Origin of the sequence: Aurantibacter sp. (genome assembly GCF_039941195.1) — a bacterium.
Taxonomy (GTDB): Bacteria; Bacteroidota; Bacteroidia; order Flavobacteriales; family Flavobacteriaceae; genus Aurantibacter_A.
This window is the reverse complement of sequence record NZ_JBDVFA010000040.1, coordinates 1-49,324: the sequence shown is the minus strand read 5'-3', so window position 1 is coordinate 49,324 and position 49,324 is coordinate 1. Positions and strand designations below refer to the sequence as shown.

The following is a 49,324-nucleotide window of genomic DNA, read 5'->3' as shown; positions in this document are numbered from 1 at the left end:
ATACTCTTCAATATGACTTTCTAAGCATTTAGTGTTATATAATGATGAATACTAAATTCTTAGTAAATAGTCAAATTATCTAACTAAATATAATAATTAGTGCAATATTTTGATAAATATTTTGTCATTTAGATTTTTTGCATATATTTGACTGTAATATAAAATATATATTCAATAATATAAAATAGCCAACTTAATGAAAACAAAATTTTTGATTATTCTATTGGTATTTTGTGCAATAGGATCTGCGCAAAATCCAATCAAAGTTTCGGGAAGCGTAGTAACCGAATTAGATGAACCACTACCGGGAGTCTCTATTATTTCTCAAGGAACTACGATAGGTACAACAACAGATTTTGATGGCAATTTTGAAATACAGGTTCCTAATAATTCTATTTTAGAATTTAGTTACATTGGTTTTCAAACCCAGGAAGTAAATGTTTCAAATTCCCAGCCATTAACAGTTATTTTGATAGAGGATGCTAGTCAGCTAGATGAAGTTGTAGTAATAGGTTATGGGACAGTTAAGAAAAGTGACATAACCGGTTCACTTTCTTCTGTAAAAAGTGATGAGATATCCGCAATACCTTCATCAAATGTCATGCAGGCTTTGAATGGTAGAGCTGCTGGAGTACAAGTTAAACAAAACTCTGGTGCTCCTGGTGGTGCCGTAAGTGTCAGAATAAGGGGAACAAACTCAATACAGGGTAGTAACGAGCCTCTTTATGTTATTGATGGATTTCCTGGTGATGTTAACACTCTAAACAATGCAGATATATCAAATATAGAGATATTAAAGGATGCTTCCGCTACTGCCATATACGGTTCTAGGGGAGCAAATGGGGTTGTATTAATAACCACTAAAAGTGGAGAAGTTGGCGATACAAAAGTTGATTTTGAATCAAGTTATGGAGTTCAGACAATCAGAAAAAGATTGGAACTTATGAATGCTTCGGAATATGCTGAGTTTTATAATGAACAACAGGTTAATGATGGTCATGGTGCATATTTCTCACAAACAGAAATAGATGCTTTTGGCGAAGGAACTGACTGGCAGGATTTAATCTTTCAAAGTGCTCCAATAGTTAATAATACTTTATCTATAAGTGGTGGAAATGTAAAAACAAAATTTGCGGTATCTGGAGGATTTTTTGATCAGGAAGGAATTATTAGGGAGAGCGGTTTTAATAGATATTCATTATTAGCAAATATTAATCATAAAATAAATAGCAAGATAAGTTTTCAAACAAGTGTAAAGTTGGCAAGAACTAAAATGTCAAATCAAAATTCGTCAGGAGGAAACAGAGGAAGTTCTCTTAATAGTGGTATCATTTCTGCTGCCCCTACATTGTCACCTAACAATGAAGACGGGTCTATAAATAATCTTATGATTTCTTACCCCTTTATGGGAAACGGTATAAGAAATCCGTTGTATTATATTGAAGAATCTAAATTCGAAGGTAAAACCAACAAAGTAATAGCTAATGCTGCTTTTTTTATTGAACCTATTGATGGCTTAACACTAAAAATAGCTGGAAATGTTGAAAACACAGATTATCGCTCAGATTATTATCAATCGCTAGATTTTCTTAATTCAGTTGGAAACGCGACTGTATCTACAGTTCAAGATTTTTATTATTTAAGTGAGAATACAGTTAACTATTTAAAGACTTTTAATGAAAAACATAGTTTATCAGCAATGGCAGGGTTTACTTATGAAGAAAGAGTCAACACCAGTTTATCGGGTTCTGGTATTGGATTTTTAAGTGATATTACGGAAACTGCTAACCTACAAGGAGCGGCAACTCCAGGGATACCAAATTCAGGTTATGCAAAAAATACATTAATATCTTATTTGGGAAGAATCAACTATGCCTATGATAATAGGTATTTATTTACGGCGAGTATGCGAAGTGATGGATCTTCGAAATATAGTGAGGGTGATAAATGGGGGTATTTTCCTTCTGGTGCCTTTGCATGGAGAACGATAAACGAGGAATTTATGAAAAATCAATCGCTATTTTCAGATTTAAAATTAAGGGCGAGTTGGGGATTAACCGGGAGTCAGGCTATTGACCCATATTCTACATTAGCGCAGCTTAACTCTGGAAAAACAGTTTTTGGAAAGTCCCTGTACAATACTTTTGCTCCGAGTACGTCGCTACCAGACAATCTTAAATGGGAAACTACAGAACAAAAAGATTTCGGTTTAGATGTAGCTTTTTTGAAAGGCCGTTATGGATTTACTGCTGATTATTATATAAAGAATACAAGAGATTTGTTAAATACTGTTCAGTTACCTCCTACTTCAGGTTATAACAATACAATTAGAAATGTTGGAGAAGTAAAGAATAGTGGTTTAGAATTGTCAGCCTTCGGAAATATTTTAAATGGATCTTTTAAATGGGATATAGATGCAAACATTTCATTTAACAAATCAGAAGTTGTGAAATTATATGATGGACAAGATATAATTAGTGGAGTCGATGTTGTATTCATTAGTGATATCAATAGTATTCTTCGAGAAGGCGAACCAATGAGTGTATTCTATGGCTACTTAGATGATGGTTATGACGATAATGGACATCCAGTTTATGTAGATTTTAATAATGATGGAGAATTTTCTCAAGATGATAGAACTATAATTGGAGATCCAAATCCTGATTTTATCTATGGATTAAACTCAACAATGTCCTTTAAAAACTTAAGTCTAACCATGTTTTGGCAAGGTTCTTATGGAAATGATATAGCCAATGTTAGCGCTATAGGAAATACATTGGATTATGGTTACGGTTTGAATATGCCAAAAGAAGTTTATGAAGATCATTGGACTCCTCAAAACACAGATGCTAAATACCCTAAAATTACAGATAAATTAGATATGAATTTCTCTGAACGTTTGATAGAAGATGGTTCTTTTTTGAGGTTGCGAAATATTGAATTAGCCTATAATGTTCCGGTAGATACTTTTTCAAGTTTAAGAAACATGTCGCTATTTGTAAGTGGTCAAAATCTGCTAACACTAACGAAATACTCATGGTGGGATCCAGAGGTCAATTCTCAAGGTGGATCAAATTCCATTCGTCAAGGAATGGATTATTACTCATATCCTACATCCAAATCAATAACATTAGGTATCAAATTAGGTTTTTAAACAAAAAAGAACAAACAATGAAAAAATTAATATACATAGTTTTAATTATAGGCTTGTTTTCCTGCGAGGAAGCCTTGCTTGAAGAACCAAAATCTATAGGAGTAGAGGTTTTTTATAATACAAAATCAGAAATTGAATCTGCTCTTGCAGCATCGTATGATGCAATACGTAAAAATAGTATGAATGCGATAGCATTACATGAATCGTTTGCCGATTATCAATATGGCCGAGGAAGTTGGGGTCCTAATAGTAATTATGAGGGATTGAATGCTACAAATATTACAAGATCCGAATCTGTGTGGGTAGATTCATATTTGGCCATAAGAAATGCTAATATAGTAATTATAAACGCTCCAGAAGGAACCGAACTTAGCGATGATGAAAAATCTAAAGCTATAGCGGAAGCAAAGTTCGTACGAGCTTTTTGCTATTTTGATTTGGTAAGAAATTATAAGGGCGTACCAATTAGAACTGAGGATAATTTTACAGAATATGAGGTAGGACGAGATACGGAAGAAGCTGTGTGGGAACTAATCGTGAATGATTTAAAAGAGGCAGAGAATATTTTGCCAGATGACGCACCACTTCCTGGAAGAGCTTCGAGGTGGTCAGCCAAAACAGTATTGGCAGATGTATATTTTTACAGGGGAATGAACAGTGAAGCAGCTGCAAAATCAAATGAGGTAATCGAATCGAATAAATACACATTGGTACCAGTAAATGTTGTTGAAGATTATGCAAATTTATTTGGTCCTGATGTTGTTACGACCTCAGAAGAAATTTTTTATAAAAAATTCAGTCATGAACAAGGAGATGATTATACCATGATGCTCCATCATCCCGGTTCCGGGCTTTGTGGTGCCGGTGGTTGGTACGGTCTGTATACCGATATCGAGCAGAATAATTTTATGAAAAACTGGACCGATATGGATGATCTTAGACGTCAGCTATGGTATAACTGGGATATAGGATTAGGCGAAAATACATACCTGTCATTGAAATTTGTTGATCCCGAAGCCCCTAGTTATAATAATTGTGCGAATGATTATCCAATCTATCGATATGCTGATGTTTTGCTAATGAATGCTGAGGCAGAATGTTTGGCAAGTGGTAATATTTCTAATACAACCATGGAGAGATTAAATATGGTTCACAGAAGAGCATATGGGTATGACCCTACATCTGCTTCTCCGGTTGACTTCAATATTGCTGATTACAATGTAGATTCATTCGCCGAACTAGTAGTACTAGAGCGAGCTAAAGAAACACAATGTGAAGCTAAAAGATGGTTTGATTTAAAGCGTTTAGGAGTTGATAAATTAAAAGCGATTGTTAAGGAATCAACAGGCAGAGATGTACTTGATAAACATTTACTTTATCCAATTCCTGTTGCTGAAATGGAATATAATAAAGCAATTGATCCTATCGCAGATCAAAATCCTGGATATTAAATCAGGATATTTAGAAAGTGATAATTAAATGAGTAGTTCTAAATTCTAATTAAGTAAGAGGGAATCATTTTACTATAAAATCGATAATAAATTAAATAAGGATATGCAAGTTGAACTTTTTAGAAAGTTTTGTATTGCGTTCTATTAATTGTAAGTAAAACAGAAGCTTAAAATATGGATAAACAGAACCTTATAGTAACTAGCTTTATAATTCTTATTTCTTTATCAATTCACGCAAATATACGATTACCAAAACTTATTAACGATGGAATGGTGCTGCAGCGAAACGCAAATGTGAAAATTTGGGGTTGGGCGGATAAGCTTGAAGAAATCAGTATTAAGTTTATAAATGAAACCTATAAAACACTTGCGAATCATAAAGGTGAATGGGAAATTCAGCTTAAAAATCTTTCAGTGGGCGGACCTTATAAAATGATAATTAATGCAGATAATAAAATTGTAGTTGAAAATATTTTAATTGGAGATATTTGGGTTTGTTCAGGTCAATCGAATATGAACTACAGATTGAGTAGTGCCAAATCAATTTATGAAAATGAAATATCGCAAGCTTATAATAAAGAAATTAGATGTTTTACAGTCCCCGAAATTTATGATTTTCGGGGACCTCAAAAGGATTTAGAAAAAGGTGAATGGGTAGAAGCGAATCCAGAAACAGTATTGGAATTTTCAGCTGTTTCTTATTTTTTCGCAGCTGAGTTATATGAAAAATATGGTGTTCCCATCGGACTTATTCATTCAAGTAAAAATGCGTCTCCGGCACAAGCATGGATTAGCAAAGTAGCCATTAAAGAATTTCCAGATTATTATAACGAGGCATTAAAATTCGGAGACTCCTCTTTAATTGTGAAGATTAAGGCAGAGGAAAAGCTTAGAAGTGAGACCTGGTTCAAAACCTCGAAATCTAAAGATGAAGGATACAAATCATCTAAAACTTGGTTCGACTCCAGTACAAATACTGCCAATTGGAAAAGCATGGAAGTTCCCGGATCCATTGCCCCCACGCCACCCGGAAATACCATTGGCGTGTATTGGTTTAAGAAGGAAGTTCAAATACCGAAAGAATTAGTGGGCAAAGAAGCAGTCCTCAAAATGGGAAGTATTGTGAATTCAGATTCTGTTTATATTAACAATATTTTTGTTGGCACTACGTCTCATAAGTGGACTTCCAGGAATTATGATATTCCAACTGGTGTTCTAAAGGCCGGAGTAAATACAATTACTATGCGCCTGGTAAACCATAACGGCTATGGCGAATTTCAACAAGGTTATCCGTACCAGATAGAATTTGGTGAGCAATTAATTGATATTTCTGGAGCGTGGAAATATCAATTGGGTGCAAAAATGGAACAATTACCAGATTCTACAGAGTTCAGGCAGAAGCCAACTGGTTTACATAACGGAATGATCGCACCCCTTACTAATTATACAATTAAAAGAGTAATTTGGTACCAGGGCGAAGGAAACTCCGGGAAACCAAAAGAGTACGAATCGCTTTTCCCTTGTTTGATAAAAAATTGGCGAAACGAATGGAATCAAGGCGATTTCCCATTTTTATTTGTGCAGCTGGCCAACTATAAAAAAACCACTGATAAACCAGACGCTAGTAATTGGGCAATGCTTCGCGATTCGCAGCGAAAAACACTTGCGTTACCTAACACCGGCATGGCAGTCGCCATTGATATTGGTGTTGCTTACGATGTTCATCCAATGAATAAAAAAGATGTGGGTTATCGGTTGGCACTTGAAGCGCAGCGTGTGGCTTATGGCGATAAAGAAGTTGTTAGTTCGGGACCATTGTATCAATCAATGAAAATAGAAGGAGATAAAATTGTTCTTTCATTTGAAACTTTCGGAAGTAGTTTAAAGGTTAAAGACGCCGATAAATTAGAATATTTCGAAATTGCCGGAGCGGATAGAAACTTTGTATGGGCTTCGGCAAAAATTAAAAAGGACAAAATAATGGTTTCAAATTCCGAAGTAAAAAACCCGGTTGCTGTGCGTTATGGTTGGGCCGACAATCCGGAAACAGCAAACCTGGTTAATTCCGAATACTTACCCGCATCGCCTTTTAGAACTGATGATTGGGAAAAATGATTAATGTATATAAAGCTGGAACAATCAAATTAATTTTTGAATAAATTATGAAAAAAATAACAGTATTAATGATTTTATTGATGTGTTGCTATATCAGCAGGGCACAGCAAGAAATCCCATTATATTCAGAAAAAATTCCTAACTCCATAAAAACGTCGGTTAAAGAAAAAGTATCTAAAGACTATAGTGTTTATAGTAAGGTTTCTGAACCTAAATTAAGGATGTTTTTGCCACCCAAAGAAAAAGCAAACGGAGCTGCAGTTATTGTATGTCCCGGAGGAGGATATGGTGTTTTAGTCACCAAGAGACCAGAGAGAGTAGCCAAAGAATTTAATCGGTTGGGTATAGCCGCATTTGTTCTGAAATATCGTTTGCCTAGTGATGAAACGATGAAGAATAAGAGTATCGGACCTATGCAGGATGCCCAGCAGGCTATTAAGGTAGTTAGGAAAAGGTCAGAGGAATGGAATATTGATCCACAAAAAATTGGAATTATGGGATTCTCAGCTGGCGGACACCTGGCATCGACAGCAGGAACCCACTTCGATGATGAGATGATTATAAATAAAGATAAGACCAGTTTGCGCCCTGATTTTATGATACTTGTTTACCCGGTAATTAGTTTTACTGACAGTATTTATCATAAAGGTAGCCGGGAACATTTACTTGGTAAGTTGCCCGAAGAAAAACAACTCAGTTTTTTTTCCAATGAATTACATGTTACGCCGTCTACACCTCCTTCATTTATTACTCATGCTGATGATGATTCATCGGTGCTGGTTGCGAATAGTCTGTGTTTTTATGAAGCTTTAAAAAAAAATAACGTCCCGGTATCTTTACATATATATTCCAAAGGGGAACACGGCTATTTAAAAGATCCTCCGTTTGAAGAATGGTTTGGGAGATGTATTTACTGGATGAAAACCAGTGGTTATTTTTAGATGAAATATTTCCCTGGGGGGGGAACTGATGAGTGGAATAAAGAGTGGTCAAATGAGATCGCCAGTGGGGCTAACAAAAAATTGTAATGGATAAGAATTAATCCTAAAATCATGAAACTTAAAATTTTAAAATTATTCACGTTTTTTATTTGTTGTAATCTACTTATTGTGCACGGGCAGAACAAAAAGAGCGAGAATAGTGTAATGAGTGATGCCTACTGGAAGCATTGGAATTCAGAAGTGCAGGCAAAAATTGATAATGATATTGAAAAAAATAGGAAGGCTGATGCTGTACTAAACCTCGAAGGACTTCCTGCAGGGACTGCTATCAAAGTGGAACAAATTTCCCATGACTTTATTTTTGGTGCACATATTTTTAACTACAACCAACTGGGGACATCAGAGCGCAACCAAAAGTATAAAGACCTTTATGGTACTTTGTTTAATTCGGCAACCATTGCTTTTTACTGGAAGGCATTGGAAATGCAACCAAACCGCCTTCGGTTTAAAGAAGAATATTGGGATACTGAAGAGTACTGGAATCAGGTAGCAACACCAGAGTTAGAACCACACTGGAGAAGACCAGCTACGGATCCAGTAGTTGAATTTTGTGAGGATAAAGGCATTCGCATGCATGGGCATACTATAATTTGGAGCAATAGAATGTGGCATCACCCGGAATGGATCTTCGAGCAATTTTGTCCTGAAGATGAAAAAATAAAACTAAGTACACTATCGAAAGATGAGTTATACAAATTGACGCCTGAACAAATACATGATTTTGTCCCCACGTTTTTTAAACGAATGAACGATCTTTTTAAAAAGCACATAGTAGATCTGGCTCAATATTATGGTGATCGCATTCATAGTTGGGATATTGTAAATGAAAGCCGAACTGATTTTGATAAGAAGCGAATATTTCCGGGAGATGAAATTCGAAAAGGCCGCCATGGGTTAATGCCTGGCGATTATACTTTTAAATCGTTTAAAACAGCAAATGAGGTATTCCCGAAAAATGTACTATTTAACATCAATGATAATGTGCGATGGGAAGACGATAAATATGAAGCGTATACTAATCAGATTAAAGATTTGATAGTTCGTGGTTCCCGGATAGACATTATGGGTTCCCAGATGCATTTTTTTGAGCCACAGCAATGCCTTGACATTGCCGACGGACTTCCAATTGCAACTCCTGATAAAATTTGGGAGAAAATGGAAAAGCTTTCATCTGTTGGTCTGCCTATCCATCTGAGTGAAATAACTATCACATCCCCTGGCCATGATGAACGCGGCCATGAAATTCAATCGGTCATAGCACGAAATCTCTATCGCTTGTGGTTTAGTGTAGAAAAAGTAATGGGAATTACATGGTGGAACGTTGTTGATGGATGTGGAGCGCCTGGCGAAACTACAATATCAGGGCTTTTCACAAGGAACATGGAACCAAAACCATCTTTTTTCGCACTAAATAATCTAATTAACAATGAATGGAAAACCAGGACAACAGTAGTTGTTGATGAAAATGGACAGGTGAAATTTAGGGGTTTTAAAGGAAATTATCGCCTGAGCTGGAAGAATAGCGCTGGGGAAGAACAAGTGGCTGAATTCTACCTTAAAAATGATGGTGATGGATTGTAAGAATATAATGAATTAATTGATTTTATGTGGTTATAAAAAGGTTGAATGAAAGTTTCGATACGTAAATTGAGCATCATAGAAAATGAAAGTTTATATAAGTATTCGAGTGAATCATAAGAAAGAAACAAGATGAAAAAATGGAAAACCGATCTGTCTACCGATTCTGTATATTAATTATTAATAGTATCAATTATAAAACAAACAAATGATTATTAAAGCTATGAAATTGAAATTATTAGTGCTATCCGTCTTCTTGGTTTTTGCAAATCAATTTTCAATAATCGGGCAGGATACAAATAGTCAAAATAACGCAATGAGCGAAGCTTACATGAAGCAATGGAATGAAAAGGCTCGGGTACAGATTGATGAACGAATCGAACGCCATCGAAAAGGGGAAGTCGTGCTTAAGCTTGTTGATAAAGCTGGCAAACCGGTCAAAGGTGCATCCTTGGCTGTTCATCAAACGACACATGAATTTCTGTTTGGATGTAACCTTTTCGTGTTGGGACAACTTCCCACTCAAGAGCTTAATACTAAATATGAAAATGCTTTTACTCATCTATTCAATTTTGCCACTTTGCCTTTTTACTGGGGTGATTTTGAACCAAATGAAGGACAGCCCCGGTTCAAAGAAGGTTCAGAATATATTTGGCGCCGTCCACCACCAGACGAGCTAGTGAAATGGTGCGAATCACATGATATTGTGGCTAAAGGTCACGCATTGATGTATAATAGAAACGTATTCATGCCAGATTGGACTGAACGGAACAATCCAGACATATTCTTAAAACAGGCAAAAAAACATATAAAAGAAATTGCTAATCATTATAAGGATAATATTGCGATATGGGATGTTGTTAATGAAGAAAGAGTCAGAAGATTAAAACCTGAATCTGGTCATAAAGTCCCGGATGATTATCTCACTTGGTGTTTTCGCGAGACTGCTCCTTTATTTCCTGAAAATGTAGAATTATTATATAATGACGATACTCAAAATCATGATAATCCAGATGAATATGCGGGATATATTAGCGATATAAAGGAAAATGGAATTCGGATTGACGGAATGGGAGTTCAATTTCACCTATTTAGTTTAGAAGCCAGAGACAAATATCTTCAAGGCAATTTATATCCTATTAATCAATTAATGACTTTTTATAATCGTATGCTGAAATTTGACCTGCCATTAAATATTACTGAAATAACCATTCCGGGGGGGGGAGATGATGGGGCCATTATTCAGGCTAAAATTGTGGAAGATTTATACAAGTTGTGGTTTAGCATTCCCAATATGTCTGGCATTACCTGGTGGAACCTTGGTGATGGAACAGCCCATGGAAAGGAAAATAAAACAATGGCAGGGCTTCTTGATCAAGAGATGAACCCTAAACCCGCTTATGAAGTTTTAGACAGACTAATCAATCATGAATGGAAAACAAATGAAGATTTACGTACAAATGCTAAAGGACAAGTTCAATTTCGTGGTTACTATGGTGTATATAAAGTTAAAGTGATTTACCAAGGAAAAACACTTGAAAAAGAAATAAATATAAGTAAATCAGGTAAAAACCATTTTACCATTAATTTATAATGTCCGGTACCAACTAATAAAATAATCATGAAGTTAAAATTTATAAGTCAGTTCGTTTTTTTTACATGGATTAACCAACAATTTGTTAATAGGCCAACAAGGGCTAAGGTTGTAAGTGATGCATACGACAAATTATGGAATCCAACTCCACAGGATAAAATCGATAAAAATATAGATAAATACAGAAATGGAACGGCTAAAATTGAAATTGGCAATAGTGATTTATATATCAGATTAATATGAGTTTTAAGAAAAAGATCAGTATTCCTTACAAATGGCAGCTAATTATCATTTTATGGGTCGCCTATTTTTTAAATCAAGGAGATCGTCAGGTATTTAATGTAGTAATTCCACTTATTAAAGAAGATTTGAAACTGGATGATGTCCAAATTGGTCTGGTAGCAACTATTTTCACCTTAGTCTATGGTCTTTTAGTTCCCTTTGCAGGGTTGGCAGGCGACCTTTTAAAGCGAAAGTGGATCGTATTCTACAGTTTACTTATTTTCAGTCTTGGAACCCTGTTTACTGGCCTAAGCAGTGGAATGATTCTCTTAATATTATTCAGAAGCATCGCTACCGGCGGAGGGGAATCGTTCTATTATCCTGCGGCCACATCACTGATAAGCCAGTTTCATAAAAAAACCAGGGCTATGGCCTTAGCAATACACCAAACCTCGTTATACGTCGGTATTGTGGCAAGTGGCTTTATTGCCGGTTATATTGGTGAAAACTACGGTTGGCGCTCATCCTTTTATGTTTTTGGAGGAGTTGGCGTAATATGGTCCTTTGTGGTACTCTATAAATTGAAAGATTCTACACCCGATAAGGAAGGGACTAAAGAGCCTAATCAAATACCTAAGCTGAAGGAAATATTTAAAGCCATAATGGCAAAAAAAACAGTTTATTTTTTAAGTCTTGCATTTGGTGCTATGGTATTTGTAAATATTGGTTATTTGACTTGGATGCCAACATTTCTTCATGAAAAATTTAATCTATCCCTTTCATCAGCAGGATTTTCATCCATGTTTTATCACCATCTTTTTGCTTTTATTGGCGTCATTTTCGGAGGAAAAATATCCGATTATTATGCTTCCAAAAGAAAGCAGATTAGAATGGAAACGAAGATTCTCGGACTATTATTGGGAGCACCATTTATATATATGATGGCCGTTAGCGAATCACTATTGTGGTGCTATATAGGAATGGGCTTTTTCGGATTTTTTAGGGGTATTTATGACTCCAACCTTTTTGCAGCACTCTTTGATGTAATCGAACCCAAGTACAGGGCGTCTTCAATAGGTATAATGTTGGCTTTCGCATTTACTATCGGTGCTTTGGCACCTGTTATCCTCGGTTGGATAAAGACGGTATCAGGTCTTGACTTTGGTTTGTCTATGCTTTCGTTCTTTTATCTTGGAGGAGCTTTGCTTATTTACATTGGACTTAAACTATACTTCAAAAAAGATTATTATGAAGAAATATAAATTACAACTCATCTCATTATTATTTATTCCCTTCCAATTTGTTTTGGCTCAACCTTCGAAAAAGTACCTTGATAATTGGAACGAGCCTTACATACAGCAACGAATAGAAGATGGAATTAGGCAAAACCGGATGGGAAATTTTTCTATTCAATTTGAAGATGTTAACGGCCTGCCCATAAACAATATCAATGTAGAAGTTCATCAAATAAAACATGATTTCTTTTTTGGCTCCAATGGGTTTATGTACAAGGGGTTCAAAAACGACAAGGAGAATGCATTGTTTGAAAAATATTTTACTAAAATTTTTAATTTCGTCACTATTCCATTTTATTGGCCAGAATTGGAGCCCGAACCAGGAAATCTCAGATTTGATAAAAATAGCGAGCCTATCTATCGCAGACCTCCACCAGATTTGGTACTTGAATTCAGCAATAAATACGATTTAACTCCCAAAGGCCATACCTTGGTTTGGGACCATCCCAGGTGGTCCATGCCCGATTGGCTCCCTCAAAATGAAGAGATTATAGAGAAAAATATAAGCAAAAGAATTTCTGATATTGCAGAAAGATACGGTCGTGACATTCAGATTTGGGATGTGACAAATGAAGTGACCAACCGACACCCGAATGTAATTATGCCAAAAGACTTTGTGCATAAAACCTTTAAGGAAAGTGAACGTCTTTTTCCCAATAGCAATGATTTAATACTGAATACTGAAACAGGTATTTGGCGAAGGAGTATAAATCGAGAGTATAATGCAGACTATCTACTAATTGAAAACACCTTGCTGAAAGGCGGTAAAGTAGATATTCTTGGATTTCAGTACCATAATTTTAATGAAGAGGAATATTGGAAAATACTTAATGGCCATGTCTTTGCTCCTAAGAGCCTATTCAGTACACTTGATCTGTACACTGATTTTAACCTTCCAATTCACATTACCGAAGTTACCATTTCAGCTTTGTCGGATAAGGGACCCGATTATCAAGCAATCATGATAGAGAATTTGTATAAACTATGGTTTAGCCATTCTAATGTGGAGGCCATTGTGTATTGGAACCTTGTGGACAACACTGCTGCTCCCGGCTTTGTAAATCCAGATGGAACGACCAGACCTGCAGAAGATAAATGGCGAGGAGGACTATTAAATAGAGATTTTTCGAAAAAACCAGCTTATGAAGTGCTTGACCGATTAATAAATAATGAATGGAAAACGAATCTAAACTTAAAAACTTCTTCAGATTCCAATACCCTAACATTTAATGGATTTTATGGTGTTTATGAAGTAGTAGTCAAAACGGAAGATAGTACATATAAGAAATTAATTGATTTAGGAAAGAGAAGTGCAGCAAATCAGGTCGTGATATTAGAATAGTAAAGTATAGTAAAACGAATAAGGGTAGTCTTTCTAAGAGTTATCAAAGTATAACATGGAAAGATACAAATTGAAGAGTATCACTAAAATATAAAAAAATGAAAAAAGGATTATTTGTTACAATTGCATTATTGCTTAGTATTTCACTACAGGCTCAAAAGTATTCTTTTCCAAAGAATGCAAAGGAAGATAAGGAAAATATCATGAGTGAGGCATATTGGAAAATATGGAATCCAAAGATTCAAGCACAGATAGATAGAGATGTTGAGAAAAATCGAAAAAGTGATGGTGAAATATTGTTTGTCGACATTGCTCCTGGTTCCGATGTAAAAATAGAACAAATTTCCCATGATTTTATCTTCGGCGCACATATCTTTAATTACAATCAGTTGGGGAAATCTGAATATAATAAAAAATATAAGGATTTATATGGATCATTATTTAACTCCGCAACAATAGCCTTTTATTGGAAAGTGTTTGAGATGCAACAGAACCGTTCACGTTTCGTAGAGGAATACTGGGATACGGAGGAATATTGGAATAAAACTATTGAACCTAAGAATGAACCACACTGGCGACGTCCTGCTACAGACCCGGTTGTAGAATTTTGCGAAAGCAAAGGTATTCGTATGCACGGACACCCGCTTATATGGGGAAACCGGAAATGGCATCACCCAAATTGGTTAATGGATAATATGACCAAAGAAGAGAAAGCCAAGTTGAGTAAGTTTATTACTGAATATGGTAATTTGGAAAATCTTAACTCTAGTGATAAATATACTGAGGAATACAAGCAAATGACCGCATCTCAATTAGAACAAATGTTCCCAGACTATGCAAAAGAATTAAAAAGTTTATTTGAAAAACGAATTGTTGATATCGCTAACTATTATGGAGATCGTATTCAAAGTTGGGATGTAGTTAATGAAAGCGCAACTGATCATCAAAAGGGATTTATGGTTCCAGGAAGCGCACTTGCAAAAAGTCACTACGGAATCATGCCGGGTGATTATACATATGAGGCATTTAAAGTAGCTGCAAAAGTTTTCCCCGAGAATGTCTTATTAAATATAAATGACTATAACCTTAGTCAAAGTTATACAGATCAAACGAAAGCTTTGATTGCTAGAGATTCCAAAGTTGATATCATGGGTTCACAAATGCATCTCTTTGACCCACAACAGTGTTTAGATATCGCTGCAGGTAAAGAAATCCAGACTCCGGAACATATATGGGAATGGGCAGAACGTTTGGGAAAAGCTAGGTTACCAATTCATCTTAGTGAGATAACAATAACTTCTCCTGAAAATGAAGCCAATGGAAAAGAAATTCAAGCGATAATTACTCAAAATTTATATCGCTTATGGTTTAGTTTAAAACCAATGATGGGTATAACCTGGTGGAATGTTGTGGATGATTGCGGAGCTCCTGGAGAGCCATCACCATCAGGATTATTTACACGAGAAATGGTTGCGAAACCTGCTTATTATGCACTTGAAAATCTCGTAAACAACGAATGGAAAACAAAAATTACGGCTAAGCCGGATAAAGAGGGTCGAATTAAATTTCGCGGTTTCAAAGGGAATTACCGTATTACATGGAATGATACGGAAGGAAATAGTCAAACTAAAGAGTATTATTTAAAATAACAAAATGAAGATAGTAGATATAAGAGTACGTACGGTAGCAATTCCAATGAATGCCATGTTGAGACATAACACAGGGGTCCATCCTGGTTATCTAATGCGAACTATTTTAGAATTAATTACGGATGAAGGAATTGTTGGATTGGGTGAAGTAGGAGGAGGAGACCAAAGAGGGGCATTACTTAAATTGAAACCAAGAATTGTTGGAATGGACCCATTTGATTTAGAAGCTATTAAGTTGAAGGTTTTGAGAAGCATATATTATCTGTCAAATTCAAGATTATATGGAGCTATAGAAATTGCTTGTTTGGATATTATGGGGAAAGCATGTAATGTTCCCATGAATAAATTAATTGGTGGTAAACTTAGAGATTCAATTCCTATGATTGGTTATTTATTTTGGAGATATGACCGTCCGCAGGGAGGGCATGATAAAAGTGCTGAGGACATGGCAGATTTGTGTTTAGAACTAAAGGAAACTTTAGGAGTTACAGCTATGAAATTGAAGGCCGGAGTTATGAATCCAATGGAAGAAGTAAAGGTACTACAACTTTGTCGAGAGCGTTTAGGAGATGATTTTGGATTAAGAATTGATCCAAATGGAGTGTGGTCGGTTGCAACAGCAGTTAAAGCAGGCAAAAGAATGGAAGAGTTGGAAATTCAATATTTTGAAGACCCGTCTTGGGGACTTGAAGGAATGAAACGTGTTAAGGATCAAATTCGTATTCCATTAGCTACAAATATGTATCCTAATAAATTTGATGATTTGGGGCCGGCTATTCATATGAATTCAATAGATATAATACTTACAGATTTACATTATTGGGAAGGTCCAAAGGGTGTGAAAGATTTAACAGCTATATGTCAAACATTCAATTTAGGAGTTGCCATGCATTCAGGTGCAGAATTTGGAGTTGAACTCGCTGCAATGTTGCATACAGCTTCCACTATTCCGACAATGAATATGGAAGGTGATGCACATTACCACTATCTAGAAGATGATATTATAATTGGAGGTAAAATGAAATATGAAAATGGGTCAATAAAGGTGCCAGAGGGGCCAGGATTGGGGGTTGAGCTAGATGAAGATAAGATGGAGAAGTATGAACGATATTATGAAGAAAAAGGGGATTATTATGCCCGATTTCATCAGGACCCTTACAAACCAGAATGGTATCCCAATGTTGGAGGCTTATAATTCAATTTAGTATTAAAAAACGTGGGTTTAACAGGAATCCTTAAAAAATTTAATAAGTGTTGAAAGAAATAGAAAATAATGTCATCCTTACCGGTTTGAAATTTCCAGAGAGTCCTGTATTTGATAAGGACGGAAACTTGTGGTTTGTTGAGATTAAAGGAGGTAATTTATCAAAATGGGACGGTAATATACTACATCGTTATCCAGTTGATGGCACACCAAATGGTGCTGCCATTGATAAAAACGGAATGATTTGGTTTTGCGACTCTAAGAAAGGTGAAATAAGGACATTTGATTCCGAAAAAAATGTAATTGAATCAAAATGTAGTTATACAAACGATGGAAATAGGTTAATAAGACCAAATGATTTAATATTTGATTCTGCAGGAAACATTTTATTTTCGGATCATGCTGATGGTAGAGATGAACCAAGATCAACTTTTTGTGTACTACCAAAAGGTGGATCTGTCGCTAAGGTTATAGCGTCTAATAAGCTGTTTGCAAATGGCTTAGCGTTAATGAATAATGGTAAAACGTTAGTTTATGCAGAAACATATAACCAAAAATTATGGATTGCGGAATGGGATAATAGTCGTTTGGAATTGAATAATGAAAGGGTTTTTGCAAATGTAGGTAATGGGCCATGGGGTCCAGATGGTATGGCATTTGATAAGAGTGAAAATTTATATGTCGCTGTATTTAATGAATATAGCATCAATGTTTATAGCAAAGCAGGGGATTTGATTGACAAATTAAAATGTGAAGGAAGTAGACCCACGAGTTGCGCATTTGATCCATCTGGTAAATTGGGTTTAGTAGTAACGGAAGCAGAACATGGAAAATTGATTACTTACCCCTCTCAAGGTAAAGGTCTAAAAGTATATTATGGATAAGAAGATAGAAATAAAGAATCTGTTTAATTTAAAAGGTAAAACTGCACTAGTTACTGGTGGAAGCCAAGGAATTGGAAGAGCTATTTCATTGGCCCTTGCAGAATACGGTGCTAATTTGGTGATAGTTTATCGATCAGAACAAAAATTAGCAGAGCAGATTAAATTGGAGATTCAGTCATTTGGTGTTACATGTCATCTTATAAAAAGTGATTTATCAAATACTGATGCACCTGAGACTATTGTTTCTATATTAAATGAGTATTATCTAAAAATAGACATTTTGGTTTTAAATGCTTCTGTACAAATTCGTAATTCTTGGGATAATGTTAGTTATGAAGAATATGATTTTCAGATGCGGGTGAACTTTGCTGCTTCGTTATTTTTAATACAAAAACTATACCCAAACATGTGCGATAAAAATTGGGGAAGAATATTGACAATAGGTAGTGTGCAACAAATTAGACCACATCAGGAAATGCTTGTATATGCTGCTTCGAAAATGGCTCAATTAAGTATGGTAAAAAGTCTTGCACCTCAATTTGGTTTAAATGGAGTTACTATAAACAATATGGCACCTGGTGCAATTTCAACCATTAGGAATGAAGAAGTTTTATCAAATAAAAAATATAGAAAACTTGTAGAATCAAAGATTCCTATTGGTTTTATAGGAGAAGCCCGGGATTGTGCATCAATGGCACTTTTATTATGTTCAAATGCTGGAAGGTATATTACCGGACAGGACATGTTCGTTGATGGGGGTATGGGACTTAATTTTTAAAATTAGAAAAATATATTAACTATTTATTATATAAACATTATGAGTGTAGATAATTACAAAAAGGAAATAGGAATGATGAATCTGGAAGGACTTATTGAGGAACGCGAAAGTATTTCGGACGCGAAATTTCCAATTCCAGATAAAGAGTTGTTAAATAGATATGAAAAGCTTTATACTGGAGCTGTTAACGATGTTTTGAGAGAATTTTGTCTTTTAGATCAGGCGTTGCCGGGCAGAATAGTGCCATTAAGGGAGTACAATTCTGTCGCTGGTTTCGCATTTACAGTAAAAAGTTCTCCAAATGTAAAGATTAAAGGAGAAATGGAATTCAGAACTCAGATGCTAGATGAAATGCAAGAGGATGGATTTATTGTCTGGGATACGAGTCGTGATGATAAAGCAACTTTGTGGGGTGGTGTAATGACGGCTACGGCTAAAGGGAAAAAAATTAAGGCAGCTTGTATTGATGGAGGCGTTCGTGATACTCACCAAATTTTGGAAGCGGACTTTCCCATGTTCTATGAATATAGAATTTCTAATGGTAGCTTAGGTCGTTGTTTAATCACGCATTACCAAATACCTATCAAAATTGGAGATGTAGTAATAAGACCAGGGGATATAGTTATAGGAGATATAGATGGGGTCTTGGTGGTTCCTAGAGATATAGCCTACGCGGTATTGGTAAGAGCGGAAGAAATCAGAGAAAATGAGAAAAAAATATTTGGATGGGTTAAAGAAGGGCAATCGATTCAAGATATTACTAAAAAAGGGGGATATTTTTAAAATGAACAATAGTAAAATTGTACTTATAAGTTTTATTTTAATAATTTATAATTCTTTTATGTTCTCACAAAATGATTCAAGAATAATGAAGAAGTTAAAAGAAACTTCAAATCTTATTGCCGTTTGGGATTTTAAAGAAAAAGAGAATCAGAATCGTGAAGCATATGGAGTTGATAATTTTCCTTTAAAGGAAAAAGGTGGCCCTGCCGAAAGGATAAACGAAGGTCCATTGTCTGGTTTTTCAGCTAGCTTTAATGGTACTAATTATTTGACACTGCCTAATTCTGAAACAGGAGCCCTTAATATTAATGGAACAGAAAAGGAAATTACTATAATAGCTTGGGTGAAATGGACGGGAGAACAAATTGGATTTGTTGGTGGTATGTGGAATGAGTATAAAGATGGTGGAAAACGCCAATATGGTTTATTTACTTCATTACCTCATTATAATGGTGAAAATCAAGTATGTGGACATATTTCCTATACAGGAAAACCTACACCACCATTCCCATATTCAATTGACTATTCCGCTAGTAAGAAAGAAGTTAAAAAAAACAAATGGCAGTGCGTAGCTTTTACTTATGACGGCTCTTATATCAAATCATTTTTAAATGGAAAATTTGAAAGGCGAGAATCAGAATTGATTAATAACACAATCGGATTTGAAGGTTATCCAAATGGGTTATTTCAAACAAAAAACCCATATTATTATCCGTATGGTATGGGTAATAATGGATCTGATTTCACAGTAGGGGCAGTCTTATTAAAAAGTGGAATGGGTAATTTTTTTAAAGGTCTAATTGGTGGTTTAGCGGTTTTTGATAGAAAACTAACAGACGATGAAATGTTATCCCTTGGTAACTTTTTGAATTAAAGAAGTCATATAATAAAGGATTTCTGTTCAAATAAAGTAGTGCGGTTAATTGAGTGAGTTGAGTTAAAAGGGGTGCGATAGTTTTAGTATCCCTTTTTAAATTAGTGAGGGAATAAAAATTTTATTGGTTAATTCAAATAGGGCATAATATGATATATTTAATGGATAGGGCTTATTTGTCGAGTCCATTAAATCTTTTGAATTTGGCAATTACCATAAATAATTACAAAACTAAAAACTCTGACAGGTAGACCAAATGGAAGCAAAAGTTTTTCCTTACCCACCTGCTTGCCTGACGAATTGTGATATTAACAACGATTAAATATAAATGATGAATAAAAAATATTTCTTTTTGCTAATTCTAATTTTAACAGGTGAAATTACTTTTTGTGTTGCTCAAGAAAAGGTACTTTACAAAAAAATTGATTCTACTGAATTATTTTTAGAAATATATAAGCCGAGTACACAAAATGAAAGTAAATTATACCCTGCTATGGTATTTTTTTTTGGTGGAGGGTGGATAAATGGTAATCGAAGCCATTTTATAAACCAAGCTAAATATTTTTCGAAAAGAGGCATGGTCTGTTTATTAGTTGATTATAGGACTGAAAGTTTAAATAATACTACCCCTATTGAATCACTTAAAGATGCAAAATCTGCTATTAGATATATTAGAAATAGCGCTATGAGTTTTCAAATTGACAGCTCAAAAATCATAGCTTCGGGTGGCTCAGCAGGAGGACATCTTGCTGCCGGAACTGCATTAATAAAAGATTATAATGAAGACACTGATAACCTATCTATTGATTGCACGCCAAATGCCCTAGTTCTCTTTAATCCAGTTATTGATAATGGTCCGGGTGGTTATGGTTATGAAAGAATTGGTGAGAATTATAAAAAGTTTTCACCTCTACATAACATTAAAAAAGAAGCACCACCAACCATTTTATTGCTAGGCACTAATGATAAGTTAATTCCAGTAGAAACTGGTCAATATTACAAAAAGGTAATGGAAAAGGTTGGAAGTAGATGTGATTTGATATTGTATGAAGGAGAAGGTCATGGATTCTTTAATTATAGAAATTTTAATTATTATAAAAAAACACTCACTGACGTTGATAAATTTTTGATATCTCTCGGATACCTCGAAAATGAGCCAAATGTAAATATAGAATAATAACTTAGGAAGTACTGAGTTGAACAACCAATTAAATTCATCTTAACCTTCTACATATTTGGTGTCGAATTTTAAACCTAATGATGATATACCACAAGCTATCATAGAAAATAAATGTAAAAGAAACTAATTGAAAATTACCAAGTATAGAAATAAAAATGTTTAACAAATCCAAAGTAAGAATATTTGGTTGTGTACATGTTTTAGTTTTATAAACGAGCACCAAATAAATTAGGATTAACTAATAATTATAATAAATAATATTAGTTATTGATTATTTGACTTTATTAGTATGATGATTGGATGTTGATTGACCTTTCTATTTGCCGATACAAAAATTAGCAAAGATGTTACCAAGCAATTCGTCATTAGTGACTTGACCAGTAATTTCACCCAAGTAGTGTAGGGCTTCGCGAATATCGATGGCTAGTAGGTCACTAGGTAATTCTTCAGACATGCCTAAACGTACTTTTTCTATTTCGGATAAAGCTTTTAAAAGCGAATCGTAATGACGGCTATTGGTAACAATAGTTTCATTATTTCGTAACGCTCCGGTATTTACAAAACTCACTAGTTTTTGTTTTAGCTCTTCAAGTCCTGTTTTGTTTTTAGCAGATAAAAATAAAGCATCAGGTAGTTTGTTTTGAATGTAAGTTTGTCTTTCAGAATCTAATTGGTCTATTTTATTGACTATTACGATACAAGGCTTTTGCGGATGCTTATTTTTGATTTTTGAGATTTCTAATTGTAAGGAAGAAAGTCTATCGGCACTTAATTCGGTACTATCAATTAAATATGCAACAACTTTTGCTTGCTCAATTTTTTCAAAAGTTTTTTTAATTCCAATACTTTCTACTACATCAGCCGTATCACGAATTCCTGCTGTGTCAATAAATCGAAATCCGATGCCACCTATAGCAATTTCGTCTTCAATGGTGTCTCTAGTAGTACCCGCTATTTCTGAAACAATAGCGCGGTCATCATTTAACAAGGCATTTAAAAGTGTTGATTTTCCAACATTCGGCTCCCCGATAATAGCTACTGGAATTCCATTTTTAATTACGTTACCAATTGCAAAACTATCAATCAAGTTTTTAAGAACTTGTTCAATATGCATTAGCAAATTTTCAAATGCTGTTCTATCGGCAAACTCTACATCTTCCTCAGAAAAATCAAGTTCTAGCTCAATTAAAGAAGCAAAATTTAAAAGCTGTTCTCGTAGTTTTTTTATTTCCGAAGAAAAACCACCACGCATTTGATTCATTGCAATTTGGTGACTCGCTTCGTTTTCCGATGCAATTAAATCGGCAACAGCTTCGGCTTGACTCAAGTCCATTTTGCCATTTAGGAATGCTCGCAATGTAAATTCACCAGCTTGTGCCATTCTACATCCATTAGAAAGAAATAATTGTAAAATTTGTTGTTGAATAAAAGGAGATCCATGACAAGAAATTTCAATTATATTTTCACCCGTATAAGAATTTGGTCCTTTAAAGACTGAGACCAGAGCTTCATCATAGGTTTTGTTCCCATCCATTATATGTCCTAAGTGAATAGTATGGCTTTTTTGTTGGGCTAACTTTTTTCCATGTACAGATTTAAAATGCTTATCGGCTAAAGAGATAACATCTTCACCCGATAAGCGTATAATTGCAATTGCACCAGCACCTGAAGCTGTTGCTAATGCTATGATATTTTCTTTAAAATGCACTTTTAAATTTTGTTCAAAAATACAGAATTAGAATCGTACCGATACTTTTCCTCTTAAGTAAAAAGGAGTGCCGGGTGTAAAATGAATTTCTTCAACTGGAATTGCTTCATTGAACAATCTACTTTCTGTTGCAAATTGAGTTTCATTCCATTTTGTATCGAATAGGTTTTCAACTATAACTCCAAACGTCCAATTATTCCATGCATAATTTAAGTTCATATCGGTAACAAAATAACCTTCGGCTACAATAGAATTATCTTCATTTGCAGGACGATTTTTAATATAACGATAGTTCACGCCGCCAGATAAATTTCCGATGTCTCTAAATGATAATCCACCTGAAGAGGTAAGGTCTGGTGCCAAAGGAATATAATCGGCACCAGCAGGTTCTTCAGTACTTCGTGCATAGGTGTAGTTGACATCACCATTAGCATAAAGCCAATCGGTTAATTGATAACGTACACCGAAATCTACGCCATAACGTCTAGTTTTTCCACTAGGTTCAACAATACCAGCATCACCCACATACACAAATTCTTGTTCTAAAAATAGGTTCCATAAAGCTGCATTAATGACAATTTTGTTCGTTGGTTTAAATAAACCACCAACATCAAAAGAATAAGCTGCCGGTAGAATTTCATCAGCATCATTAGCAATTACAACTCTAGTATCATTCGAATGGAAACCAACTCCTGTTTTACCAAAAATCTGCACAGCAGGAGAGGCAGCAAATAGCACATTCAATTTTGGACCTAAAAACAGTTTGTCTTGACTTTTACTGTCATACGTTTCTGTTAGCAAATTTTCATAATCGAATTTAAAATAGTCTAAACGCAACCCAGGATTAATCGTCCACTTGTTTTTCTTATACGTAAGGTTAATAAAGCTATAACTGTTGGTTTCGTCTACGTTACCGTATGCCAAACGTTCTAGAAGCTCTTTTCTGTTTTTAGTTCTAGAGAGTTGCACATCATTAACATCATCATAACGAAACCCAATACCTGCTTCATATTTTAATTGTGAATCGTGATCACCTACATGTATTGAATGTTCATAGGCCGTTTCAGCTCCTATAATTGTACGGTCTTCTTTTTGACGAATTTGATCTGCATTTACAGGATCTTCCAAGAAAAATGTGAAATTAGAAAAAAGCTCAAAGTCATATTTTGAGATATAAGCTTTTGATTTAACTTTTGAATGCTCATTAAGTTGACGCGTGTGATTTATTAAAAAATTAGATCTACTAGTATTGCCACCTTCAGTATCATCAATAGCTCCAAAACGACCAATTAATCCTTGGTCAATAGCCCGTTGTGGAACTTGCCCTGAGGCATCCCACTTGCTTTGAAAATGTGAAAGGGTAAGACTCAAATCTTGATTTTCACGATTATTATAATTGTACCGCCCCATAATATTGAGACGATTAAAATTCTGAGGAGAATCAAATGCACCATCTGTAAGCACCATTTCAGAAGCAACATAAGCGTTGCTAAATTCACTTTCAGTGAGTTTGAGCATTCCTACGGTTCGAAGTGTATTAAACATTCCTGCTTCAACTGAAAGTAGGTTATCATTAATACTCTTTTTTGTTTTGAGACCAACATAACCAGCAGTATTAAAGTTTCCTTTATCAGCATAATAAGCTCCTTTTCCAAAATCAATATTATCAATAGTTTCGGGAATAATAAAGTGCATATCTGCATATCCTTGACCATGTGCATGAGACACCATATTAACGGGTAAACCATCAACATCAATCGCAATATCGGTACCATGATCAATATCGAAACCTCTTAGAAATATCTGTTCTGCTTTTCCACCGCCAGCATGTTGTCCGATAATTAAACCTGGAATTTTTCTCAGAATTTCTTGAGATGATTTTACAGGATTTGCCTTTACATCTACATTTACAAAATTGCTCATGGCGTTCACTTTAGAAACTAAAACAACCTGGTCTAATGAAACGGCAGCTTCTTCCAGAACAATATCTAAATTGCCATCTAAAAGTGATTCTTTAATAGTTAATTCATGAGTTTTATAACCGAGACTATAAAAGAAAATTAGGTCGCCAATTGATATATCATCAAGCTCAAAATAACCTGAAACATTAGTGTATGTATATCCACCAGTTGTTTTATTGTATACTCCAACACCGTCTATTGGCCTTCCATCATCGGCAGTTACTGTACCAGATAATTCATGGGCATATGCGCTAGAAATGAAAGTAAAGGAGAGTATTATGTGAAAGAAATAATTTCTCATCTGTTATATATTATGAGACGTAAAACCACTCAATGTGATGTTATCGTCGATTTATCTTTGATTATTTAATAGTGATATTCATAGCATAGTTTTATAAACTTGCTATCTGCTCTAAAACTAGAGTGGGCGAGGAGGTTCAACATTTTCATTTAGGTAACCCTTATAAGATTTTTGTTGAGGGTACCAAAAAATATTTGAATGATTTTTTATTTGGAATGATTGAATTTCATACTCGGAATACACAATATGCTTATCAATCTTAACTATTTTTTGAAGTGTTTTATTTGAGGATTCTTGTTCATTTGATGTTTCGAAAAATTGAGTAATAAAATCTACAAGAATATGACCAGAATCTAATTGCATTACTTCATGCTGGTGTTTAACGTTATCTGCAGCATATTCAACAAAATCATTTTCATGACTCATCACCTTATTCGGAGATTCAAAAAGAACAAGTATTTCATGCACTGCAATATTTAAAGGCCTATGAATGGGGTTCGTCAAATACAATATACTCATGAACAAGGCAATAAACCTTATCCACTTAGTATTAAATTGTATTTGTGTACCGCTGCAATTCATTGTCAATTATTGTTGTAATAATTCCATTAATTGCGATTCAATATATACCGCATATTCTTGTATTGTTGGTAACTCGAAAATTTTATTCAAGGCAAAGTTAGTTTGTAACTCGTCATTAATTCGTGCTGTTACTCTAATAGCCGCTAATGAATGGCCGCCTAATGAGATGAAATTATCATGTATTCCAATCCGGTCCATTTGTAAAACTTCTTTCCAAATACTTTCGACCAATTCTTCAATTTCATTTGTAGGTGCAACATATACCACGTCCGATTCCAATTGTATGTCTGAAAGAGTCCGTAGTGCAATTTTATCTATTTTGCCATTTTTAGTTAAGGGCATCTCTTTTAAATGTTTATACTTTGATGGAAACATATATTCAGGCAAATGTTTAGCAAGATGGAGTTTTAAATCTACAGAAGGTATTATTTCTTTTGATGTATAAAAACCTATCAATTGCTTTTTATTATTATCTAAATCAGATTTCTTATAACCTATCTCATCAAGCATTCGATGTACTTCATCCTCGTCAATGTGCTCATTAATTTCTTCCAATGCTTCATCTCTATTTTTGTGTCCTAAACGCACATCCCAACTATACGGAAAAGAATAATTGCTATATCCACGTTCCTTCTTATGAACATGAATTCCTGCCTGATTTATTAAGCAATTTGTAGAACGACCGGTATCTGTAGGTCTTACCCAGTCTGCTTTTTCTTTTAAAAAGATAAGCATTTCAGTGAGGCTAACATTACTGTATCGGTAGAAGTCAACATATTGTACTTTATTAAAAGTACTGTCCAAACTAAACATAGACGTATCTAGGTGGTTTTTAACTGCATCTTCTTCTTGATGATACAATTTTCTCGCTTCTAATATGGTATCGTCAATTGTTGTTCCATCGGCATCTTCATCCCAGAAAAGCTCTTCGGTAAGGCGTGTTTCAAAAAATTGACCTCTTGATAAACCCGTTACCACGAATGGAATATTATTTTCTAAAGCAACTTTTGTACTAAGTGTATATATCGTTTTAAAACAACCGTTACAGACGTTTTTGTGTCGGTGGAGACTATCAACAAATATCTTGTTCATGTGTGGCGTTGCTCCATAAATATGGTCGACACCTAATTTCTCTGTAATTCTTGTAATATTGGCCTTAGCTTGATCGGAAATATATCCATTATCAAGAGTAAATGTTAGGACATTAAGACCCATATCGATAAGTCTTGCTAATACGTAGGTACTATCTTTTCCACCACTTAATAGTGTTAGGCAATCATATTTGCGATTATCATTCTTATTAGAAGTAAGTAATTGAATTAAATCTTCTTCTGTTTTAAAATATTTATCAGTTTTCTCTTTATAACCCTTAAATGAATTGCACAAATGGCAAACATTGTTATCATCAAAATCAATATTCGGGTAGGAGGAAGGAAGTCCACATTCTTTGCAGTTGATTATATCTTTAGATTCTGCCTTTTTTTCTGAGTCCATGAGAACAACAGCGGCATTATTTATGTTAGGGTGTTGGTTTAAATTGGCCTCAATATCAGATAGCTCAATTCGAAAACCATTAAGCTTAACTTGTTCATCAACTCTACCAAGATATTCAAGTTCATCACTTTCATTAAATCGGACTAAATCACCTGTGCGATACATTTTGGCGTTTTGCTGAAAAGGGTTTACCAAAAACCGCTCATTGCTTAGTTTTGTATTTCGGGCATAACCTTTGGCTAATCCGGTTCCACTTAAGTATAATTCACCAATTACTCCTTTTGGCACTAAATTATGATAACTGTCTAACACATAAGCTGACATGTTTTTAATAGGAATACCTATAGGCACAGATGTTTCAATATGTAAATCAGAGTTGTACCTGCTAACAATACAGCCAACAGTGGCTTCAGTAGGGCCATATTCATTAAAAATTTTTAAATCATCTCCTACTGAATCTTGAATGCTATTGGCTAATGAACTTTTAAAGTCTTCACCACCAACAATGATTAATTTTAATTTTGAACTGCTGAAGTCGCTATCTTTAATCAAAGCTAAATGTGATGGTGTCAGTTTAATACTGTTTACCAAATTATCCTCAATTACCTGAAGTATCGAGATATCGGGTCCAATTGAGCTTTCCGTATATATTATAAGTTCACCACCGGTAACTAATGGTAAGAATGTAGCAGTTATTGTTAAGTCAAATCCTATTGAAGTACATAACGGAAATACATAAGAATCTTTATGTGCGTAATAACCTTTAGACCAATTTATATAATTGGCTAGCGAAGCATTCGAAATCATTACACCTTTGGGTTTCCCAGTTGATCCAGAAGTGTAAATTACGTACGCTATAGAATCTAATTCTGAAGCTTGTGAAATATATGTAGTAGTTTGATTTTCAATGTCTTCAGCTGAATCATCTAAATTAATTAAATTGATTTTTTTAGATTCAAGTTTGCGCAATATTACTGTGTTTGAAATAAGAGCTTTACAATTAGAATCTTGCAATATGTATTGCACTCTTTCTTTAGGCTGTTCAGAAGATATTGGAACAAAAGTTGTCCCTAATTTTAAGGCGGCTAAGACACTTGTAATATAGTTAGTACTGCGTTCTAAATGTATTGCAACAATGTCACCTTTGCTAACTCCTTGTTTTGCTAAATAATTAGCTAGCTGATTTGTTTTATTATTGATTTCAGAATAGGTTAATTTTTGATTCTTAAACCGTATGGCTATTTTTTCCGGATTTTCAACTAATTGTGATTCAAATTGAGCGATAACAGACGCTTTTGAATTAGTACTAATAACATCACCAGTTAATAGCTCATTACGTTCTTCTTTAGTAATTATGGATGCAGATGTTATATGTTGATTAATATCATCTAACATGGCATCAATTAAACATAAAAAGTGTTTTGGTGCTAAATATCTTAGTTCTTTATCAAATACAGCCGTATTAAAATCTAGATGAATTTCTAGACTTCCAGTAGAATCAAAATCATAAATATGGCAACGTAAATGGTGTGCAGGATCGTTGTGACCTGCATGAATCCACTCCGATGTCATCGGAAAATCTTCAATTAGCGCAAATTTGGAAGTCATGTAATTTAAAATAACATTAAAGCCTCTACTGATATCTGCTGATGCCATTCCTGGTTGGCCATTTCGTAGATAATCACTGGTTTCCATTTTTGTACGTTGTAAGACAGACAAGAATGTGTCCTGATCTTCTAATTTTATTAAAAGAGGAAAAATTTCAATAAATAATCCTGGCGTCTTTTGAAAAAGTTGAGATACTCTGTTATGAGCGGTAGCTCCTATTGTAATTTTATTTTGATTACTTATACGATGTACATATGTGAAAAGTAAAGTAGCGAATAGATTAAATATTGTTAAACGCGGTGTTAAAGAACGTACCGCCATATTTTTAGAAAGTTCTTTAATTCTTTTGGATCGATCTAATCCTAAGCCCAATGTAATACGCTCCGAAGCAGTTTTTAAATACTTGTTTTCGTTTCCATATAGTTTTGGAAGGGTGTATGATTTATCAATTTTTACTTTCCAATATTCTTGTTTTAAATGATTTTGAATATCATTCGATTGTTTATTCTCAAAGGTTATATAATCTTCGAAACTTGGCAAATCGTCTATATTATTTTCATCTCCATTTTTCAAATTACTATAATATTCGAACATTTTTTCATGAAGCAGTGTCGTAGAAATTGCATCGGTTATAATGTGATGAATATTCAAAAACCATACGAATCTATTTTCATTAACTTTTATAAGTGCTGAATCGAATGGACATTTCGCCAAATTCAGCTTTGCTTGACTTCGTAATTCTACCCATTTATAATATTCACTTTTATTAAAACCATTAGTAAAATCGACTAACTCAAGGTTAAAGTTAAAATTCGGTAATACTATTTGATAAGGGATTGTGTTTTTAGTATTAAAAACGGTCCGTAGGATGTCTGTACCTTTAACTAAATATTGAAATGCACTTCGAAAGACTCGAACATCTAGTTTATTTTTAATATCAAAAGTATACACTGTATTGTACAATGGAGCGTCCGGCGCCATTTGTTGGCCAGTCCATATAGCTAATTGACTTTTCGTCAATTCAGTTTCATTTATGTTTTTTTCTATTTCACTCAAACTGTTTTGTTTTCTAGATAGGTTATTATATGACCCACTGTCATAAAATTTTCTATTACCATATCTTCAGGCGGAACTTTTATTTCGAATTCGTTTTCTATAAACAGTATTAGTTTCATCATACCCATAGAGTCCAAAATTCCACTACCGAGTAAATCATCTCCAGATTCTAGAGGGTCTTCTAATTGTTCGTTAGTAAGCTCGTTCGATATATAATCCAATATAATTTTATTCATATTTATATCTTGATATATGTTTTTATTATTTCTTTTCTGTCTATTTTTCCCGATCCTGTCCTCGGAAAATCAGGCATAATTTCGATGGATTGCGGAACGGCATATGATGGTAAACTTCCTCTACAATGTTCTAAAAGTTCTTTAGACCCAATAGTACACGATTGGTCAACTATTACTGCCGCCATTACCTCTTTTTCACTTTCATTTTTTTGAAGTACTATGACAGCGGCTTCAATTATTTTTTCATGAGTTAGTAAAGCAGCTTCTATTTCATCAATTTCAATGCGATACCCTCTAATTTTTACTTGGCGATCATTTCTGCCCTTAAAGTGAAAGTCCCCGGTTTCATTCATCTTAACCATATCACCAGTTTTAAAGAATTTTTTTTCTAGCTCCCCTTGTATGGCTACATACGTAGACTTATTGGTTAAGGTTTGATTATTCCAATATCCTTTCATCATTGTTGATGAATGAATAGCAAGTTCACCGTAATCGTTGTTATTTATCTTACGTCCTTGTTTGTCTAAAATGATGAATTCGGTTTCTTCCCATACCTGTCCTATTGGAATAACATCCTTTTTTAATGGTGGTTTTTTAATATGATAACAAGTGCATTGGTTTACCTCGGCAGGACCGTATACATTATAGAATTTAGCTTCGGGGCATAAATGCATTAGTTCATTTAAAAATTTGTTTGCAAAGACTTCACCACCAAAAAGGAATAACCGCAATGCTGAAAGATTCATTTTTTGAATGGAATTACTTTGTAGTAATTGTACCAATGCGAGTGGTACAGAATACCAAATAGTAATTTTTTCTTGTTCTATTAAAGCAGCAAGACTAGGAGCCATTTTGGTATGTGCTTCTGAAATAATAATAGTAGTTGCCATAGCCAAAGGTCCTGCTAAGTAACCTAGTGTAGAAATATCGAAATGCAGCGGTGCATGGCTAGCTAACCTATCGTCTTCGTTAATTTTGAACAAATTGACCGATAAACGAGCGTAACTTAGTCCACTTTTGTGGGTGTGCATAATACCTTTTGGAAACCCCGTAGATCCAGAAGTGTACATGATATAGGCTAAATCATTTTCATTGATTGGTATTTCAATAAAATTTTCTAATGTGATATTAAAAATATCATCCCAGGAAATAGTTTCAAAATCAGTGTTTAAACGTACTCCAATAAAAGACTTTAATGGGCTTTTATGTTCGAGTATTTTTCGATGTTTCCTATGTAAATTAGGATTAGTGATTACATGCTCTATTCCACAATCATTAAGTAAATAATTAATTCTAGATATTGGTAGTCCTGGATCTAATGGTACAAACGCTGCACCTGTCTTCATAATTCCATACATGGCAATTGCGGTCTCCAAACTTCTAAACATATATACGCCAATTCGGTCTCCTTTTTTAACCCCTTTAGCATTTAGATGTGAAGCAAGTTTATCTGTTTTAACATCCAACTCTTTATAATTAAGGCTATCAGAGCCAAAGCGAAAAGATTCCTGATTAGGAAGTTTGTTCGCAGCAGACCTTAATATTTGAGGCAAAGTTGTTGTCATCTAAATTAAATTATAGTCCTAATAGTTTTGCAATAATATTTCTTTGAATATCTGATGTACCGGCATAAATAACTCCACCAACAGAATCTCGTAGATTTCTTTCTACTTCAAATTCACTGAGATAACCATGTCCACCATGGTTCCTAATAGCGTCCAAACTAGATTCTATAAAACTCTCACTAAGTTGAAGTTTTAGCATAGCCGATTCCATCATAGAAGACTGGCCTTGACTTTTAAGCCATGCTACTTTATATAGCAATAATCTTGAAGTTTCTAGTCTTAATTTCATGTTAGCAATTCTATGCGATACTGCTTGAAATGAACTTACAGGTTTACCAAATTGCTTTCTGTTTTTTACAAATGAAATAGTTTCTTCCAGCTGTCTTTGCATAGTGCCTAATTGTCCTGCTAATATTGTGCATCGATCATGCTCCAAAGAACTGTTTGTTATTGCCCAACCTGCACCTTCTTTACCTAAAAGGTTATCTTCTGGAATAAAGCAATTTTCAAAATATAAATCTCCAAAAGGCACTGTTCTTAGTCCCATTTTAGGTCGATTTGGCCCAGATGTAAACCCTTTCATTCCTTTTTCAGCTAAAAATGCTGAAATACCCCACTTGCCAACTTTTGGATTGGTTTTGACAAAAACTAAAATAACATCACCAATAGGAGCGAATGTGACATATTGTTTTGTGCCATTTAAAATATATCCTCCATCGACTTTTTCCGCGGTCGTTTCCATACTATAAACATCCGATCCTGCATTTGGTTCAGTAAGTGCATGACATCCTATTAATTCACCAGAGCAAAGCTTTGGAAGGAATTTTTTCTTCTGTTTTTCAGTACCAAATTGTAAAATAGGAAATTGTACGGTCCACATTTGAGCATTCAAGGCAAACGGAAGTCCATTATCTTTACAAGCATAGCCAAGACCCTCCATGGCTAAGGTGGCAGAGAGTATATCGACTTTTTCTTTATAACCGCCGTACAAGGCAGGCGTTGCTAAACCCTGCAGTCCGAATGATGCGCATTTTTTCCAATCTTCTTTGGAGAAAATACTCTGACTATCATTCTCAATATATGATTCTGAAAAATTATTTCTAGCAAAATCTATAACCTTGTTTTTATATTCTATTTGTTCGTTATTCCAAGAAAAATCCATATTCTAGACTTCGTTTATATATTATTGCTTCATTTTTTAAGTAAATAAAAAAAGCTACCATTGGTACTTTTCAATTTAAGAGAAGGTTATACTTCAATATTTTTTAAAAAAAAGTGGTAAGGGTTTTTAGCATCTGCTGAGGTATTTTCAATATCTAGTTCAAATCCGATTCCAAATTTTTGTGCCAATTCTAAGAATAAGTCCATAACAACTTGGTCTTCTAATGCCCATCCTGTAGAATCAAAAACCGTAGTTGAATCTTTGGCTAATTCATAATTCTTCTGATTTTGAATCAAATCAATAAGGTCTGGACCAATATCATTGGCCACTAATTGTTGACATTCTCCCTCAACCACAGCTTGCTTTAAAAAATCGGGTACCACTATACTGTTTTTAAGCAAATTCAAAGGGAGTTCAGTTTTTCCTGGAAAATCGGAACCTACTGCGTTTATATGGATATTTGGCTTTAATTCTAGGTTATTAAAAAGTGGACCTTGGCCTACATCAATAGATGTTGCGGTGCAAACTATATCACTTCGTTCCATGATTTGCTCAAGAGAAGTTTCAATAATTTCAATCGAAAGGTCTAACATTTCCGACCTATCTCTAAAAGATGCAGTAGCCTTTGAATCAACATCATATATAAGTACTTTTTTAAGGTCAAATACTCTTGATAATGCATGTAATTGGGTAATAGATTGTGCTCCACAACCTATTAAACCTAAAACCGAGCTATCGGGCTGTGCTAAATATTTACTTGCAACCGCTGAGGTTGCTCCTGTTCTTAAAGCGGTTAATAATACGCCATCAACAAGACCTTTAAGGTGGCCAGTTGCGGTGTCATAAGAAGAAATAGTAGATAATATGGTAGGTAATGAATGTTTAAAAGGATTTTTAGGATGATATCCTACAACTTTAATTACAACCTCTTCATCTTTTTTGTAAAGCGGCATCCATTCCACAAGTCCTGGATTATCATTGTCATAATTAAAACCAGAACGGATAGGGATTTTAGTAGTATCAATATCAAACACTTTAATTGCTTGATTGAGTTCATCTATCAAACGATCCATTAAGTTGTTGAGTCCAAAACGGTCTACAATTGTATTTACATTGTCCCCCGATAAGACTAAAGTCTTACGTAGATTTCTTTTCATAGTCAATTAGTGAATTGTAATTTAAAGCAGCTTTTTGATTATAAAGTAACAACTTTAGTGGCGTAAACCCTACTTTTTGTTAAAAAAATCGTTAAAACATAGTATCTTTAGGTTGATGGCTTTTATTTTTTCATTTCGTCGGATATTTAGTTGAAATAAGAAATAATTGCTTTTATTACAACGCCTTAAATCATCCATAACCTATTTATTTTTAGAAAATTAATTAATTCAACAAGTATTAAATGGCAAAATTTTTACGTTTTTTAGTTTTATTTCTGCTTTTGACACCCCTTTTTTCGAGTGCCCATGCACCTAATCAGAGTTACATATACCTTAGAGTATATGAAAAAGAAGGAATTGAGGGTCGATTTGAGATTAATTATGTGGATATAAATAAAATTCTTGGAACAAATTTCGGTAAGAAAGCAACCTATGAGGAATATCATCCTTATTTAGCCGAGCTACAAAAGTATTTTTTACTCAAAACTTCTTTTAACTCAGACAATGGACGTCATAATATTCGTTTTACTGATGTTATTAAAGATGATGTTGGCTTAGGCTCTTTTTTAAAAATAAATTTCAAGCTAGAAAATTCGATAAATGTTCCGGATGAAATGGACGTTGAATATAGTGGAGTATTTGAGAAGGATGATACGCATAGAGGCTTTTTACTTATTGAATATAATTGGAAGGCAGGTATAATAAATAATGAAGCCAGAATTTCTTTAAGTTTTACCCCTGATGATACAAATGAAACACTTTCATTAACAGAGAGTTCAGCATGGAATGGATTTGTAGCGATGATACAACAAGGTGTTTGGCATATCTGGATTGGACTAGATCATATTTTATTTTTACTAGCATTAATCTTACCATCTGTAGTACGCCGTTGGAGCGATCCTCGTTTTGCCAAAGCAAACAATAATCAGGCAATTGTTAAAAAAACGGGTTTTATAACATGGGATTGGTTTCCGGTTGAGCGTTTTAAGCCAGCTTTTTTATACATCGTAAAAGTTGTAACGTTTTTTACACTCGCACATACGATTACGTTGAGTTTAGCCTCGCTTGAAATAATAAATTTACCATCTAGATTTGTTGAATCAATAATTGCCTTATCCATAGGATTAGCAGCTTACCATAATATTCGTCCAATTTTTAAAGGAAAAGATTGGGTAATTGCTTTTGTTTTTGGATTATTTCATGGTTTCGGATTTGCAAGTGTCTTGGCAGACCTTGGTTTAACTTCTGAATTTTTAACTTTATCCCTCCTAGGTTTTAATATTGGAGTTGAATTAGGACAACTGGTAATTATTTTAATGATTTTCCCAATATTATACTTATTGAGAAAATTGAAGTTGTATCCGAAGATATTGGTATACGGATCAATCCTTTTAATTATTATATCGCTTTATTGGTTTATAGAAAGAGCCTTTGATGTCAATCTTTTAGTTGAAGATTTCATTCGTAGAAAAGGTTTCAAATTTGCTCAGTTTCTTGGGCTACGATAATCGATATAACTTTATTCCCCTGAAAATTGGAAGAGAAAAAGAATAGCTCATTACTGAGTCAATGGAAATTAAAACAACAAGAAGTTCCTGTTCAAAAAATTGAAAAGGTAGTTGAGGGCACGCCATTGGTTTTATCTCATGGACAACAACGATTATGGTTATTACAACAATTACATCCTGAAAATCCATTTTACAACTATTCCGAAGCTTATCGTTTTAATGGGAAACTGAATCTTGAAAACCTATATAATTCTTTACAGAAAATCTATGATGCTCATGATATTTTGCGCGCTACTTATGAGCTAGTAGATGGTTTGCCTGTGGCCAAAGTAGGTGCTAAAGAAAAATTGCATTTATCGGAATACGATTTAAGTGTGGAAGCTGAGAGTCAAAATCAAATAGATAAAATTTTATTGGTTGATTCGGCAAGACCTTTTGATTTGCAAAATGGCCCTGTCATTCGATTTTCACTTTATAAATTGACACAAGAGAAGTATATTTTATTGCTAAATATACATCATATTGCTACCGATAAATGGTCAATGGGTATTTTCAGAAACCTACTAGCTAACCATTATACAGCACTAAATGCTGGCATTGATGTACAAGTAAATTCACTTGGTATTCAATATCATGATTACGCTTTTTGGCAACGAAATAAAGTTGTTGATCAAAAGCAAATGGATTATTGGCTTAAAAAACTAGAGGGTGAAATTCCAATTTTGGAATTGCCAAAAGATTATAAAAGGCCAATAATTGCATCGTATAAAGGAGCATTTAAAAAACAAACATTTTCTTCATCACTATCGAAATCCGTTTTGGACTTGTCCAACAAATTGGAGACAACCCCTTATGTACTTTTATTATCTGTTTACTATGTTCTATTATATAGATATACGAATCAAAAGGATATATTAATTGGAACACCAATTTCGAATAGAGATCATAAGTCTTTGGAAGATTTAATAGGTTTTTTTAATGATACTGTTGTTTTACGAGCCAAATTTGACGAGAACATTTCATTTGTAGATTTAGTGAAGATTGTTCGAAAAACTACCTTAGAGGCTTTTGCGAACAAAGATGTTGCTTTTGAAGATTTGGTAAAAGCAATTCAACCAGATCGAGTTGCAAACATGAACCCGCTTTTTAATGTGATGTTCTTATATCATTCAGTGCCGAAATCACCTGATTTTGGAAGCAATCTAGAGTTTTCACAAGAGGTCTTTGATACGCAGGTGGCTAAGTTTGATTTGACCCTTTATATTGCTGAAGAAAACAATTTATTGACTTCAATTTTTGAATATTCATCCGACCTTTTTAACAAAGTAACAATCGAAAGGTTACAAGCCCATTTTAGTTTATTACTAGGTGCGGTTGTAGCTAATCCTAATGAGAAAATAGCAGCTATTCCAATGCTTACTTCTTTTGAAAAGGAAGTTTTTCTGCAAAAAGAATCCAATTTATTATCCGTAGAAATTCCAAAGAAAGGAATTCATGATATAATCACGGATATTGCTAGGGCTAATCTCAACAAGAAAGCAGTAACCTTTGGTTCGGAATCAATTACCTATCAAGAACTAATCATACAATCAAATCTTGTAGCTAAAAATATTTTAGAAATTACAAGCGGTAAAAACGGGATTATAGGATTATGTATACAACGGTCAACAGACATGATAGTAGGATTGTTGGGAATCCTAAAAGCAGGATGTGCCTATTTGCCATTAGACCCAACCTATCCAAAAGAAAGAATTGATTTTATGTTATCCGATGCAAATGTATTAGCAACAGTAAGTAATGCAAGCACATTAGCAGAAATGACTGAATTTGATTCTAAAGTATTGGACATCAGTAAATTGGAGGCGAATATTGAGGAGTTTGAGAATGATTTACCTATTGTTAAAAGTGATGATACGGCCTATGTAATTTATACTTCCGGTAGTTCGGGTAAGCCTAAAGGTGTACCAATTTCGCATGGTAACATTATAAATTCTACACTTGGCAGAAAAGAATTTTATGATACAAATCCAGATGCTTTTTTATTAATGTCTTCTATATCTTTTGATAGTTCAAAAGCAGGTATATTTTGGACACTTTGTACTGGTGGAAATTTGGTGATTTCCGAAAAACGTTTGGAACAAGATGTAGCCAAATTGACGGAAGTGATTAAAAATAATGAGGTAAGTCATACTTTAATGCTTCCATCGTTATATTCAATGTTATTGGATCATGCAGTTTTAAACAAACTTAAAGGACTAAAAACAGTTATAGTTGCGGGTGAATCATGTGCTGCGAATTTATGTGCTAAACATTTTGAAAAACTTCCCAACGCAAATTTATATAATGAATATGGACCAACAGAAGCTACCGTTTGGTGTATTGCTTATAAGATTGACAAAAGTAATATTCCATCAGTAATTCCAATTGGAAAACCCGTAGCTAACGCTAGCATTTATATTCTAGATGAGAGTTTAGGGCTATTGCCTTACGGAGCTACAGGTGAGATTTTCATAGGTGGTCCCAGTTTATCAGGGAAGTATTTAAATAGACCTGAATTATCTGAAGGCGCTTATGTTGATAATCCTTTCGATAAGGAATATGAAACCAAACTATACAAAACTGGTGATTTGGGGAGATATAAATCCGATGGGAATATTGAGTTTTTGGGGCGAAAAGATGAGCAAATAAAAATTCGTGGATTTCGGGTCGAAATTGATGAGGTGCAAAAGGCAATTATGAATCATAAAACAGTAAATAATGCTATTGTTATATTAAAGAAAGAAATACCAGATACAACTAGTATTTCTGCTATGGATACTAACTTACTTATAGAACATATAGAAAATCGTATCGGTTTAGATGCTTTAAATGACATTTTAGAATCTATTGAACATTTGAGTGAAGAAGAACAAGATTATGTAAATAACCGGTTGGAATAACAACTATAGTTAGTTTAGTATGAAAAGAATAAGAAGATCAAATGAATTCGAGATAAGTCTGAATATCAGCGATGAAGATTTTATACGTCCACCACGGGATATGCAACGAAATGCGGTTGTAAACAGGGCTATTAAAGAGTTTTCAGCAGATTTGGTTGCTCTTGATAGGCAAACTAAAAAGTTTGTTGCAGGGGAAACAGTGAGTGATTTTAACGATAGAACGCAAGCAACACTTACAGATCAAGAGATAATGGAAGATTGGCAAATTCCTGTAATGGAAACAATGGCCAAAGTTGTATGCGAAAAGGGAGGTGATATCTTAGAATTGGGTTTTGGAAGGGGAGTAGCATCTGATATGATTCAAGCTTATGATGTTAATACTCATATAATAATGGAATGTAATGATGTCGTTATAGAAAGGTATAAAGACTGGAAACTGCGGTACCCTGATAAGGATATCCAAATGGTCAAGGGTTTATGGCAAGATACTATTGATTCGGTTGGAATTTTTGATGGAATTTTTTTTCATACCTATCCGCTCAATGAAGAAGAGTATATGAAATATGTAAATGAGAGTATCACTTTTGCAGCACACTTTTTTTCATCCGCTTCAGAACATTTAAAACCTGGAGGTGCATTTTCATATTTTTCAAATGAAGTAGATTCATTAAGTAGAGAGCATCAGCGAGAACTTTTTAAACATTTTTCATCCTTTCAAATACAAAAAGTAAACCTTCAGCTCCCAAATGATATAAAAGATACTTGGTGGGCAGAAACAATAGTAGTAGTTAAAGCCATAAAATGAGACCAACGGAAATAAAGGATAGAATAGATGGCTTGAGCGATAAAGCAAAGAAATTATTTTTGCTAAAAATTGATCAGGCATTACAATCTTCTGAAACAGAGGTAATAGCTTCAGGAAGACAGCATCTTGTGGCATATGTTGAGGGTTCAGATAATTTCGAATCTGAAGCGTTAAAAAAACATCTTAAAATGAGTTTGCCTGAATATATGGTGCCTTCTTCAATTATTTTAGTAGAAGAATTTCCAAAATTACCAAATGGCAAGATTGATAGGAATAAATTAAATAGCCTTAATGTTATTCAAAGAAAAAACAAGACTATTATTTCAAAATCAAGTACTTCTGAGACGGAACAAGCATTGATTAAGATTTGGGAGGAAGTACTTGGTTTTTCGCCTATTGATGTAAATGATAATTTTTTTGAAATAGGAGGGGACTCTATACTTAGTATACAGATAATAGCTAGGGCACGAAAAGCAGGTATAATGCTTGAAGCAAATCAAATCTTCGACCATCAATCAATCTCAGAGCTTTCCTTATTTACGAAAAAATTAGCTTCTAAAGTTTCTCAAACGGACACAAAGGGAACTGTTCTGCTTACTCCAATTCAACAAAGGTTTTTTAGCATTAATGTATCTGCGCCAAATTATTGGAATCAGATAGTTCAAGTATACGGACTGGGAGATATACAATACCATTTTGTAAAAAATATTGTTCATGAGTTGGTTGATTATCATGAGGGACTTCGCTTATGTTTTTATAAAATTGATAACCAATGGAAATCAAAAATTGTAGAGACAATCCAAAAAGAAGTATTCCATTATATAGATTTGAGTAATATTATTTCTTTTGATAATCAGAACAATAACATAAGTGAAAAGTTAATTTCCATTCAAAAAAATGTAGATCTTTCAAATGGAAATCTTTTTCAAGGAGTATATTTTAATTGTGGTGAAACTCAAGAGAACAAATTTATGATGATTGCTCATCATTTGGTGATTGATATGGTTTCTTGGAATATAATTTTTGATGATTTCATTCAGGCTTTTTCACAAGATAAAACGGATGAAGAAATAAATTTTAAAGAGAAAACAGATTCGATTAAGCAATGGGGAGAAATCCTCTATTCGAAAACCCAATCCACCGATTTAAATAAAGAGATTGAGTTTTGGCAAGAACAATGTATTGAAACGGAACATTTTCCATCAGATTTTAAAGTAGAAAATTCTATATATCGAGAAAGTACTATTGGTATATATCAAAGTATTATACACAGGGAAAACTTACGTGATTTATTGAAAAATGTTAATGAAACATATAATACAAGAACTGAGGATTTATTAATAACAGCTCTATTTACAACAATAACGGATTGGACTAATTCGTCAAATTTAGTACTTGGTCTAGAACACAATGGACGACATAGTACTAATTTAGACATTGACATTTCTAATACTGTTGGTTGGTTCACTTCTTTTTTTCCTATTCTTTTTGAAAAAGAAAAAAGCAATGATAAAGGTAATTTGGTATCGTCAATCAAGGAAAAATTAAGGTCCGTCCCAAATAATGGAATAGGTTTTGGTTTGTTGAAATATATGTCTGGAGAAGATTGTTTTAACCTATTTGACGGCGAACCACAGATTATCTTCAACTATCTTGGTGTACAAAATAACGCAATTAATAATTCAAATTTAATCTTTGAGCAACTCTCTAATTATTCACGTGATCCTCATAGTGAGCGGACTTATGGTATTGAAATAAATGCTTTTATCAAAAATGATAAAATACAAGTTAATTGGAGTTACACAAATACATTGTATAAAGAATCGACAATAAAAATCTTGTCCCAAAACTTTGAAAATAATTTACAAGCATTATATGATTATTGCTTAAATAAGGAAGGAAATTATACTCCCTCAGATTTTCCTGAAGCTGATTTGAGCCAAGATGATTTGGACAATTTGATGCAACAATTTGAATAAAATGAAAGCTGTTAAAAAGCCCAAAATAGAAGCTATATTTCCGTTGACTTACATGCAGCAGGGGCTATTGTTTCACCATTTGTCGAGTGAAAATGACCAAGGATTTTTGAATGTTGAATGTACTTTATTAGGTGAAATAGATGTAGCTCAATTCGAAAAAGTATGGAACAAAATGGTTCAACGACACGCTGCGCTGCGAACAACTGTGCATTGGAAGAATTTGGCTAAGCCGGTAACCATTGTACATCTTGAAAAGTCTGTGAATTTAAATTATTTCGATTGGTCAAAATTATCATCAGAAGAAAGCTTAGCAAAATGGGATGAGCTCAAGTTAAATACGATTACTAAAGGCGTAAATTTAGAAAAAGAACCTTTACTAAATTTAACCCTCTTAAAGTTTAAAAATAACGATTTTCGTTTTCTTTGGCCTAGTCATCATCTATTGATTGATGGTTGGTCTTCTCAGGTTATTTTAAATGATTTTTTGACTACTTATGATGCCGTTTCACGCAATCTAGCACCTTCTTTACCTACCATTCCTTCATTGAAATCTTATTACGCTTATAAGAACCAACAAAGTAAAAAAGACTCTGAGGACTTTTGGAAGTCCTATTTTAAAAACACTAAATATTTGCCGCTTTTTGATAGGAAGACTCATAAAGCTTCTAAAAGTGGAACTTATCATTCGACATTAAATTTAAATTATGAGGATTCTAAAAATTTACAGATTCTAGCGCGTAGATTTCAGGTCACTATGAATACATTAGTACAGGGTGCATGGTCTTATCTTATAAGTAGGTATTTTGGAACTAATGAGATTTCTTTTGGGTCAACAGTTTCTGGTCGTTCTGGATCTTTTCCTAATATTGAATTTTTAACAGGAATGCTCATGGATGTACAACCTGTGAGAGTCATTGTTGAAAATGGAGTTGAACTTTCAGAATGGCTTCGAAATATTCAGAAACAACAACATAAGGCTAGATTATTTGAACATGGAAGCTTAGATGAGATTACATCATTTATAGATTGGCCAGAAGCAAAGCCAATCTTTGATAATTTGTTAATTTTTGAAAACTTTCCCCAAACCGAATCTACAAGTAAAGTATTGGAAATTAGAAATTTCAAGAGTGGAATTACATCAACGTATCCGGTGACTTTGGTAGTTATTCCTGGTGACGAAATAAAATTTAATTTTACAATAGAACAAAGTATTGTAGATGAAAAATCAATAAATTGGATTTTAGGAAATTGGAAAAAGTTAATTCAAATATTGATATCTAATAAATCCTTATCTTTTGATTTACTTGATTCAGAAATTGAGGTTTATAAAAATGAAGTAATTGAAAATAATGCCCCGGAAGTTATTAAATATGTTGCTCCACAAAACGAAACAGAATTACAATTGATTAAAATATGGGAAGATATATTCGGGTCATACTCTATTGGTGTAGATGACAATTTCTTTTCATTAGGTGGAAAATCCTTAATGGCCATAAAAATGTTCAATATTTTGAATAAAAGAATGGGTCTACAATTACCTCCAACAACTTTATTAGAACATTCGACTATTTCTTCAATTTCTAATTTTATTAATAATGGTTCTGAGAATGGTAATTCAATTTTTAGAAATTTGGTTCCAGTACGAGCAAAAGGCAATAAACCTGCTTTGTTTTGTGTCCATGCTGGAGATGGACATGTATTTTTCTACAACCTTTTGGCCAAATATTTAGACGAAGAACGTCCCGTTTATGCGCTTCAACCTTCAGGAATATTTGACAATGAGGATTTGCATATAAATATCGAAGAAATGGCGATATCATATGTCAATGAAATTAAAAAAGTACAAGCAAAAGGACCTTATAATTTATTAGTTTATTGTTTTAGTACAGCCGTTGGGTTAGAAATGTCGAAGGCACTTAAAAATGATGGTTCAGAAACTAATTTAATAGTTATGGATACAATGGCTGAGCAAGAACATCTATATACGCAAACAAGAATGTTAATGAGAGTATTAGGCTTCCTTAAAAGACTTGTAAAAAACCCAATTAATGTGCTAAGAGTTATGTTATATGATCGTTATACTAAAATTCTTAAACCGTTTTGGGTAAATTTAACCGGGTCACAAGAAGAAAAGGATGCTGAAATGATGAGTCAACATTTGACCAAACTGTATAACAAGTATAAATGGCAACCACAAAGTGATAACATTAAATTGGTATTAACTGAAAAGGCTGATAAGCGCTTTAATAAGGAATATATTCGCTCTTGGAAAGAGATAGCATTAAATGGTGTCGATATAAAACCAACTGTTGGTAATCATCGTTCTTTATTTTCTGAACCGGATATTATTGAAGTTGCTAAAACTATTGATGATTGTTTGCTTTAACTGAAATGTAATTTAGATTTTATTATATGAATATTTCATGGGCCTCTTTTAAAAGCGGAAATTTCTTGCATGAAGATGTACTACATATATGGAATTTTAAAGCAATTAAGGATGAGCCAAAACTTCATATATTATCAAAAACCCTTTCTGCTGATGAGCATTTAAGAGCCAGTAAATATCGTTTTGAAAAAGATAGGGCAGTTTATATAACTGCAAGGTATTTGTTAAGAACCTTAATTAGTAGCTATCTCGAAATTAATCCAAAAGAGATTGTTTTTGATTATTCGGAATATGATAAACCAACGTATCTTGGAAATATTGAACTAGATTTCAATGTATCGCATTCAGGAAACCGAATTATTATTGGCTTAGCTAAGCAACAAATCATAGGAGTTGATATTGAAAAAATTAAAAATGACTTTAATCCGATTGAACTTGCAAATAATGTTTTCTCTAATGATGAAATTAACGCACTTTCTGAGTATAATGGAGAAGAACTATACAGAGCTTTTTATCGAGGTTGGACGCGTAAAGAATCTTTTATTAAGGCAGTAGGAGAGGGATTGTCTTATCCCTTAAAATCGTTTTCAGTTACTATTGATAATGATGAAACTGCGAGTTTTTTATCAATAAATAATGAGAATGAATCGAACCAAAGTTGGCATCTTCATTCATTTATTCCTTCAGAGGGATTCATTGCTGCCATTACTACAAAAGGAAATCCTAAGAAGATTGAATTCTTTGATGCGAACAATCTCTTTTGATTATTAAATAGAACATATGCGATTCATTTCATATGCTATTAATTCCTACTTTTACCCAATATTAACTTAGTATTTAAAATTGTTTCCCATGAAAAAAGTAATTATTCTTTTAGCTTTTATCCTCGCGGTATCTGCTAAGGCACAGGTTGTTGACTCTACTAAGGTAGTGCAAGATAGCATTGCACAACAAGCATTAGATTTAGAAGCAGAAAAAGAAAAAATCGAAAAAATAGAAGCTCAAGAAAAAGCAGATAAGAAGGCAGAAAAAGAGATTGCTCAAGCAGAAAAAGCTCAAAAGAAAGCAGAGAAGGCTCAAAAAAAAGCTGAAAAAGCAGTAAAGAAAAAAGAGAAACTGGCAGATGACATTGCTTCTAAAAAGAAGAGCATAGCTAAAGAAGAGAGTAAAATTGATAAATTAAATGTAAAAATTGCCAAAGGCAAGCAAAAAGGTAAACTTTCGCCAGAGGATATTAATAAGATGAATATTAAAATTGAAAAGTCAAAGGTGAAAATTGCTAAAGACAAGGAAAAATTAAACAAACTTGTTAAAAAGCAGTAAGTACTCTTTTTGATTAGTGTATTGTAACAATTTAGAGGTTTGTTCGTCTTATTAGTACATCAATCTATAAAACACAAATCATGAAAAGAGAAAATAAAAGTTTATTAGCAGTAACTCATCTTAGTCAATTGCTTGATTTTGTGACTGGTATTGGAGGATTAATTGTACCATTGGTAATATGGTTTACTCAAAAAGATTCAGTTTTGGGTATGGACGAAAATGGTAAATCTATTATCAATTTTAGAATTAGTATGTTCATCTACGTGCTATTATGTATTCCTTTAATATTGTTATTTGGCCTTGGTTTATTGGGCTTCGTTGTTTTAGGAGTTTTATACTTAATTTTTCCTATTATAAATGCAATTAAAGCCAGCAACGGAGAAGAACCCCATTATCCATTTAGCATGAAATTTGTTTAAGTAAGCGATTCAAATAAAAAAATCCGGCTAGGTTTTAATTTAGCCGGATTTTCTATTTTATAAATTTTTGTATGCTAGCTATTAAGCATTACAGGCATTACTAACATTGTTACTATTTCACCTTCATCAAGTCCATCTGCAGGGGTTAATATTCCCGCTCTATTTGGTAAACTCATTTCTACAGAAACTTCATCAGCATTAAGGTTGTTCAACATTTCGGTAAGAAATCTAGAATTAAAACCGATTTGCATATCGTCACCCTGGTATGCACAAGTAAGCCGTTCTTCTGCTTTATTACTATAATCTAAATCTTCTGCAGAAATATTTAATTCTGCACCAGCAATTTTAAGTCTAATCTGGTGTGTTGTTTTATTCGAGAATATAGCAACTCTACGCACAGAACTTAAAAATTGAGTTCTAGAAATAGTTAATTTATTTGGATTTTCTTTTGGAATAACCGCCTCGTAGTTAGGATATTTACCATCAATTAGCCTACAAATAAGAACAGTATTGCCAAAGATGAACTTTGCATTTACATCATTGTATTCTATAGTAACATCATCTTCGCTTCCTGCTAAAATACCTTTTAATAAATTCAAAGGTTTTTTCGGCATTATAAATTCAGCAACTTCAGAAGAAGAAACGTCCTCTCTTTGATATTTTACCAATTTATGGGCATCTGTAGCAACAAAGGTTAAGTTCTCAGGAGAGAACTGAAAGAAAACCCCACTCATTACAGGTCTTAAATCATCATTACCAGCTGCAAATATTGTTTTATCAATTGCAGTTGCCAATATATCACCCATTATAGTTGTAGTACTCGGATTTGCAAGTTCTACAGCTTTAGGAAATTCAGCACCATCTGCATACGCCAAAGCATATTTACCATGTTCCGAACTAATTTCAATAGTATTATTGTCAGATACTACAAAAGTTAGCGGTTGTTCGGGAAAAGTTTTTAAGGTGTCTAATAATAAACGAGCAGGAACCGCAATATTACCCTCGTTATCAGAATCTACTTCTAAAACGGAACTCAAAGTAGTTTCGAGGTCAGAAGCGGAAACGGTTAATTCGTTTTTATTTAGAGCAAACAAAAAGTTGTCTAATATTGGCAATGTATTACTGTTATTGATAACACCACCTAGAACTTGTAGTTCTTTGAGTAAATAAGTACTTGATACTATAAATTTCATCAGCTTGATCTAGTTTTTGGCTTTTTTCTACTTTAGAAAATTTAAATTTAATGGGGCTTTAGAAAGATTTAACTCTTCCTCGCTAATCTCACAAAGATATTTGAAATGTACTTTTTCAGGAAACAAACTTATTAACAGTAAACATATAAAATTTGCTCAAAATTTAATCTTAAATCACTTCTTTTATTAGAATCGAAAACCGCTACAAAACACTATGTTTATTGCTGGTATCTCAATTTTTATTCTAATAAATATAGCTAAAAATCCTTGTAATTGTAATAAACTCCGTTACGAATGTTTATAAGTCGTAAATTAATAAATGGTAATTCAGCGACTATCTGTTATCCCATAAAAATTCAAATGAAATATGAATTTATATAAAATATAGTACTTATGAATTTACTTTTTCTAAACTCCATGCTTCTGGTTTAGCTGCGAATAACTTCTTTGTCTTTGTCCAAATGGTTCTAAAATAATCAGAATTTCGATAATTATTTAATGCTGATTCATCTTCCCAATGGCTATGAGTAAAGAATATTTGAGGATTTTCTTTGTTTTGATATAACTCGAGAAATAAGAAACCATCAAAACTTTTTATTTGCGTTCTATGTGGTTCAAAAATTTTTAAAAAGTCATTAATATGGTGTTCTTCAAAAGTTAATTTTACAATGCGAACCAACATTATTTAAAGTTTATGGTTATGGAATCCAGATAATCTAAACCTAATAAAGAATTCGCACTACCACCAGCTCTAGGGTTACTTTTATAAATCGCAATTTCAATATAGTTAGCCGAATTGTAAATGGCTAAAAGTTCACCTGGTCCTTTGCGTTTACTTTTGTCAAGGTTGTAATCGATTATATCGCTGTATTTACGATGGATTTTTCTAAGTACTTTCGTCCTAGCTTGTATTTCAAAGTCGCGCCCTTTTCGGTAGGCTTCGAAAAAGTTTTTATGAATATTCGTTACCACATTTCCATAGTTATCAATATATAAAACTACACCTGATATTTTATTACCACCATCAGATACACTAGGGGCCAAATCACGAACTTCATGCAAATTATTATAAGGTTTACCAACAACCTCTAGGGTGCCACCACGCGCAATATGACATGCCACACGTATAAAAACCTCACTAGTTGGAAATGCACTAGAATCAGCATTATGAATTGCTATTTCTACAATTTTAGTAGGTGGGGTTTCAGAATTAAGAAGTCCAATTATTCCATTATCAGCACAAATAAAATAATGACCATCCATTAAAACAGCAATGTGTTTAGTTTCGGGAGTTGGTTCAGCATCAACACCAATAATATGTACGGTTCCTTCTGGAAAATGCTTATAAGAATTTTGCAAGATATAAGCGCATTCTTGTATATTAAATGGGCCAATATTATGCGAAATATCAACAATGGTAACATCGGGAAGCTCTTTGTAGATAGCGCCTTTGATAGCCCCTACAAAATGATCTTTTAATCCGAAATCAGTAGTTAAGGTAATAATTGCCATACCGCAATGTTGATATGTTTATCGATGGTCAGACTAAATTTTTATGTAAATTTGTTCAACAAAATTATAACAAAAAAATAGCGTTCCGAAATTTATCTTTTTCAATAATTCAAAACAACTACACTCTTTGAACGAACTAGAATTAGAACTTACTGAAATTAACCCACGAGACTTCTTTGGTCAGGGAAACGAAAACATTAATTTACTAAAGAAATATTTTCCAAAGCTAAAAATTGTAGCACGGGGAAGTAAAATAAAAGTATTTGGAGATCAAGAACTTTTAGAAGAGTTTGATAAGCGATTTTATATGCTAATGGAACACGTCTCTAAATACAATAAAATGGACGAGAATGTTATTGAGCGTATTTTAACAAGTAATGGCAAAGAAGATTATGAATCGCCAGATAATAGTGGGGAAACGCTCGTACATGGTGTTAGTGGAAAACTAATAAAAGCTCGTACTGTCAATCAACGTAAATTGGTAGATGCTGCTAAAAAATATGACATGGTTTTTGCCATTGGTCCAGCTGGTACGGGCAAAACATATACTGGTGTTGCATTAGCGGTTAAGGCATTGAAAGAGAAGCAGGTAAAGCGAATTATCTTAACCAGACCTGCGGTTGAGGCTGGTGAAAATTTAGGATTTTTACCAGGGGATTTAAAAGAAAAATTAGATCCATATATGCAACCTTTATATGATGCCTTACGGGATATGATTCCTTCTGAAAAGTTGGTGCATTATATAGATAATGGCACCATACAAATTGCTCCCATGGCATTTATGAGGGGTCGTACTTTAGATAATGCATTTGTAATTCTTGATGAAGCTCAGAATACTACGCATGCACAAATGAAAATGTTTCTGACAAGGATGGGTAAGAATGCGAAGTTTTTGTTGACAGGTGATCCAGGTCAGATAGATTTACCGAGACGCGTTATTTCTGGTCTAAAAGAAGCAATTTTAGTTTTGAAAAATGTTGAAGGGATAAAAATCATTTATTTAGATGATAAGGATGTAATTCGTCATAAACTAGTGAAAAAGGTAATTACCGCCTATAAAAGTATAGAACACGAAAACTAAATTATAAGCATTCTTAAAAAATGGGCAATACTATTACTGATACAAATTTCAATTTCCCGGGTCAAAAAAGTATTTATAAAGGAAAGGTTCGCGAAGTATACACATTAGCGGATAATATATTATTAATGGTGGCAACAGATCGCTTGTCCGCTTTTGATGTAGTAATGCCCAAAGGGATTCCATATAAAGGTCAAATATTAAATCAGATTGCGACCAAAATGATGGCTGCTACCGAAGATATTGTT

At 33.7% G+C, this 49,324-nt stretch carries 37 protein-coding genes; 26 read left to right on the top strand and 11 right to left on the bottom strand.

All coding sequences use genetic code 11. The features are described from left to right. Positions 1-196: 196 nt before the first annotated feature. From ABJF52_RS07800 to ABJF52_RS07725, 16 genes are all read left to right on the top strand, one after another. Positions 197-3,154 (top strand): TonB-dependent receptor, encoded by a 2,958-nt coding sequence (locus ABJF52_RS07800; protein WP_348148745.1) that lies wholly within the window; start codon positions 197-199, stop codon positions 3,152-3,154. Between the two features lie 17 nt (positions 3,155-3,171). Continuing rightward, the gene (locus tag ABJF52_RS07795; RefSeq protein ID WP_348148742.1) at positions 3,172-4,605 is read left to right on the top strand and encodes a RagB/SusD family nutrient uptake outer membrane protein; all 1,434 of its coding nucleotides are present in this window, start codon (positions 3,172-3,174) and stop codon (positions 4,603-4,605) included. 174 nt (positions 4,606-4,779) lie between these two features. Continuing rightward, a complete protein-coding gene (locus ABJF52_RS07790; protein ID WP_348148739.1) occupies positions 4,780-6,720 on the top strand; it encodes a sialate O-acetylesterase in 1,941 nt (646 codons plus the stop codon). A gap of 47 nt (positions 6,721-6,767) precedes the next feature. Then, positions 6,768-7,661 carry an alpha/beta hydrolase gene (locus tag ABJF52_RS07785; protein WP_348148737.1) on the top strand — a complete coding sequence of 298 codons (894 nt, stop codon included), beginning with the start codon at positions 6,768-6,770 and terminating at the stop codon, positions 7,659-7,661. 111 nt (positions 7,662-7,772) lie between these two features. Next, positions 7,773-9,302: an endo-1,4-beta-xylanase gene (locus tag ABJF52_RS07780; RefSeq protein WP_348148734.1), complete on the top strand. Its 1,530-nt coding sequence runs from the start codon at positions 7,773-7,775 to the stop codon at positions 9,300-9,302. Positions 9,303-9,615: 313 nt separating this feature from the next. Beyond that, positions 9,616-10,893: an endo-1,4-beta-xylanase gene (locus ABJF52_RS07775; protein ID WP_348148731.1), complete on the top strand. Its 1,278-nt coding sequence runs from the start codon at positions 9,616-9,618 to the stop codon at positions 10,891-10,893. Between the two features lie 27 nt (positions 10,894-10,920). Continuing rightward, the gene (locus ABJF52_RS07770) at positions 10,921-11,136 is read left to right on the top strand and encodes a hypothetical protein (RefSeq protein WP_348148729.1); all 216 of its coding nucleotides are present in this window, start codon (positions 10,921-10,923) and stop codon (positions 11,134-11,136) included. Further along, complete coding sequence (locus tag ABJF52_RS07765; RefSeq protein WP_348148726.1) at positions 11,133-12,377, top strand: MFS transporter; 1,245 nt, start codon at positions 11,133-11,135, stop codon at positions 12,375-12,377. Before ABJF52_RS07770 ends, ABJF52_RS07765 begins: the two co-directional genes overlap by 4 nt. Beyond that, positions 12,364-13,752 carry an endo-1,4-beta-xylanase gene (locus ABJF52_RS07760; protein ID WP_348148724.1) on the top strand — a complete coding sequence of 463 codons (1,389 nt, stop codon included), beginning with the start codon at positions 12,364-12,366 and terminating at the stop codon, positions 13,750-13,752. The genes ABJF52_RS07765 and ABJF52_RS07760 overlap by 14 nt, the downstream gene beginning before the upstream one ends. Positions 13,753-13,850: 98 nt before the next feature. Next, complete coding sequence (locus tag ABJF52_RS07755; RefSeq protein WP_348148721.1) at positions 13,851-15,401, top strand: endo-1,4-beta-xylanase; 1,551 nt, start codon at positions 13,851-13,853, stop codon at positions 15,399-15,401. A 4-nt stretch (positions 15,402-15,405) separates the two neighbouring features. Further along, positions 15,406-16,596 (top strand): enolase C-terminal domain-like protein, encoded by a 1,191-nt coding sequence (locus ABJF52_RS07750; protein WP_348148719.1) that lies wholly within the window; start codon positions 15,406-15,408, stop codon positions 16,594-16,596. 56 nt (positions 16,597-16,652) lie between these two features. Continuing rightward, positions 16,653-17,489, top strand: a complete 837-nt coding sequence (locus tag ABJF52_RS07745; protein WP_348148716.1) for an SMP-30/gluconolactonase/LRE family protein — start codon at positions 16,653-16,655, stop codon at positions 17,487-17,489. Next, positions 17,482-18,267, top strand: a complete 786-nt coding sequence (locus ABJF52_RS07740) for an SDR family oxidoreductase (protein ID WP_348148714.1) — start codon at positions 17,482-17,484, stop codon at positions 18,265-18,267. Before ABJF52_RS07745 ends, ABJF52_RS07740 begins: the two co-directional genes overlap by 8 nt. 39 nt (positions 18,268-18,306) lie before the next feature. After that, positions 18,307-19,050, top strand: a complete 744-nt coding sequence (locus ABJF52_RS07735) for an RraA family protein (RefSeq protein WP_348148711.1) — start codon at positions 18,307-18,309, stop codon at positions 19,048-19,050. Between the two features lie 85 nt (positions 19,051-19,135). Continuing rightward, positions 19,136-19,924, top strand: coding sequence for a LamG-like jellyroll fold domain-containing protein (locus ABJF52_RS07730; protein WP_348148708.1), 789 nt, complete (start codon positions 19,136-19,138; stop codon positions 19,922-19,924). 331 nt (positions 19,925-20,255) lie between these two features. After that, positions 20,256-21,101, top strand: a complete 846-nt coding sequence (locus tag ABJF52_RS07725) for an alpha/beta hydrolase (protein WP_348148705.1) — start codon at positions 20,256-20,258, stop codon at positions 21,099-21,101. 319 nt (positions 21,102-21,420) lie between these two features. Here ABJF52_RS07725 and mnmE read toward each other — a convergent pair whose 3' ends face one another. The 8 genes from mnmE to ABJF52_RS07685 form a co-directional block, all read right to left on the bottom strand. Further along, on the bottom strand, positions 21,421-22,812 hold the full coding sequence (gene mnmE / locus ABJF52_RS07720; protein WP_348148703.1) for a tRNA uridine-5-carboxymethylaminomethyl(34) synthesis GTPase MnmE: 1,392 nt from the start codon (positions 22,810-22,812) through the stop codon (positions 21,421-21,423). Between the two features lie 27 nt (positions 22,813-22,839). Then, positions 22,840-25,074: a TonB-dependent receptor gene (locus ABJF52_RS07715; protein WP_348148700.1), complete on the bottom strand. Its 2,235-nt coding sequence runs from the start codon at positions 25,072-25,074 to the stop codon at positions 22,840-22,842. A gap of 117 nt (positions 25,075-25,191) precedes the next feature. Further along, positions 25,192-25,593: a hypothetical protein gene (locus ABJF52_RS07710; RefSeq protein WP_348148697.1), complete on the bottom strand. Its 402-nt coding sequence runs from the start codon at positions 25,591-25,593 to the stop codon at positions 25,192-25,194. Between the two features lie 69 nt (positions 25,594-25,662). Next, complete coding sequence (locus tag ABJF52_RS07705) at positions 25,663-29,814, bottom strand: amino acid adenylation domain-containing protein (RefSeq protein WP_348148694.1); 4,152 nt, start codon at positions 29,812-29,814, stop codon at positions 25,663-25,665. Continuing rightward, entirely contained in the window at positions 29,811-30,050 is a 240-nt protein-coding gene (locus ABJF52_RS07700) for an acyl carrier protein (protein WP_348148691.1), read from the bottom strand. The genes ABJF52_RS07705 and ABJF52_RS07700 overlap by 4 nt, the downstream gene beginning before the upstream one ends. A gap of 2 nt (positions 30,051-30,052) precedes the next feature. Then, positions 30,053-31,615, bottom strand: coding sequence for an amino acid adenylation domain-containing protein (locus ABJF52_RS07695; protein ID WP_348148688.1), 1,563 nt, complete (start codon positions 31,613-31,615; stop codon positions 30,053-30,055). A 10-nt stretch (positions 31,616-31,625) separates the two neighbouring features. Beyond that, complete coding sequence (locus ABJF52_RS07690; protein WP_348148685.1) at positions 31,626-32,777, bottom strand: acyl-CoA dehydrogenase family protein; 1,152 nt, start codon at positions 32,775-32,777, stop codon at positions 31,626-31,628. A gap of 86 nt (positions 32,778-32,863) precedes the next feature. Beyond that, positions 32,864-33,934 carry an ornithine cyclodeaminase family protein gene (locus ABJF52_RS07685; protein ID WP_348148682.1) on the bottom strand — a complete coding sequence of 357 codons (1,071 nt, stop codon included), beginning with the start codon at positions 33,932-33,934 and terminating at the stop codon, positions 32,864-32,866. A 242-nt stretch (positions 33,935-34,176) separates the two neighbouring features. Between ABJF52_RS07685 and ABJF52_RS07680 the strand changes: the two genes are divergently transcribed. From ABJF52_RS07680 to ABJF52_RS07645, 8 genes are all read left to right on the top strand, one after another. Then, entirely contained in the window at positions 34,177-35,442 is a 1,266-nt protein-coding gene (locus tag ABJF52_RS07680; RefSeq protein WP_348148679.1) for a HupE/UreJ family protein, read from the top strand. A 26-nt stretch (positions 35,443-35,468) separates the two neighbouring features. Next, positions 35,469-38,381, top strand: coding sequence for an amino acid adenylation domain-containing protein (locus ABJF52_RS07675; RefSeq protein ID WP_348148676.1), 2,913 nt, complete (start codon positions 35,469-35,471; stop codon positions 38,379-38,381). A 19-nt stretch (positions 38,382-38,400) separates the two neighbouring features. Continuing rightward, positions 38,401-39,186, top strand: a complete 786-nt coding sequence (locus ABJF52_RS07670) for a class I SAM-dependent methyltransferase (protein WP_348148673.1) — start codon at positions 38,401-38,403, stop codon at positions 39,184-39,186. Further along, positions 39,183-41,165 (top strand): condensation domain-containing protein, encoded by a 1,983-nt coding sequence (locus ABJF52_RS07665; RefSeq protein ID WP_348148671.1) that lies wholly within the window; start codon positions 39,183-39,185, stop codon positions 41,163-41,165. Before ABJF52_RS07670 ends, ABJF52_RS07665 begins: the two co-directional genes overlap by 4 nt. Before the next feature lies 1 nt (position 41,166). Continuing rightward, positions 41,167-43,551: a condensation domain-containing protein gene (locus ABJF52_RS07660; RefSeq protein ID WP_348148668.1), complete on the top strand. Its 2,385-nt coding sequence runs from the start codon at positions 41,167-41,169 to the stop codon at positions 43,549-43,551. Between the two features lie 26 nt (positions 43,552-43,577). Continuing rightward, positions 43,578-44,315 carry a 4'-phosphopantetheinyl transferase superfamily protein gene (locus tag ABJF52_RS07655; RefSeq protein WP_348148665.1) on the top strand — a complete coding sequence of 246 codons (738 nt, stop codon included), beginning with the start codon at positions 43,578-43,580 and terminating at the stop codon, positions 44,313-44,315. A gap of 88 nt (positions 44,316-44,403) precedes the next feature. Further along, entirely contained in the window at positions 44,404-44,874 is a 471-nt protein-coding gene (locus tag ABJF52_RS07650) for a hypothetical protein (RefSeq protein ID WP_348148662.1), read from the top strand. Positions 44,875-44,954: 80 nt separating this feature from the next. Next, positions 44,955-45,293: a DUF4870 domain-containing protein gene (locus tag ABJF52_RS07645; protein ID WP_348148659.1), complete on the top strand. Its 339-nt coding sequence runs from the start codon at positions 44,955-44,957 to the stop codon at positions 45,291-45,293. Between the two features lie 74 nt (positions 45,294-45,367). Here the strand turns inward: ABJF52_RS07645 and dnaN are convergent, their stop codons facing one another. The 3 genes from dnaN to ABJF52_RS07630 all read right to left on the bottom strand — a co-directional run bounded on the left by dnaN (position 45,368) and on the right by ABJF52_RS07630 (position 47,998). Further along, positions 45,368-46,486, bottom strand: a complete 1,119-nt coding sequence (dnaN, locus tag ABJF52_RS07640; RefSeq protein ID WP_348148656.1) for a DNA polymerase III subunit beta — start codon at positions 46,484-46,486, stop codon at positions 45,368-45,370. Between the two features lie 391 nt (positions 46,487-46,877). Further along, on the bottom strand, positions 46,878-47,168 hold the full coding sequence (locus tag ABJF52_RS07635; protein WP_348148653.1) for an antibiotic biosynthesis monooxygenase: 291 nt from the start codon (positions 47,166-47,168) through the stop codon (positions 46,878-46,880). Further along, the gene (locus ABJF52_RS07630; protein WP_348148651.1) at positions 47,168-47,998 is read right to left on the bottom strand and encodes an SAM-dependent chlorinase/fluorinase; all 831 of its coding nucleotides are present in this window, start codon (positions 47,996-47,998) and stop codon (positions 47,168-47,170) included. Before ABJF52_RS07630 ends, ABJF52_RS07635 begins: the two co-directional genes overlap by 1 nt. A gap of 127 nt (positions 47,999-48,125) precedes the next feature. Between ABJF52_RS07630 and ABJF52_RS07625 the strand changes: the two genes are divergently transcribed. Both ABJF52_RS07625 and ABJF52_RS07620 read left to right on the top strand, forming a co-directional pair. Further along, positions 48,126-49,079 (top strand): PhoH family protein, encoded by a 954-nt coding sequence (locus tag ABJF52_RS07625; protein ID WP_348148648.1) that lies wholly within the window; start codon positions 48,126-48,128, stop codon positions 49,077-49,079. Between the two features lie 20 nt (positions 49,080-49,099). After that, a partial coding sequence (locus ABJF52_RS07620; protein ID WP_348148645.1) for a phosphoribosylaminoimidazolesuccinocarboxamide synthase occupies positions 49,100-49,324 on the top strand: 225 nt, incomplete at its 3' end.

Coding starts and splice junctions, on each gene's coding strand:
- ABJF52_RS07800 (WP_348148745.1), top strand. CDS start 197: ATGAAAACAAAATTTTTGATTATTCTATTGGTATTTTGTGCAATAGGA.
- ABJF52_RS07795 (WP_348148742.1), top strand. CDS start 3,172: ATGAAAAAATTAATATACATAGTTTTAATTATAGGCTTGTTTTCCTGC.
- ABJF52_RS07790 (WP_348148739.1), top strand. CDS start 4,780: ATGGATAAACAGAACCTTATAGTAACTAGCTTTATAATTCTTATTTCT.
- ABJF52_RS07785 (WP_348148737.1), top strand. CDS start 6,768: ATGAAAAAAATAACAGTATTAATGATTTTATTGATGTGTTGCTATATC.
- ABJF52_RS07780 (WP_348148734.1), top strand. CDS start 7,773: ATGAAACTTAAAATTTTAAAATTATTCACGTTTTTTATTTGTTGTAAT.
- ABJF52_RS07775 (WP_348148731.1), top strand. CDS start 9,616: ATGAGCGAAGCTTACATGAAGCAATGGAATGAAAAGGCTCGGGTACAG.
- ABJF52_RS07770 (WP_348148729.1), top strand. CDS start 10,921: ATGAAGTTAAAATTTATAAGTCAGTTCGTTTTTTTTACATGGATTAAC.
- ABJF52_RS07765 (WP_348148726.1), top strand. CDS start 11,133: ATGAGTTTTAAGAAAAAGATCAGTATTCCTTACAAATGGCAGCTAATT.
- ABJF52_RS07760 (WP_348148724.1), top strand. CDS start 12,364: ATGAAGAAATATAAATTACAACTCATCTCATTATTATTTATTCCCTTC.
- ABJF52_RS07755 (WP_348148721.1), top strand. CDS start 13,851: ATGAAAAAAGGATTATTTGTTACAATTGCATTATTGCTTAGTATTTCA.
- ABJF52_RS07750 (WP_348148719.1), top strand. CDS start 15,406: ATGAAGATAGTAGATATAAGAGTACGTACGGTAGCAATTCCAATGAAT.
- ABJF52_RS07740 (WP_348148714.1), top strand. CDS start 17,482: ATGGATAAGAAGATAGAAATAAAGAATCTGTTTAATTTAAAAGGTAAA.
- ABJF52_RS07735 (WP_348148711.1), top strand. CDS start 18,307: ATGAGTGTAGATAATTACAAAAAGGAAATAGGAATGATGAATCTGGAA.
- ABJF52_RS07730 (WP_348148708.1), top strand. CDS start 19,136: ATGAAGAAGTTAAAAGAAACTTCAAATCTTATTGCCGTTTGGGATTTT.
- ABJF52_RS07725 (WP_348148705.1), top strand. CDS start 20,256: ATGAATAAAAAATATTTCTTTTTGCTAATTCTAATTTTAACAGGTGAA.
- ABJF52_RS07715 (WP_348148700.1), bottom strand. CDS start 25,074: ATGAGAAATTATTTCTTTCACATAATACTCTCCTTTACTTTCATTTCT.
- ABJF52_RS07710 (WP_348148697.1), bottom strand. CDS start 25,593: ATGAGTATATTGTATTTGACGAACCCCATTCATAGGCCTTTAAATATT.
- ABJF52_RS07700 (WP_348148691.1), bottom strand. CDS start 30,050: ATGAATAAAATTATATTGGATTATATATCGAACGAGCTTACTAACGAA.
- ABJF52_RS07695 (WP_348148688.1), bottom strand. CDS start 31,615: ATGACAACAACTTTGCCTCAAATATTAAGGTCTGCTGCGAACAAACTT.
- ABJF52_RS07690 (WP_348148685.1), bottom strand. CDS start 32,777: ATGGATTTTTCTTGGAATAACGAACAAATAGAATATAAAAACAAGGTT.
- ABJF52_RS07685 (WP_348148682.1), bottom strand. CDS start 33,934: ATGAAAAGAAATCTACGTAAGACTTTAGTCTTATCGGGGGACAATGTA.
- ABJF52_RS07680 (WP_348148679.1), top strand. CDS start 34,177: ATGGCAAAATTTTTACGTTTTTTAGTTTTATTTCTGCTTTTGACACCC.
- ABJF52_RS07670 (WP_348148673.1), top strand. CDS start 38,401: ATGAAAAGAATAAGAAGATCAAATGAATTCGAGATAAGTCTGAATATC.
- ABJF52_RS07665 (WP_348148671.1), top strand. CDS start 39,183: ATGAGACCAACGGAAATAAAGGATAGAATAGATGGCTTGAGCGATAAA.
- ABJF52_RS07660 (WP_348148668.1), top strand. CDS start 41,167: ATGAAAGCTGTTAAAAAGCCCAAAATAGAAGCTATATTTCCGTTGACT.
- ABJF52_RS07655 (WP_348148665.1), top strand. CDS start 43,578: ATGAATATTTCATGGGCCTCTTTTAAAAGCGGAAATTTCTTGCATGAA.
- ABJF52_RS07650 (WP_348148662.1), top strand. CDS start 44,404: ATGAAAAAAGTAATTATTCTTTTAGCTTTTATCCTCGCGGTATCTGCT.
- ABJF52_RS07645 (WP_348148659.1), top strand. CDS start 44,955: ATGAAAAGAGAAAATAAAAGTTTATTAGCAGTAACTCATCTTAGTCAA.
- dnaN (WP_348148656.1), bottom strand. CDS start 46,486: ATGAAATTTATAGTATCAAGTACTTATTTACTCAAAGAACTACAAGTT.
- ABJF52_RS07635 (WP_348148653.1), bottom strand. CDS start 47,168: ATGTTGGTTCGCATTGTAAAATTAACTTTTGAAGAACACCATATTAAT.
- ABJF52_RS07630 (WP_348148651.1), bottom strand. CDS start 47,998: ATGGCAATTATTACCTTAACTACTGATTTCGGATTAAAAGATCATTTT.